This window comes from Haloferax massiliensis, from assembly GCF_001368915.1.
GTDB lineage: Archaea > Halobacteriota > Halobacteria > Halobacteriales > Haloferacaceae > Haloferax > Haloferax massiliensis.
In genome coordinates this window covers 205,294-262,964 of record NZ_CSTE01000005.1, presented here as the reverse complement: position 1 = coordinate 262,964, position 57,671 = coordinate 205,294, and the positions used below count along the sequence as shown (strand labels likewise).

At 65.7% G+C, this 57,671-nt stretch carries 42 protein-coding genes and 2 CRISPR repeat arrays (1 of these 44 running past the window's edge); of the genes, 13 read left to right on the top strand and 29 right to left on the bottom strand.

Annotated elements, in window-relative coordinates; all coding sequences use genetic code 11:
* From BN996_RS17340 to BN996_RS17295, 9 genes are all read right to left on the bottom strand, one after another.
* Positions 1-67: the 5' end (the start) of a lipid II:glycine glycyltransferase FemX gene (locus BN996_RS17340; protein WP_042661988.1), read on the bottom strand. 1,022 nt of this gene lie to the left of the window's left edge; the window shows 67 of its 1,089 coding nt (coding positions 1-67); its start codon is at positions 65-67; the stop codon falls past the left edge of the window.
* Between the two features lie 303 nt (positions 68-370).
* Positions 371-1,684: a prenyltransferase/squalene oxidase repeat-containing protein gene (locus BN996_RS17330; RefSeq protein ID WP_089781149.1), complete on the bottom strand. Its 1,314-nt coding sequence runs from the start codon at positions 1,682-1,684 to the stop codon at positions 371-373.
* A gap of 96 nt (positions 1,685-1,780) precedes the next feature.
* On the bottom strand, positions 1,781-2,770 hold the full coding sequence (locus tag BN996_RS17325) for a polysaccharide deacetylase family protein (RefSeq protein WP_089781294.1): 990 nt from the start codon (positions 2,768-2,770) through the stop codon (positions 1,781-1,783).
* A 37-nt stretch (positions 2,771-2,807) separates the two neighbouring features.
* Positions 2,808-3,893, bottom strand: coding sequence for a non-hydrolyzing UDP-N-acetylglucosamine 2-epimerase (gene wecB, locus BN996_RS17320; RefSeq protein WP_089781147.1), 1,086 nt, complete (start codon positions 3,891-3,893; stop codon positions 2,808-2,810).
* On the bottom strand, positions 3,890-5,317 hold the full coding sequence (locus BN996_RS17315; protein WP_089781145.1) for a nucleotide sugar dehydrogenase: 1,428 nt from the start codon (positions 5,315-5,317) through the stop codon (positions 3,890-3,892). The genes wecB and BN996_RS17315 overlap by 4 nt, the downstream gene beginning before the upstream one ends.
* Entirely contained in the window at positions 5,314-6,372 is a 1,059-nt protein-coding gene (locus tag BN996_RS17310) for a Gfo/Idh/MocA family protein (RefSeq protein ID WP_089781144.1), read from the bottom strand. The genes BN996_RS17315 and BN996_RS17310 overlap by 4 nt, the downstream gene beginning before the upstream one ends.
* Positions 6,369-7,472, bottom strand: a complete 1,104-nt coding sequence (locus BN996_RS17305) for a DegT/DnrJ/EryC1/StrS family aminotransferase (RefSeq protein ID WP_089781142.1) — start codon at positions 7,470-7,472, stop codon at positions 6,369-6,371. Before BN996_RS17305 ends, BN996_RS17310 begins: the two co-directional genes overlap by 4 nt.
* The gene (locus tag BN996_RS17300) at positions 7,469-8,044 is read right to left on the bottom strand and encodes an acyltransferase (RefSeq protein ID WP_042661982.1); all 576 of its coding nucleotides are present in this window, start codon (positions 8,042-8,044) and stop codon (positions 7,469-7,471) included. The genes BN996_RS17305 and BN996_RS17300 overlap by 4 nt, the downstream gene beginning before the upstream one ends.
* Before the next feature lie 182 nt (positions 8,045-8,226).
* A complete protein-coding gene (locus BN996_RS17295) occupies positions 8,227-8,814 on the bottom strand; it encodes a metal-dependent hydrolase (RefSeq protein WP_089781140.1) in 588 nt (195 codons plus the stop codon).
* A 326-nt stretch (positions 8,815-9,140) separates the two neighbouring features.
* Here BN996_RS17295 and BN996_RS17290 point away from each other — a divergent pair, with 326 nt between their 5' ends.
* Together BN996_RS17290 and BN996_RS17285 are read left to right on the top strand one after the other, a co-directional pair.
* On the top strand, positions 9,141-10,220 hold the full coding sequence (locus BN996_RS17290; RefSeq protein WP_089781138.1) for a DUF354 domain-containing protein: 1,080 nt from the start codon (positions 9,141-9,143) through the stop codon (positions 10,218-10,220).
* A gap of 182 nt (positions 10,221-10,402) precedes the next feature.
* Positions 10,403-11,461, top strand: coding sequence for a glycosyltransferase family 4 protein (locus BN996_RS17285; protein WP_089781136.1), 1,059 nt, complete (start codon positions 10,403-10,405; stop codon positions 11,459-11,461).
* A 124-nt stretch (positions 11,462-11,585) separates the two neighbouring features.
* Positions 11,586-13,903: direct repeats of the CRISPR family, unit length 30 nt; unit sequence GCTTCAACCCAACAAGGGTTCGTCTGAAAC.
* A gap of 100 nt (positions 13,904-14,003) precedes the next feature.
* Here BN996_RS17285 and cas2 read toward each other — a convergent pair.
* The 9 genes from cas2 to BN996_RS17240 all read right to left on the bottom strand — a co-directional run bounded on the left by cas2 (position 14,004) and on the right by BN996_RS17240 (position 28,832).
* Complete coding sequence (gene cas2, locus BN996_RS17280; protein ID WP_089781134.1) at positions 14,004-14,264, bottom strand: CRISPR-associated endonuclease Cas2; 261 nt, start codon at positions 14,262-14,264, stop codon at positions 14,004-14,006.
* Position 14,265: 1 nt separating this feature from the next.
* Positions 14,266-15,258, bottom strand: a complete 993-nt coding sequence (cas1b, locus tag BN996_RS17275; RefSeq protein ID WP_089781131.1) for a type I-B CRISPR-associated endonuclease Cas1b — start codon at positions 15,256-15,258, stop codon at positions 14,266-14,268.
* 2 nt (positions 15,259-15,260) lie between these two features.
* Positions 15,261-15,809 (bottom strand): CRISPR-associated protein Cas4, encoded by a 549-nt coding sequence (gene cas4, locus BN996_RS17270; RefSeq protein WP_089781129.1) that lies wholly within the window; start codon positions 15,807-15,809, stop codon positions 15,261-15,263.
* Positions 15,806-18,451, bottom strand: coding sequence for a CRISPR-associated endonuclease Cas3'' (locus tag BN996_RS17265; protein WP_089781127.1), 2,646 nt, complete (start codon positions 18,449-18,451; stop codon positions 15,806-15,808). The genes cas4 and BN996_RS17265 overlap by 4 nt, the downstream gene beginning before the upstream one ends.
* Positions 18,451-19,248, bottom strand: coding sequence for a type I-B CRISPR-associated protein Cas5b (gene cas5b, locus BN996_RS17260; protein ID WP_089781125.1), 798 nt, complete (start codon positions 19,246-19,248; stop codon positions 18,451-18,453). The genes BN996_RS17265 and cas5b overlap by 1 nt, the downstream gene beginning before the upstream one ends.
* Before the next feature lies 1 nt (position 19,249).
* The gene (cas7b, locus tag BN996_RS17255; RefSeq protein ID WP_089781124.1) at positions 19,250-20,329 is read right to left on the bottom strand and encodes a type I-B CRISPR-associated protein Cas7/Csh2; all 1,080 of its coding nucleotides are present in this window, start codon (positions 20,327-20,329) and stop codon (positions 19,250-19,252) included.
* Position 20,330: 1 nt separating this feature from the next.
* Positions 20,331-22,493: a type I-B CRISPR-associated protein Cas8b/Csh1 gene (gene cas8b, locus BN996_RS17250; protein ID WP_089781122.1), complete on the bottom strand. Its 2,163-nt coding sequence runs from the start codon at positions 22,491-22,493 to the stop codon at positions 20,331-20,333.
* A complete protein-coding gene (gene cas6, locus BN996_RS17245; RefSeq protein WP_089781120.1) occupies positions 22,480-23,286 on the bottom strand; it encodes a CRISPR-associated endoribonuclease Cas6 in 807 nt (268 codons plus the stop codon). Before cas6 ends, cas8b begins: the two co-directional genes overlap by 14 nt.
* A 155-nt stretch (positions 23,287-23,441) precedes the next feature.
* Positions 23,442-26,826: a CRISPR direct-repeat array (repeat unit 30 nt; unit sequence GCTTCAATCCCACAAGGGTTCGTCTGAAAC).
* Positions 26,827-26,990: 164 nt separating this feature from the next.
* A complete protein-coding gene (locus tag BN996_RS17240; protein WP_089781118.1) occupies positions 26,991-28,832 on the bottom strand; it encodes an asparagine synthase-related protein in 1,842 nt (613 codons plus the stop codon).
* Positions 28,833-29,180: 348 nt separating this feature from the next.
* Between BN996_RS17240 and BN996_RS17235 the strand changes: the two genes are divergently transcribed.
* From BN996_RS17235 to BN996_RS17225, 3 genes are all read left to right on the top strand, one after another.
* A complete protein-coding gene (locus tag BN996_RS17235) occupies positions 29,181-30,983 on the top strand; it encodes a hypothetical protein (RefSeq protein ID WP_089781116.1) in 1,803 nt (600 codons plus the stop codon).
* Between the two features lie 226 nt (positions 30,984-31,209).
* Positions 31,210-32,730 carry a lipopolysaccharide biosynthesis protein gene (locus tag BN996_RS17230; protein ID WP_089781114.1) on the top strand — a complete coding sequence of 507 codons (1,521 nt, stop codon included), beginning with the start codon at positions 31,210-31,212 and terminating at the stop codon, positions 32,728-32,730.
* A 463-nt stretch (positions 32,731-33,193) separates the two neighbouring features.
* The gene (locus BN996_RS17225; RefSeq protein ID WP_089781112.1) at positions 33,194-35,935 is read left to right on the top strand and encodes a hypothetical protein; all 2,742 of its coding nucleotides are present in this window, start codon (positions 33,194-33,196) and stop codon (positions 35,933-35,935) included.
* A gap of 189 nt (positions 35,936-36,124) precedes the next feature.
* Here the strand turns inward: BN996_RS17225 and BN996_RS17220 are convergent, their stop codons facing one another.
* The 3 genes from BN996_RS17220 to BN996_RS17205 form a co-directional block, all read right to left on the bottom strand.
* Positions 36,125-37,171 carry a DUF1616 domain-containing protein gene (locus BN996_RS17220; protein WP_089781110.1) on the bottom strand — a complete coding sequence of 349 codons (1,047 nt, stop codon included), beginning with the start codon at positions 37,169-37,171 and terminating at the stop codon, positions 36,125-36,127.
* A gap of 73 nt (positions 37,172-37,244) precedes the next feature.
* Complete coding sequence (locus tag BN996_RS17215) at positions 37,245-38,381, bottom strand: glycosyltransferase family 2 protein (protein ID WP_089781108.1); 1,137 nt, start codon at positions 38,379-38,381, stop codon at positions 37,245-37,247.
* Between the two features lie 355 nt (positions 38,382-38,736).
* Positions 38,737-40,005 (bottom strand): polysaccharide deacetylase family protein, encoded by a 1,269-nt coding sequence (locus tag BN996_RS17205; protein ID WP_089781105.1) that lies wholly within the window; start codon positions 40,003-40,005, stop codon positions 38,737-38,739.
* A gap of 575 nt (positions 40,006-40,580) precedes the next feature.
* Here BN996_RS17205 and BN996_RS17200 point away from each other — a divergent pair.
* The 4 genes from BN996_RS17200 to BN996_RS17185 all read left to right on the top strand — a co-directional run bounded on the left by BN996_RS17200 (position 40,581) and on the right by BN996_RS17185 (position 43,411).
* Positions 40,581-41,888: a hypothetical protein gene (locus tag BN996_RS17200; protein ID WP_394326175.1), complete on the top strand. Its 1,308-nt coding sequence runs from the start codon at positions 40,581-40,583 to the stop codon at positions 41,886-41,888.
* A 131-nt stretch (positions 41,889-42,019) separates the two neighbouring features.
* A complete protein-coding gene (locus BN996_RS17195; protein ID WP_167344169.1) occupies positions 42,020-42,295 on the top strand; it encodes a hypothetical protein in 276 nt (91 codons plus the stop codon).
* Positions 42,292-42,723 (top strand): type II toxin-antitoxin system VapC family toxin, encoded by a 432-nt coding sequence (locus BN996_RS17190; protein ID WP_089781100.1) that lies wholly within the window; start codon positions 42,292-42,294, stop codon positions 42,721-42,723. Before BN996_RS17195 ends, BN996_RS17190 begins: the two co-directional genes overlap by 4 nt.
* A 244-nt stretch (positions 42,724-42,967) precedes the next feature.
* Complete coding sequence (locus BN996_RS17185; RefSeq protein WP_089781291.1) at positions 42,968-43,411, top strand: hypothetical protein; 444 nt, start codon at positions 42,968-42,970, stop codon at positions 43,409-43,411.
* Positions 43,412-43,441: 30 nt separating this feature from the next.
* Here BN996_RS17185 and BN996_RS17180 read toward each other — a convergent pair whose 3' ends face one another.
* On the bottom strand, positions 43,442-44,740 hold the full coding sequence (locus BN996_RS17180; protein ID WP_089781098.1) for a carboxylate--amine ligase: 1,299 nt from the start codon (positions 44,738-44,740) through the stop codon (positions 43,442-43,444).
* Positions 44,741-45,112: 372 nt separating this feature from the next.
* Positions 45,113-45,352, bottom strand: a complete 240-nt coding sequence (locus BN996_RS17170) for a DUF7120 family protein (protein ID WP_058572429.1) — start codon at positions 45,350-45,352, stop codon at positions 45,113-45,115.
* A gap of 193 nt (positions 45,353-45,545) precedes the next feature.
* On the opposite strand from BN996_RS17170, the gene BN996_RS17165 reads away from it, so the two are divergent.
* Positions 45,546-46,157, top strand: a complete 612-nt coding sequence (locus BN996_RS17165; RefSeq protein ID WP_089781289.1) for a hypothetical protein — start codon at positions 45,546-45,548, stop codon at positions 46,155-46,157.
* 58 nt (positions 46,158-46,215) lie between these two features.
* Positions 46,216-46,980 (top strand): hypothetical protein, encoded by a 765-nt coding sequence (locus BN996_RS17160; RefSeq protein ID WP_089781094.1) that lies wholly within the window; start codon positions 46,216-46,218, stop codon positions 46,978-46,980.
* 44 nt (positions 46,981-47,024) lie between these two features.
* Here the strand turns inward: BN996_RS17160 and BN996_RS17155 are convergent, their stop codons facing one another.
* From BN996_RS17155 to BN996_RS17145, 3 genes are all read right to left on the bottom strand, one after another.
* Entirely contained in the window at positions 47,025-48,809 is a 1,785-nt protein-coding gene (locus tag BN996_RS17155) for an archaea-specific SMC-related protein (RefSeq protein ID WP_089781092.1), read from the bottom strand.
* Positions 48,806-49,594, bottom strand: a complete 789-nt coding sequence (gene rdfA / locus BN996_RS17150) for a rod-determining factor RdfA (protein ID WP_089781090.1) — start codon at positions 49,592-49,594, stop codon at positions 48,806-48,808. The genes BN996_RS17155 and rdfA overlap by 4 nt, the downstream gene beginning before the upstream one ends.
* 68 nt (positions 49,595-49,662) lie before the next feature.
* Positions 49,663-50,436: a V-type ATP synthase subunit D gene (locus tag BN996_RS17145; protein ID WP_089781088.1), complete on the bottom strand. Its 774-nt coding sequence runs from the start codon at positions 50,434-50,436 to the stop codon at positions 49,663-49,665.
* Positions 50,437-50,543: 107 nt separating this feature from the next.
* Between BN996_RS17145 and BN996_RS17140 the strand changes: the two genes are divergently transcribed.
* Together BN996_RS17140 and BN996_RS17135 are read left to right on the top strand one after the other, a co-directional pair.
* The gene (locus BN996_RS17140) at positions 50,544-51,527 is read left to right on the top strand and encodes an ABC transporter ATP-binding protein (RefSeq protein WP_089781086.1); all 984 of its coding nucleotides are present in this window, start codon (positions 50,544-50,546) and stop codon (positions 51,525-51,527) included.
* Positions 51,524-52,375, top strand: a complete 852-nt coding sequence (locus BN996_RS17135) for an ABC transporter permease (RefSeq protein ID WP_089781084.1) — start codon at positions 51,524-51,526, stop codon at positions 52,373-52,375. Before BN996_RS17140 ends, BN996_RS17135 begins: the two co-directional genes overlap by 4 nt.
* 6 nt (positions 52,376-52,381) lie before the next feature.
* Here BN996_RS17135 and BN996_RS17130 read toward each other — a convergent pair whose 3' ends face one another.
* The 3 genes from BN996_RS17130 to BN996_RS17120 form a co-directional block, all read right to left on the bottom strand.
* A complete protein-coding gene (locus BN996_RS17130) occupies positions 52,382-54,817 on the bottom strand; it encodes an amino acid permease (RefSeq protein ID WP_089781082.1) in 2,436 nt (811 codons plus the stop codon).
* Between the two features lie 123 nt (positions 54,818-54,940).
* Positions 54,941-56,407 (bottom strand): preprotein translocase subunit SecY, encoded by a 1,467-nt coding sequence (gene secY / locus BN996_RS17125; RefSeq protein ID WP_089781287.1) that lies wholly within the window; start codon positions 56,405-56,407, stop codon positions 54,941-54,943.
* 161 nt (positions 56,408-56,568) lie between these two features.
* Positions 56,569-57,291: a JAB/MPN domain protein-containing protein gene (locus tag BN996_RS17120; protein ID WP_089781080.1), complete on the bottom strand. Its 723-nt coding sequence runs from the start codon at positions 57,289-57,291 to the stop codon at positions 56,569-56,571.
* Between the last annotated feature and the right edge of the window lie 380 nt (positions 57,292-57,671).

The following is a 57,671-nucleotide window of genomic DNA, read 5'->3' as shown; positions in this document are numbered from 1 at the left end:
ACCGCTCGACGTACGTGTCCCACTCGTCGCGGTCGCCGTGGTCGAACTCGGCGATTTCGATGGTCATGGGCTGGAAGGCGTCAGGTGTTCGCACCGCGTCCGCGGCCCTCGACAACACGGGGCGGGACCGTCCCGCCCCCCTCGACCGTCCCGCCCGATCCGACCGTCTCGGCAGACCCGTTCAAACCGTCCGAACAGACCGTAATCAGCCGACTCACCGGCGGACGCGGCGGCCCCGTAAATCGACCCGCGGTCCGGTCGGGCCGCGTCGGCGTGTATCATTCGAAAAGACATTCTCGAACTACTGTGACGAGAGGACGGGGATTTGTTATGAAGCGACTAGCCGGCGTTCGCGCCGGCCTACACGCCGTCAGGGACTCTCTGCCGCCGCCCGTAGGCGCTCGATACCGTCGGCGTCGATGCCGTAGCCGTGTGTCGGTTCCCCGGAGATTCTGGTGGCCACGTACTCGGCGATGGCGTAGGCCATCCACGCCTGACACCACCGCATGAGCGTCATGCGCTTGGTGTAAAAGCGGTGTTTGCGGAAGTAGAACCGACCCTCGGACGGGACGTACATGTTCGCGAGCGCCCAGTCGATGGCGCGCTCGGCGCGGTCGTACTGCCCGGCGTAGGTGAACACGAGGATGCCCTGCGCCGTCGCGTGGATGTCCCGCGGGTAGGGGTTTTCCTCGTCGAAGTTGGGCGCGCCGTCCTCGTCGAACAGCTCGCGGGCGTAGAAGTCGAGGCCGCGTTCGAGGGTGTCGTCGTACCGACCGCTGCCGACGATTTGCTCGTAGCGCTGGAAGCACTCGACGATGAAGCCGTTGTGGTGGTTGTCCATCGAGAGGTGCGAGGCGCTCGCGGGTTCGCGGTAGTACCACCCGCCGCGGTCGGTCTGCTTCGACGCGACGAAGTCGTACACCTTCTCGGCGCGCGTCAACAACTCCTCGTCACCGAAGTGGTCGTACAGCTCGACGAACAGCCGCGCCCCGATGGCCAGCGCGTTGAGCGTGTAGCTGTCTTTCGGGTGCGAGAGGTAGTAGTCCATGACCGCGCCGTCGTCCTTCGGCCGGTAGTTGAGGTCGTCGAGCAGCACGTCCACGGCGGTCTTGGCGATGTCCGGGTAGTCCGGGTCGAACTCCCGCCCGGCGAGGAGCGCCTTGACGCCGTAGGACGTCGAGACGATGTTCGGCGAGTGGGGAATCCCCGACCGCGGGCCGTTGCGACCCGAGATGTGCTGGATGACGTGGCGGTGACTGCCGGCGAAGCCGCTGTAGCCTTTGGCTTGGTTCTCCACGAGCCACTCCGTCAGCGCCGCCGCGTCCTCGCGGTACGTCTCCGCCGGGCGGTCGCCGTCGAACCACTCGGCCAACTGCGCACGGGTCCGGTTCGCCATGGCGAACAGCGTGATGCCCTTGAAATTTCGGCGTTGCTCCACGAGGAACAGCGGGCGGACGTTGACGGGCGAGCGCTTGATGAACTCCTGGACCGCGAGGTTGAACCAGCGGTTGTCGATGGGGACCGAAAGCAGGAGCCTGCTGCTCATGCCGTCGCCGTAGTCCCAGCCCTTGTAGTCGCGTTCGCGGGCGTAGTCGAGCACGTCGTCGAGCACGTCGACGTACCGTTGGAGTCGCTCCGTGTCGGCGTCGCCGTCGCGGTGATACTGCTTCGGTGATGGATTCATGATACAGAATAGCCTCTCTGAGGGGTATTGGCTGTCCGAGAGGAAGCCCGCTGGCGGCTTTGTTATGGGGCCGATACCGACCGACGTCGCCGGATTCTACGGAGAGAGCGAGCGACCCGCGCCGCCGGGGGTCGCGCTGTCGGTGGTCGCGCTGTCGGTCGCCCTCTCGTCCGCGTCGTCGTCGGAATCACCGGAACCGCCGCGCTCGCGGTCGGCGAGGAACTCGCGGTAGTAGTCGGCGACGGGGCCGACCCACGCGCCGCGGTCGAGCGCCCGCTCGACGATGCGGCGGTAGAGCCGGCGGTAGCCGGGGAACTCGTCTTCGTTGAAGTACCGCGGGTGCCACAGCACGGTCATCACGGCGTCGTTCGCCTCGGCCTCGTCCAAGAGGCGCTCGCACTCGGCCCACGCCTCGTCGAACGCCGACCCAGGGTCGGGAAGCGACACCTCCATCAGCGTCAGCGGGAAGACGACGAAGTCGTCGTCGAAGGGTCTGAACGGCCGGTAGCCGTGCTGGAAGCCGTTTTCCGAACTCGACCCGGGGCTGGCGTCGTACTTCAGGCCGAGTTCGCGGTGGTAGCGCCACGTGTTCGGCCCGAGTTTGAGGTGATGCTGGCGGCCGCCGACGACCTCGTGGCCGAGCACCGCTTCGAGTTCGCGCTTCTCGGTCCGGAGGCGGTCGAAGTCGTCGCACGACCGGAACGAGCCGTGGATGCCGACCTCCCAGCCGCCCTCGTCGAGGTCGCGGACGGCGGTGGCGACCGAGGCCGAGTCGAGGTCGTACCGGCCGAGGTGTTCGACCCAGTTCTTCGGTTCGAGCCAGTCCGACAGCGACCCCGTTTCGAGGAGGCTCGGCTCGTTGAGGAAGTAGAACGACGAGCGGACGCCGAGGTCGCGTTCGAGCGCCATGACCTCCTCGAACTGCCAGTAGGGGTTCTCCCGGCGGAGGAGCGTCCGGAGGTGATAGCCCGGATTCGACTTCGCCGCGTAGTACAGCCCCTGATACGTCTTGTACGGGCGGTCCACGTCGTGGGTCAGACAGACCGCGAAGCCCGGCCCGGACTCGCTCGGTTCCGTGCGGGTCACGCGGGGGTCACCTCGCGCATCTGCGTCTCCCTTCTTCTCACGCATGCTCGTACTCCGAGAGCGCGGCGACGATTCGCTCGGCGGCGCTCCCGTCGCCGTACAGCGAGGGCTTCTCCGGGAGCGGGCTCTCGTCGGCCAGCGCCGCCCGAATCGCGGTCGCGTCCGCGCCGACGAGGGCGTTCCAGCCGGCGTCGACGGTCTCGGTCCACTCGGTCTCGTCGCGGAGCGTGAGACACCTGGTGTCGAGGTAGAACGCCTCCTTCTGGACGCCGCCGGAGTCGGTGGCGACGCGCTCCGCGCCGTCGAGCAGGCGGACGAAGTCGAGGTAGCCGACCGGTTCCACGAGGACGACGTTCTCGGCGTCGGCGAGCCGCGACCAGAGGCCGCTGGCTTCGAGCGCCCCCTCGGTCCGCGGGTGGACCGGGAAGACGACCGGGAGTTCCGACGACGCCAGCCCCTCCACGATGCCTTCGAGGCGGTCGCGGTCGTCGGTGTTGGCGGCGCGGTGGACCGTCGCGAGGACGTACTCGCCGTCTCGGAGGTCGAGTCCGTTGAGTATCGTCGACCGCTCGCGGGCGGCCTCGCGGACCCGGAGGACGGCGTCGTACTGCACGTCGCCGGTCACGGAAACGCCGTCGCGGATGCCCTCGCTCGCCAGCGTCTCGGCGGCAGACTCGGAGGGCGCGAACAGCAGGTCCGAGCAGTGGTCGGTGAGCACGCGGTTGACCTCCTCGGGCATCGCCCAGTTGTGGCTCCGCAGGCCGGCCTCGACGTGCGCCAGCGCGGGGTCGCGCTTCGCGGCCACGAGCGCCGCCGCGAGCGTGGAGTTGGTGTCGCCGTAGACGAGCACCACGTCGGGCGCTTCGTCGGCGACGACGGCGTCCAGCCGGGTCATCATCTCGGCGGTCTGGGCGGCGTGGCCGCCCGAGCCGACCCCGAGGTTGTAGTCGGGTTCCGGGATGTCGAGCTCGTCGAAGAACACGCCCGACATCGACTCGTCGTAGTGCTGGCCGGTGTGGACGAGCACCTCGTCGTGGTCGCGCCTGAGCGCGTCGGAGACGGGGAACGCCTTGATGAACTGCGGGCGCGCGCCGACGACCGAGAGCACTTTGAGACGGCTCATCGCCCCGGCCCTCCGCGCGGCGCGTCGGCCGCCACCTCGGGGTCGGCCTCGGTCTCGGATGCCCCGCCCCGCGGCCCGCCGCCGATTTCGTACACGCGGTGGCCGATGTCGCCGAGGGTGCCGCGGCCGTCGACGACGACGAGGTCGTCGAAGGCGGCCCAGTCGATGCCGTCGAACTCCTCGTGCGGCGTGACGACTACGGCCGCGTCGATAGCGCGGGTCGGCAGGTCGGCGAGCGCGACGGCGGTCGCGCCGAACGAGGCGACCACCTCGTCGGAGAGCATCGGGTCGACCGCGAGGACGGTCGCGCCGAGGTCGTTCAGTCGGTCGATGACGCCCGCGGCGGGGGTCGCGCGCGTCTCGGCGACGCCGGGGCGGTAGGTGACGCCGAGGACGGCGACGGTCGCGCCCCGAATCTCTCGGCCCGCTGCGGCCAGTTCGTCGCGGAGTTTGTCCGCGGTGAACGCCGGCATGCTGTCGTTGACCTCGCGGGCGGTCAGGAGCAGGGGCGTCTCGGCCTCGACTCGGCTCGTGATGAAGTACGGATACCACGGGATGCAGTGGCCGCCGACGCCCGGGCCGGGCGCGTGGATGTCGCAGTACGGCTGGGTGTTGGCCGCGTCGATTGCCTCGGTCACGTCGATGCCGAGGTCGTCGCGGAGCCGCGCGAGTTCGTTGGCGAGCGCGATGTTCACGTCGCGGTAGACGCCCTCGAACAGTTTCACGGCCTCCGCGGTCGTCGCGTCGCGCACGGGAATCACCTCGTTCGAGGTAATCTCGCCGTAGACGAGCGCCGCGACGCGGGTGCTCTCGGCGTCGACGCCGCCGACGATTTTCGGGTGCGACTCGGTGATGTCGCGGAGCGCCCGGCCCGACGAGGTCCGCTCGGGGCAGAACGCCACGCCGAACTCGCCGGCCGAGAGGCCGCTTCGGTCCGCGAGATACGGGACCACGAGGTCCTTGCTCGTCCCCGGCGGGACGGTACACTCGACGACGACGAGGTCGCCGGGCGCGAGTCCCCGCGCGATGCTGTCGAGGACGGCCTCGAACGCCGCGAGGTCGGGTTCGCGGTCGTCGGTCAGCGGCGTCGGGACGATGACGACGTGCACCGCGGCTCTCTCGGCCGCCGCGACGCCGTCGGTGGTCGCCCGAAGCGCGCCGCGGTCGGCCTGCTCGGCGACCAATTCGGGGAGTCCCGGTTCCTTCGCCACGTGGCACTCGCCGTCGTTGACGCCGCGGACCACGTCCTCGCTGATGTCGACGCCGGTGACGTTGCCCGTCGCGCGGGCGTAGACGGCCGCCAGCGGGAGACCCATCTTTCCGAGGCCGTACACCGCGACGGGGACCTCGCCGGCGCGCAGGGCTCGCGTCTGTTCGTCGAGTGAACGGTCGGTGCCGTACAGTCCGGGGTGCTCGCGGCTCATTGTCGCCCCTCCGTGGCTTCCGTGGTCTCCGCGGTTTCCGAGCTTTCCGCGGCCTCGACGCTCCGAGCCGTCACCTCGGCGTCGGCCTCGATGCGCCGGGCGAGTTCGATGGCGCGCAGGCCGTCGGCCGGCGAGACGAGGACCGGGCCGCCGTCGGTCGCGGCGTCCACGAACGCCTGTAACTCGCGTTTCAGCGGCTCGCCGGTGGAGATCATCGGCTGTTCCATGACCACCTCGTGGCGGTAGCGGACGCCGCCGTTGTCTCGGAGATAGTCCGGCCGCGACTGGCGGAAAATCTGGACCGACTGGTTCAGGTAGTCGACCCGGATGAGTCGGTCGCGCGCGGTGATATCGAGGGTCCGCGTCTTCTGCTGGGTGAGCCGACTCGCCGTGAGCGACGCGATGACGCCGTTCTCGAAGGTCACCTGCGCCGTCGCGTACTGCTCGTCTGGCGTGGCGGTCGCGGCCACGCGGTCGACGTCGGCGTCGACGAGCGAGAGCACCACGTCGATGTCGTGAATCATGAGGTCCATGACGACGCCGTCGCCCATCTCGCGGTTCAGCGGCGGGCCGAGTCGATTCGCGGTGATGGCGATTGGTTCGACGCCGTCGAGGAGGTCGGGGAGGGCGCGGACGGCCGGGTTGAACCGCTCGATGTGGCCCACTTGGAGCACGACGCCGCGGTCCTCGGCGAGCGCGGCCAGCTCCGCGCCCGCGTCGAGGTCGTCGACGAAGGGTTTCTCGACGAGCGCGTGGACGCCGGCGTCGATGCACTGCCGGGCGACCGATTCGTGATAGGGCGTCGGCACCGCGACCGTCACCACGTCCACGCGGTCGAGGAGTTCCTTGACTCCGTACGCGTCGGTGCCGAAGTCGGCGGCGACCTCGGCGGCGCGCTCCGCGTCCGCGTCGGCGACGCCGACCAGTTCGACGCCGCGAAGCTCCGCGTAGACCCGCGCGTGGTTGGTCCCCATCGAGCCCACGCCGACGACGCCCGCGCGAACCGGGCGCTCTTGTCCGCCGTCGGTGCGGCGTCCGGCGGGTTCTCGGCTCACCTCGCCACCTCCGCGTAGTTGGCGACCGCGGTCCCGACGCGCTCCACGTCGGCCTCGCTGAGCCCGGGGTGGACCGGTAGCGAGAGCACCCGCCTCGCGGCCTCCTCCGCGACGGGGGCCGACACCGCGAGGTGTTCGTACGCGGGTTGCTTGTGGACGGGCTTCGGGTAGTAGACGCCCGTGGCGATGCCCTTCGCGTCGAGGTACGACTTGAGAGCGTCGCGCTCGACGCCGTCGCAGGCGACGGTGTACTGGTGGAAGACGTGGGTCCGGTCCGGCGGCGTGTGGGGCGTCGTGACCGGCGAGTCTTCGAGGTACTCCGTGAGCGCGGCGGCGTTCGCCTGCCTCGCGCGAGTGAACTCGGGGAGGCGTTCGAGCTGGACCCGGCCGATGGCCGCGGCGATGCTCGTCATGCGGAAGTTGTGGCCGACCTCGGCGTGTTCGTAGCCGGAGACGCGGCCGTGGTCAACGAACCGGGCGGCGCGCTCTGCGACGTCCGCGTGGTTGGTGGTAATCATCCCGCCCTCGCTCGTGGTCATGTTCTTCGTCGGGTAGAACGAGAAGCACGCGGCGTCGCCGAGGGAGCCGACGCGCCGTCCCTCGACTTCCGCGCCGTGGGCCTGCGCGGCGTCCTCGACGAGCAGGAAGTCGTACTCCTCGGCGAGTTCCGCGAGGCGCGTCATGTCTGCCGGGAGACCGTAGAGGTGGACCGCGATGACCGCGTCCACCTGTTCGCCGGCCCGCAGTCGCGCTTCGAGCGCGTCGGGGTCGATGTTGTACGTCCGCGGGTCGATGTCGACGAAGCCCACCTCCGCGCCCGCGAAGGCGACGGCGTTGGCCGTCGCGATGAACGTGAAGGGCGTCGTCAGGACGCGGTCGCCGGGACCGATACCGAGCGCGTGAAGCGCGGCGTGAAGCGCCGTCGTCCCGTTGGAGGTGGCGACGCCGTGGTCGGCGCCGCAGTAGTCGGCGAACTCCCGCTCGAAGCCCCGAACCTCGGGGCCGTCGGCTATCATGCCGCTTTCGAGGACGTCTGCGATTCGGTCCCGTTCGGCCGCGCCGAGTTGTGGTGCGGCGATTGAGATGTGGTCTGAACTCATCGTCGGATCCTGTTTTCTCCCCGCAGTTGCTCCGGTAGGTCGCGGTGGACGGCGGGGACGCCCACGGCGAGGGTGCGCGGCGGCACGTCGTTCACGACGAGCGCGCCGGCGGCGACGAACGCGCCCTCGCCGACCGTCACGCCGGGGAGGAGCGTCGCGTTCGCGCCGATGGAGGCGTGGTTCTCGATTATCGGTCCGACGAGTTCCGCGTCGGTGCGGACCGGGTAGGGGTCGTTCGTCATCACCACGCCCGGCCCGACGAACACGTCGTCGCCGATGCGGGTGTTGGTGGGGATGTAGACGTTCGTCTGGATGCTCACGCGCGACCCGATGGTCGTGGTGCCGTCGACGACCGTCTCGGTCCCGAGGAGGACCCCGTCGCCGATGGTCGTGTGCTCGCGGACGAGGACGTTGTGGCCGGTGACGAAGTCGTCGCCGATGGTCACGTCGTCGTAGACGATGGTGCCGGCGCGGATTCGCGCCCGGTCGCCGATGACCGGGTCGTCGCCGTCGCCGTAGCCGATGGTGACGCCGTCGTCGACGTGGGACTCGACGCCCACCTCGGCGCTCATCGGCGTCCACCTCGCGTCGGTCGCGCTCCGTCGGCCGTCTGTGTCGACTCGGCGGACGACCGAATCGACTGGAAAATCTGGAATCTCATATCATGTCGGCGGGGAGTCTGCCTGCCTTAGCGAAATTCAGTCTCGGTGAGGGCTTTGTTATGGAGTGATTGCCGCCCGAAATCCGGCCGCAGTCACTTCGTAACGCCGCGGCGGATTCCGGTCACCGAGCGTTTGAGAAGCCCCACGCCGGGCGCGCCGTCGCCGAGCCAGAGCCAGACGGCGCTGCCGAGCAACGCGAGTTCGAACGCGACCAACACCCACGCCTCGGGCCGTGCGAGGAAGACGACGAAGCGGCGCAGATAGAACCACGTCTGGGCGAAGAAGCCGCCCATCGACGACTCGCTCCCGTGGGACAGCGGCCAGAGGAACGCCCGAATCACGTCGTAGTTCCCGAAGAAAAAGCCGTTGTACAGCAGGTCCGCGGGGATGTGCGAGAGGTAGCCGAGGGCGAAGGCGACGCCGACCGTCGCCGCCCGGTAGCGCCGCGCGACGGCCACGACGAGTATCGAAACCGGAACCGAGACGAGAATCGAGTGGGCCGCGGAGATGCCGCTCGGGAGAACGCCGAACGACCACGCCAGCGGCTTGTCGACGAGGTCGGGGAACTGCGTTCCGACGAGCACCGCCAGCGCGGCCCAGCCGTCGAGCTTCCGGCCGGTCGCCCGAGCCCACAGCGAGACGATGATGTAGCCGACGGCGGCGTGTTCCCACGGGAACATCAGCGGTCGCTCCGGGCGGTCGCGTCCGTGTCGTCAGTTTCTCGTCGCGGCGTGGTGGGGATACGTGTCTGAAACATCTGGGTTGTGGGGCGCGTCGCGGTCGGTCGTGGAGGTGCGAGAGTTCCGCCCGCGTCGGGTGCGGTGTAGGCGATAACGGCGCGCGAGCGCCCGGTCAGGGAACCCGAGTGTTCGTCCGGGTTTTGTTATGGCGACCGTAACGGCTCCAGAGGGATTTTCGCGGCCGGAAACGGGCGGCGATTCCCCCGAATGCGGCGGGTAGACGCCGTATAACTACTCCCGCGGGGCGCGTGGAACGTCCAGAGAGTATGCGATACCTGTTCTTCACCAACACGCCCGCGCACGTCCACCTCTACAAGTACGCCGTCAGAGAGCTTCAGGCGATGGGTCACGACGTGCTCGTCCTCGGCCGCGACTACGGCTGTACCACGGACCTCCTCGAATACTACGACCTCCCCCACGAGATTTACGGCTCCTGCGGGACGACGAAGTACTCGCTTTTCAAATCGCTCCCGTTCCACTACGTCAACATCTTCCGGGCCGTGCGGCGGTTCAAGCCGGACCTCATCTTCGGGATGGGCGGCTACGCGGCCCACGCCGGGGCCGTCTCGCGGACGCCCGTGGTCCTCCTCCTCGACTCCGAGCCGACCTCGCTGGACCACGTCGTCTCCCGACCGTTCGCCAAGGCGATTCTGACGCCCCACACCTTCGGGAAGGACCTCGCGGACAACCACTACCAGTTCCGCGGGTTCAAAGAGACGGCCTATCTCCACCCCGACGTGTACGAGCCCTCGGTGGACATCCGGGCCGAACTCGGCCTCGACCCCGACGAGAAGTTCGTCGTCGTCCGATTCAACGCGTTCGGCTCGCACCACGACGTTGGCCACGGCGGCTTCACCCCCGAGCGACGCCGCGAACTCATCGAGATGCTGGGCGAGCGCGCGACCGTCTTCGTCCTCGACGAGAGCGAAGAACGCCGCGACGGCGACCTCGACACCCGCCCGTTCGACTTCCACCCCGCGCTCGTCCACGACGTGCTCGCCGAGGCGAGCCTGCTCGTCGCCGACACCCAGACCATGGTCACCGAGGCGGCGCTCCTCGGGACGCCCGCCATCCGGTCGAACTCCTTCGTCGGCGACGACGACATGGGCAACTTCGTCGAACTCGAACGGCAGGGGCTCATCTCCAACCTCAAGTCGTTCGACGACGTGATGGCCCGCGCCGAGGAACTCCTCGCCGACGACGGCGCGAAGGCCCGCTGGGCCGACAAACGCGACGCGTTCCTCGCGGACAAAGTGAACCTCACCGACGTCATCGTCCAGGTGGCGCTGAACTACGGCTCCGTCGAGAGGGTCGACTCGCTGACGCGACACACCGTGCCGGCGTAGTCGATGCCGCTCGGCACTCCCCTCTCCCCCGAAGACGGTCAATCGACCCATAACTAACCGCCGAACCGCCCAATTTTCGCGTATCGACCGGCGCGCGCTCGCGCCCGCCTCGACGCGTCCCGCGACTCGGAAGCCGCGATTCCCCGGCCCGCGATTCCCGACCACGACCCGAAAACCAACCCATGAAGCCCAAGCAAACACTCCTCATCGTCGGCCCGAAAGGCACCGGCGGCATCGACCGATACATCACCGAACAGCGTCGCTACCTCGAAGACCGGATGGACGTGCGCGTCTACACGCGCTACACCGCGCCGAAAGGCGAGGGGCTCGAACTCGCCGCGCGGATGCTCCTCTCGTCGCTCGTCGCCGTCGCCCTGTTCCCCTTCCAGCGACGCCCGGACATCGTCCACGTCCACTCGTCGCACACCTACTCGTTCTACCGCGCGGCGTTCTTCGCCCTGTTTTCGAAGTACGTCTGGGGCGTCCCCGTCGTCTTCCACATCCACGGCTCGTCGTTCGACGACTTCCTCGCCACCGACTCGCGGGCCGTCCGCCGACTCCAGTCGCTCGTCTTCGACGCCGTCGACGACGTGGTCGTCCTCTCGGAGTACTGGCGCGGCCTCGTCTCCCGACTCGCCGGCGAGGAGAAAGTCCACGTCATGGCCAACGCCGTCGAACCCGCGGAGTACGACCCGACGTACCCGACCGACCCCGTCCATCTCGTCTTCGTCTCGAACCTCATCGACCGCAAGGGAATCCGCGAGTTCCTCGACGCCGTCGAGATACTCGAATCCACGCCCGGCCTCGACTTCGAGGTGAGCATCGGCGGCCGCGGCCCCCACGCGGACCGCGCCGAGGCGGTCGCCGCCGCCCACGACAACGTCTCGTACCTCGGCTTCCTCTCCGAGGAAGACAAGCGCGACCTCATCGGCCGCGGGACCGTGTTCGTCCTTCCGACGTACGCAGAGGGGCTCCCAATCGCCATGCTCGAAGGCATGGCCGGCGGCAACGCCATCGTGACCACTCCCGTCGGCAGCATCCCCGAGGTTATCACCGACGACCACGGGATTCTCGTCGCGCCCGGCGACGCCGAGGAGTTGTCGCGGGCGCTCGCGCGACTCGTCTCCAATCCCGAGGAGGCCGTCCGCATGGGTCGGACGAATCGGGCGGCCATCGAAGAGCGCTACTCGTGGCAGTCGAACGCCGAGGAGTTGGTGGCGATGTACGCCGAGGCGGCGTAGCGTCAGGGTCTCTTTTTCGCGTCGGTTTCGGCTGACGACGGACTGCCTAGCTCTCTCTAGTGGTTTCCATCAACGGGTACGTCTGAAACCTGGGGCATTCGACGGACTGGCTAACGACGTTCTGGCTTCAACCCCACAAGGGTTCGTCTGAAACTCGGTTCGCGCTTCGGAAGACGAGTTCCGCGCGCTTCAACCCAACAAGGGTTCGTCTGAAACCCGTTTTGTCTGCTTTGTGAGGAAACCAGACACATGCTTCAACCCAACAAGGGTTCGTCTGAAACTGGCGACCTACCGCCGTGATACAATGCAAGACGTGCTTCAACCCAACAAGGGTTCGTCTGAAACACGCATCCGAGTCGGGGTCTTTCTCGCCGAGTTGCTTCAACCCAACAAGGGTTCGTCTGAAACCCCGGCAGACGACGTCGGAGCGGACCGACCGCGAGCAGCTTCAACCCAACAAGGGTTCGTCTGAAACTCGAAAACTGAGTACATCCAGCGGGTGCTGGAAGAAGCTTCAACCCAACAAGGGTTCGTCTGAAACAGCCGAGGCGTTACCTTCCACGAGGACGCGATAGCTCGCTTCAACCCAACAAGGGTTCGTCTGAAACCGACTCTCAATTGGAGGCACGTCTTCAGATTCTCGACGCTTCAACCCAACAAGGGTTCGTCTGAAACGCGCGGCCAAGAGCGTCCGCGACCGACTCGACGCTTCAACCCAACAAGGGTTCGTCTGAAACAGGGCGGTGGCCCAATCGAAGTGAACATCCGACGAGCTTCAACCCAACAAGGGTTCGTCTGAAACAAGGTGAAAAGCAGGAGCACCACTGGATTTACCATGCTTCAACCCAACAAGGGTTCGTCTGAAACTCATCTGGTCTTCCTCGGTGAAGATTGCGTCCGACGAGCTTCAACCCAACAAGGGTTCGTCTGAAACGATGTGCAAAACTGAGGTATGCGTATCAGCACTGACGGCTTCAACCCAACAAGGGTTCGTCTGAAACTCGGGAACACGTGAATCCCATGCGTGCATTCAACACGCTTCAACCCAACAAGGGTTCGTCTGAAACGGTTAGTTTAGTTCGTGGTACGCTTCGACCCAATCTGCTTCAACCCAACAAGGGTTCGTCTGAAACCGGTGTGTCCCATTCCCGGCATCGCACCGCCAGACGCTTCAACCCAACAAGGGTTCGTCTGAAACACGATGCGGGACAGTGGCGCGAGTGGGAGTTCACGCTTCAACCCAACAAGGGTTCGTCTGAAACCCGGGGTCGGAGACCGTCTACGACGCGGCTGGGGCGCTTCAACCCAACAAGGGTTCGTCTGAAACAACCTTCGGATTTTGACAGTTCGCTCGCGCGGACGCTTCAACCCAACAAGGGTTCGTCTGAAACCGGAGAGTGCGGATTCGATTTCTTGCCGCGCATCGCGCTTCAACCCAACAAGGGTTCGTCTGAAACGCTCCGCCGTCGCGCCGAGGCTCGCGAAGTCCGCGCTTCAACCCAACAAGGGTTCGTCTGAAACCGTCGACGTCACCGAGGACTTCCTCGTCCGCATGCAGCTTCAACCCAACAAGGGTTCGTCTGAAACTAGGCAACAACCAAAAGGAAATCATTGAGTGGGATGCTTCAACCCAACAAGGGTTCGTCTGAAACTATGCTCCGTGAACGCAGTCACGCGGTAGTCATATCTGGCTTCAACCCAACAAGGGTTCGTCTGAAACTTTGCGCGCCCGCTAGGGCGCGCTATGGTGCCGAGTGCTTCAACCCAACAAGGGTTCGTCTGAAACCGCCGGTCAAAATCCTAATCACCCGCTACAACCTCTGCTTCAACCCAACAAGGGTTCGTCTGAAACTTCTCTATGGATTCGTATAGAGAATCTCGGATAGAGCTTCAACCCAACAAGGGTTCGTCTGAAACTCGAAGAACCGGCGGGTCAAGGTCAAGCAAAATTATGCTTCAACCCAACAAGGGTTCGTCTGAAACCGGCGGACTTTCAGGTATTTCGCCCTGATTATAGTCTGCTTCAACCCAACAAGGGTTCGTCTGAAACCCAGATTCGCGACCTGCAGGCCGGCGTCCTCATCGAGCTTCAACCCAACAAGGGTTCGTCTGAAACAGCCATCTGCGTTCTGTGGGTCGCAGAGGTCTTCGCTTCAACCCAACAAGGGTTCGTCTGAAACACGATGACGCGGTCGCCACAGTTCGCGCAGTCGATGCTTCAACCCAACAAGGGTTCGTCTGAAACCAGATGTTTCGGGCTGTGTACTGGGCTGATGAGGGGCTTCAACCCAACAAGGGTTCGTCTGAAACGAGTTGGTCTGTTGGAGAGTCGATATGATTCATATCGCTTCAACCCAACAAGGGTTCGTCTGAAACAGTCGAACCACTCGACGTGCGCGACCGAGTGAATCGGCTTCAACCCAACAAGGGTTCGTCTGAAACCATGCCCGATATCACGGACACAGACCTTCTGAAGGACGACTACGATAAAGAAGTTCCGTCGACCGTCAGTAACCCGAATTGACCGGGGGGTCGACGGAACTCAGAGGAAGCGCTTTTCCTCGGTCGGATCGTCGCCGTACACCGAGCGGTTGAGCAGCGCGTCCGAGGACAGTTCGTAGATAATCGTGGATTCTCCCGGCTTCAACAGGTCTTCGACCTCGTTCCGAAGTGTCGCTAGGTCACCTTCGGAGATCTCTCCTTCGAGGACGGAGTTTTGGACGTGCGTCAGATAGCGCCGCCCCAGTTTGAGCGCTTTGTGCGTCCGTTCGGCTTCGAGGTCGTACACCATCACGACGTACATCTCACCACCACCGTTCGAAGGGTTCGTACTCCTCTCCGGTCAGCAGATGCTTTTTCAGTTTGTACGCTTCGAGACGAAGCAGGTACTGGTAGCTCACCTTGCGGTTGAGCTTCGGATGGTCGACGGTCCGCTCAAGCGTCTCTTCGAACGCTTTCGTGTACGTTTTCCGACCGCCTTCGTTGAGAAGGCAGGACCCGAGCTCGGTATCGAAATCGCTCGGCGTAATCTGGTTTCTGTTGATGAGGCGAAACAGCACGCGATCAGCGAGAACGGGTTTGAACAGGTCGGCGAGATCGAGCGATAGCGAGTAGCGACGCTCTCCGGGTTCGTGGAGATAGCTGATCGCCGGGTCGAGTGCAGTCGCGCGAATCGCCGTGACGCAGTTGGCGTAGACGAGCGCGTTGCCGAACGAAATCAGGCTGTTAATCTCGTTCGGTGGCGGGTTGTATTCCCGGCGCTCCAACCGGAACTCGTCGGGGAGAATCCGATTGAAACTCCGGTAGTACGCCTTTCTGGCAGTCGCTTCCACGCCCATGAGCTCGTCAATCGGACGTGTCTGGTCGACGCGCGCTGACGCGGCGTCCAAATCGGCGATTTCGGTCTCTAACTCTCGGTCTCGGTTGTTGTAGTAGACGACGTTCGTCCGCATATTGTGAATGCTCGCTGAGACGATTGCCGCCGCGAGCCGTCGCCTGTGGGCTGTGTCCTCGTACGCCCGGACTTGCTCGACGACCGTTCGCCCGGAGGTCTGGCCGCGCTTCGGCATCACCGAGCCCGCGTAGTAATCTTCCCAGCCGAAGACGTGGAGCGCGACCGTGCGCTGGTTGAGAAACGACATCAGTCGGGTGTTGAAGTCGATTTGTCCGTGCAGGAAGAACGCCTCCGCGTTTTCTATCGGGACGTAGCTCTTGTCGCCGGCGTCGGTGACGAGTCTCAGCGTGTCGTCGCTTCGTTCGAGTCGACCGTCGGAGAAGACGTGATAGTTCCTGTCCATTGTTAGCACCAACAGAAGTCGTGATACGCACACGAATCGCAGAAGGGCTTTCGCTCGGCCGGCGGCGGAGAGGGTCGGTGTACGAGGTCGTGAATCGCGCGAATCGATGATTCGACTTTTTTCACCCGTTCTTCGGTGAGTTCCACCGACTCTCGGCGGCGCTCTCGCGGGTGGGCGAGAACGCCCTCTCGATGCACGTCGGCGACTCTGTCGAGGTACCACAGATAGTACGACAGTTGCATTTCGGCGGGTTCGGTGAGCGCCGACGAGGGTTTGACTTCGACGACTCGGCCGTCGTCGAGCAAGTCCAGCGAGATCATTCCGAGGCGGAGGCTCTCCCGTTTGTCCTCGTACGCAGTCTCGTCGACCCGAGTTCCTCTCACGACGGTCGCGTTCTCGCGGTCGATTTCGAGGTTCCGACTCTCGAACCAGAGTTCCCGCTTGCAGACGTAGTAGTACTGCATCATCACCCCGGTTACGCGAAACGGCTCGTCGACGGGCGCTCCCCGCGCGGTTGCGAGCAGTCGGTCGACCGGGCCGTTCGTCGTCATAATATTCGGTTGTCGACGCTGCTTTCGGTGACCAGCCCGGTCGTCGAATCGAAGTAGCTGTCGTGCCGGGCGTCTCTCGCGTCGACCCACCGCGTCTCGGTGTCTTCGTGAAGACGCGCCAGGCCACTGAGCGCCTGTGCTTCCCGTGAATCACTCCGATATATCGGGACAGACACGCTCGCTTCCTTCAGGCTGTCCACGAGTCGGCGCACCGTTTCGAACTCGTAGTTTTGCCACGCCGCTCTGACGGCTTCGACTCGCTTTCGCTCTTCAGTCGTCCGACAGACGACGACCTCCACGCTCCGCCGCTGTTCGATCAGCGACAACTCCGCGAGTTCGTCCGCTCTCGCATCGTTCACGTACTCGACGTACGCGTCTTTGCCGACGTTCTTCTCATCGTGGAGCCGCCGGTAGTACTCTTCGACGGCCGTTTTCGAAACAGTCGCTTCCGGAATCGTGCCTTCGGCCCCACCGATATCGTCGAGCGTTTCGGTCGCGACGGGAAGGAGCGCCGTTCCTCGATTGTACACCGCTTCCGACGGCGTCTTCGCCTGTTCGTCGGGCGCTTCGAGCCACCAGACGACGACGTGGCCGCGGTCCCGCTCGAACGAACGGTTGCAGCGTCCGGCGGCTTGGACGATGCTGTCTATCGGTGCGAGGTCCCTGTAGACGCGGTCGAAACTGATGTCGACGCCGGCTTCGACGAGCTGGGTCGAAACCACGACGAGCGAGCGACCTCGTTCGGTGAGCAGCTTCGCGGTCTCGATGAGTCGAAGCCGGTCGACCGGACGTAACCGTGTGGAGAGGTGGAGCACCGGCCGCCCCTCGGCGTCGGCGACTCGCTCTGCGACTGTCTCCACCTCGACGTCCGTACTATTCCGGTCGGCGCTTTCGAGCACGTCGGCGTAGACCGAACCGACCGATATCGCGTCGGAGAGAGCATCGGTGACGTGCGTTGTCAGCGCTTGGGCGCTGTCGATGGTGTTGCACACCGCGAGCACCGACCCGTCCGCACTCGCCTCGTCGGCCACGGTCCCGCTGCCTCCGGCAGTCCCGTCGACTATCGCACTTGCCGCCTCCGGATACGATTTGGGTTCTTCCCGCGATTCGATGTATCGAGTCGCTGAATCGTCCAGTACGTACTGGACGCGTTCTGTCGCCTCGAAGTACGTCTCGGGTGTGGAGACCAGCTCGGTCGCGTCGTCGAACAACTGCGGTTGCGTGGCGGTCATGGCGATAACCGTCGCACCGTACTGTTCGGTGAGCATCCTCACGAGCCGCGGAACCAACTTCCACCAGTCCAACGGGAGACTCTGCGGTTCGTCCAACACGACGACGCTGTCCCGAAGCGCCGGGAGCTTCATCGACTGCCTGTTGGCCGGCCCGGCGAGGCTTTCGAGCAGTTGGACGAACGTCGTCACCGTCATTCCGGCGCGCCAACTTTCGGCCAGCATCCCGGCGACGTCGTCGTTCGCGTCCGCTTCGTCGGCGTCCTCGTCGCGTTCATCGACGATTGTCGCCTCCGAGAGATGGTGGTGCGCGGTCAGCAACCGCCCGGTCGTATCGACTTGATATATCTCTTCGACCTCGGCGACGACTTGGTCGATGATGCTCGTAAACGGGAGCGCGTACACCACGCGCTTCCCACCGAGTCGGTCGCGAACGCTGAGAGCCGCTGACAGGCCGGTGAGCGTCTTTCCCATCCCTGTCGGAAGCGTGATCGTCGCGACCCCACCGTCGGCGTCGGCGAACGATTCTACGTTCGACAGGACGGACGCCCTCGCTTTCGCTCGGAGGAAATTCAATCGCTCGCTTCGGCTCCCGTGTCGGTCGGAGTCGGCGGTTCGCTCTATCGACCCGATGTACTCGTCGAGCCGCTCGAACGTCGGCTTCTCTGCGTCGTAGGTCGCCGCGGACGCGTCGGCACCGCTCGCGGCCGCTGCGGCGCTCGTCTTATCGGCGAGGACCAGCGAACCCCAGCACTCTAATACGAGCCCGTAACAGCGCTCCGAGAGGGTTTCCCGGTTGATCGCCGTTGCGCTCGACCCCGTCGACTCCCTGACTTCCGTCAGGAGTTCCGCGAACGACCCACGGAACGCCGACCACGACCCCTTCCCGTCGGTCGCGTTCTGAAACACCTCTCGGGCGAGTTCCGGCGCTTGCTCGTCGATATCTTGGATCTGCTTCGCAATCGCCGCCTGCTGCAGCTCGGCACTGTTTTGGTTCCCTCTCGAAACGTTCTCGCGGCGGTTCGCCCGGCTGAAGACGTACGCCGCAACGTCGGGGAGTCGACCGTGGTGTTTTGCGACCGCGACGAAGCCGGCGAGACAGGTCTCCGGCTCGAAATTCTGGGCGCTGAGCGCGTAGTACGCGGCGAACGAACCGAGCGGTGCGTGGTAGCGATACTGCTCGTATCTCGGTTCTTTCGACCGCAACAGATAGTCCTGAAAGTACGTCGTCGCCTTCCCGAAGTCGTGCACGTATGCGAGCGTCTCGACGACCGCTCGGAGCGGTTCGCCGGCCGGGGTCTTCGCATCGGCCGGAACGACGTATCCGACACGTTCGGCGACATCCCCGAGATGGTCGACCAGCGGAACGCCGTCGTGAACGTCGTTCGGCGGGTGAGAGTACCGACCAGTCATCAGACGAACACCACGGTCCGGCCGTCGACTTCGGCGGCGTCGACGCCATCGATTACCAGCGGCTCCGCGTCAGGGTTGTACGCGTACGTCGTGAACTCCGTCGTCGTTCGGCCACCGGAGTCCGCTCGCATAAACGCGGGTGATTCTTCCACCTGACACCGCGTCCCCTCTCGAAGCACGACGTCGTCCACCGCGTTCGGAACGGCGGAGTCTACTTCGACCCGGTCGGGTCCGGAGACGGATTCCACGGCGAACTCCCCGTGATAGTCGATTTCCGCGAGGTGTTCCGACAGACCGAGGCTCGGAACGTAGTGTGACTTCCCGGCTTCCAGCATCTCCCGAAGCTCTCTGTACCGAGCCGTTTCCGCGAGCCACACGTCGACCCGGTAGGCGGGTTCGACGAGCACCTCGTAGTTGTGTTGTTGACGGAGCGCCGTCGGATTCGGTAGCTTCACGCTGATTTTCCCGCGGCCGTTGAGCGACTGTAGGTTCCCGCTCGCGGTCGACAGCGTGTTCATCGGCATGTTGAGCGTTCGAACCTCCCGAGCCGGCTCGATTGCGACCGCCGACGAACCGGACGCGAACAGGTCGTAGTAGCCGTCGCGTTCGATTCCGAGCACGGCGGCGAGCAGTCCGGCCACCGTCGTCCGCGGGATGATTCGGTACGTCTGCTTGACGACGTTCCCCTCGACCCGCCGAAAGTGTCCCCACGGCCCGCTGACGGTGAACGACAGACAGCGGTCCGGGCGGCCGTCACCGCCGTCATCGGCCCACTCGTCCAACGATTCCTGTCCCATCTTATTCGGCGTCGCCGGCCGGAAGCGTCTCGGTGTGTTCCTCGTAGACGTCGACGGCCTCGACGGCGTCGTCTCCCACGGCCTCGCGAAGCGCGTCGTACAGGAGTTCGACACTGCCCACGTCTCCGTCGTACGAGACGTCGAGGACGTCGCTCGCGACGATTCGAATCCGGTTAATCCGGGCGCTCGCGGCCGCAAGTCGGTCGACGAACCCGTCGATTTCGAGGGTGAGGTCCCGAACCGTCCGGAGTTCCTCGTCCGGCTTTGAACGGTCGTCGTCGAGAACGAGGTCCCTGTCGAGACCGCCGAGGTGGAAACTCTCGTCGGCGTACTCGACGCGGCAGTAGAGCCGCGGTTCTTGGCCGACTTTGCTTCGGCTTATGGTCTGATTCTTGATGGCCCGCCAACAGAGCGTGTCGAGTCGTTCGACGTCGCCGACGGTGAGATTCGTGTCGTCGGCACCGTGTTCGTCGACGAGTCCGTGGAACCGGATGAGTCCGTACTGTATCCGGTGGTCGTCGAGGTCGAACCCTCCCTGCTGTTTGTTTTCCTGCGTGGCGATGACGCTCGTGAGGCTGTCGTACTCCTCGTTTTCGTTGACCGCGTGCATCGACTTCCCCGGCGAGAACTGCACGGGGCCGGTGAAGTGGTCGGGGAGGTGCTTTGCGTACACGTCGTCGGTGTCGACGGACATCGTCGCGCCGAAGTAACGCACGTCGACGCTGCTGTCGAGGAACGCGCCGAACACGTCGTCTCGGAACCGTTCGGACTCCTCGTCGTCGTCGAGATCGTACTCGTCCGGTTCGACGTCTTTGAGACGGTCTTCGAGAAGGTCGCCCCGCGTGTACTGGTTCCCCTCGCGCTGGACGTTCCTGATGTAGACGCCGTGGCCGTCGTCGTCCAACTGGTCGCGGAGGTAGCGCTTCAGTCGAACGTCGGTGACGATGGCCTGTTGAGTCTGCGGGTCGATTCGAGGTCGATTAGAACCGCTGAGGGGATTCCCGTTCGGGTTCGCGTCGACCGCGTCGTACAGGAATACGATTTCCGAGCGATTCGTGACGGCGTCGTTCGTGTCTGACATCTCAGTGTTCCTCGTCGGTGGTTCGTTCGTCGTTCGCGTCGCTGTTCTGTTGGTTCCAGTCCGGATGGTCGTTCATGCCGTAGGTCACGCCGAGGGCGTAGTAGAAGCGGAGGTCGTCGGTGTCGATCTCCCAGTCGTCGGGGTCGGGGTCGAGGACCGTCTCTCGGAGTCGTTCGACGATGTGTTCGGCTTTCGTCCCCGGGTAGCTCTTTCCTTTCTTCTTTTCTTGGCGCGTGTAGGTCAGGGTCTTGGCGACGGTCTCCTGCGTGACTTTCTTGATTCGCGCTCGCGTGATCGACTTGACCGGGTACTGGTCGACGAGCGTCGTGGACCGGTCCTCGGAGTACTCTTGGTAACTTCCGATGTCTCCGACGAGCGCACCGAGAAGGAACGCTCCCCGGCGCTCGCCGGTCACGGAGTCTTCCTCGTCGTCGTGCGCCGGCGAGAGCGCGGGCGTGTCGGTGATGAACGATTCGAGTTTCTGTTCGGCGGGGTGGCCCCCGTCGGCGATAAGGATCTCGTCTAGTGTTGGCATCGTCAATCTCTCGTAGGTCGGTTCGAGGGTGATCTGGTCTTTCGCGGGGTCGCTCGTCTTCAACAGTTCGAGCTCACCATCGGCGAGCGCACAGAGCTGTGCGAACTGGCTGGCGACCAGAAACGACGGGAACCCCTCGAAGTCGTCGTCTGACTCCCCGTCGATGATGCGGGTGACGTACTCTTCGAGCAGCACGTCGACGGCGATCGCGTCCCCGCTCAGCACGCTCACGAGCGCTTCGATTCGCGGGTCGTCCGCATCCGCTTCGGCGTCATCGCGCTCGGCGAACGTCTGATAGAAGTACCACCCCGTCGAAACCGCGTGGAGTTGCTCGTCGTTCGCCGACAGCAACCCCCACTTGTCGTTTTTCGGGAGCGGTGCCGTCCAGTCGGTGTCCGCGTTGAACGCGGACGCGTCTCGGACGATTTGGTTGTGGGTGAACGCGAGCTCTTTCGGGTAGTGCAAGCGACCGTTCAGCGTCTCGCCGAAGACGTCGTACCGAGACATCTGGTGCGGCATGACCGCAGAGACGTAGAATCGGAGTCGGGCGTCGTCCGTGTCGCCTTCACGCTCTCTCATGTACGCCCGTTCGACCGGAGTCATGTCGCCGTCTCCCTCGACTGCACTACACAGCATCTCGTAGAGGCGGTATACTCTCTCCGCCGTCTGCTGTCCGAAGAAATACGGCAGGTAGTACACCTTGGCACCGAACGTCCGATAGGTACACGCCTCGACGAACGCCTCGGCGTTCATCACCGTCACCGCGGCGTCCTCCGAGATCGGATGGGATCGCCACGCGTGTTCGATATCGAGTCCCGGAAACTTTTCGAGCTGCTTGCCGAGGAAGTAGTTCTGTGGGTCTTCGGCGGTTCCGACCGTCCGGGCGGTGTGCCCGGTCACGAGGTCGGTCGCGTCGCCCGACGAATCGTCCGCCTTGTTCTTCGTGACGAGCTTCGAGAGCTTGCGTTGGCGCATCGCCTCGTTGAACGCGGCGATGTCGCCGGGCCAACGATACGCGCCGTCTCGTTCGGTCTTCACCTGGACCGTCAACAGCGCGGTCGCGGATTCGCCGCCCAACGCTCGAACGACCGCTTCTTCGATGGCTTCGAGCGCGGCGTCGCGCTCCCCGAGTTCGGCGAGACGGTCGATAACCCACCCCTCCGGGTGGTCGCTCGCGGCGGCCGCAACGACATCGTCGGTCGCCCATTTGGTGAGCCGTTCTTTGGCGTATCGCGCGAGCTTTTCGGGGTCGCTGTTTCGCCCGGCTTGGTGGGTGACGCTGTGGTCGATACCACGCGCAGCCGGATATTTCGAGTGCCCCACCTGCTGAATCAGATCGCTCGTGTACCGCGTCACCAGCACGGGTCCCAGACTGTCGTCGGCCAACCGTGGCTCGTCGCCCGAGAGATCGACGCGAACGACGATCAGGCTATCGTCCGTGTCCACGAGGTCTCGTGCCGCGTCCGGAGTGAGGTACGGGGCGTACTCTCCCCCGCCCGTCGTGGCGAGCGTGTAGAGTTTCCCGTAGAGGTACTGTAAATCGCGGAGTGAGCCGACCGGCGAATCCGGGAGTTCGTCGGCTAACTCGGTTTCGGGATAGCGGTCCCGGAACTCGTTAGGCGAAAGCATCGCGCTCCTCTCCTCGCGGCTCTCCCGGCTGAGTTCGCTCCGCGACGTTCACGAAGCCGAGACCGAGCGAATTCCGCTCTCCGAGTCCGCAGTCGAGCGCGAGGTTCAGGTGTCTCCGATGATCGTCGTCCCGGACGGTGTATTCGAACTTCCACTTGCTCAGGACGTAGGTCATCTCCTGTCCCTCGGTCACGGTCAGCGGAATCGCGAACGTCTTCAATAGCTCGTAGCCGTCGAACAGGTCGCCCGAGACGTCGCTCGGGCCGGGGAGATGGTCGTGAGCGAATCGGTCGTGTTTCTGGTCGAGGTTCGCCTCCAACTGTTCCCGAAGCGGGGCCGTGGTGTGTTCCGGTCGCCAGAACGTCGCGGTATCGCCGCCGGGGTGGTCGATTCCGTACTCGTCGCACCGCCACGGCGGGATTCGAACGAGGAGTCCGGTTCCGGTTTCGAGCGTCCCTCTGGTCCCGGGTTCGCCCACGTCCGGTTCGAGAGACGTCACTTCGTCGACGTGAAACGGCATCTCACCGACGTTGAACTCTCGGTCGTCGAGCAGATTCGCCGCCACGTTCGCAAGCAGTTCCTCGTCGGGAGACGCGACCAGCAACTTCCGGTCGTCACCTTCCCGCATATCGCGGGGCGGAAACGGATTCGAGTAAGCGAACCCCGGTGGCTCACCGGAGTCGTGTCGCTCTCCGTAGGGCGTCCCATCGAGCGCGTTCCATATCCGCCCGCGAATCTTGTGATGGTAATCGTTCTGATACGCGGCGTCGGCGCGCGCCGATAAGTGAGCCATGACCCGCACCGTTATCCGACACCTCCTTCTGTACTCATTGCTGTCTCCACGATTGTTGGCTAATCGACATAAAGTTATTCCCGTCATTTGACGGGTCGGTGCTAACTGAAGTTCGTCTGAAATGTTCGGTGATCGCCTTATTGGATGGCTTTCTCCGCTTAATCCCACAAGGGTTCGTCTGAAACTTGAGAGTCGGTCATTCCCCTGCCTCCTCGAACCGGCTTCAATCCCACAAGGGTTCGTCTGAAACTGGCGTCTACTGCCGGTTCTCCGCGTCTAAAAACGCTTCAATCCCACAAGGGTTCGTCTGAAACCACGAAATTCCAGAGGACGTAGCGGCAGTCGTTGCTTCAATCCCACAAGGGTTCGTCTGAAACACGACGACCCACAGATGGCGTCTATTTCCACCGGGCTTCAATCCCACAAGGGTTCGTCTGAAACTCGACGGCGAAGTGACGTTTACCAATTGGGGGCAAGCTTCAATCCCACAAGGGTTCGTCTGAAACTACTTTCATCACCGTCAGATGCGAGTCGTTGAAGGCTTCAATCCCACAAGGGTTCGTCTGAAACACCAGAGACGAACCGGGCGAAGCGGTTGGCGTCAATTCGCTTCAATCCCACAAGGGTTCGTCTGAAACTCCTGAGACAGTCTACCCGCGAGTTCTAAACAACACGCTTCAATCCCACAAGGGTTCGTCTGAAACTATCGTACCTCTCCCGAGCGCACGGACAGGGCCGCTTCAATCCCACAAGGGTTCGTCTGAAACCATCATGAACCTCATCGACGACCGGAAGGAAAAGCAGGCTTCAATCCCACAAGGGTTCGTCTGAAACTTGCCGGCCGGTCGGTCTCCCAAGGTGGCCGGTGGGCTTCAATCCCACAAGGGTTCGTCTGAAACTTCAAGCAATATTGTCAGTGTGAACGTGGCGTTCGTCGCTTCAATCCCACAAGGGTTCGTCTGAAACTGGCCTTCGAGGTCGCGACCGTCCTCGAATTTTGCATGCTTCAATCCCACAAGGGTTCGTCTGAAACTGGGAGGTGCCATCTCCCAATGCACCACAGGGGAGTCGCTTCAATCCCACAAGGGTTCGTCTGAAACGGGCAAAACGGATAGCCATGACATCCTTCGGCCAGTCGCTTCAATCCCACAAGGGTTCGTCTGAAACTACTCCGCAAGGTCGCGCAGTAGGCCACACGAGGCGCTTCAATCCCACAAGGGTTCGTCTGAAACGCGCGAGGATGCCGTCGGTCCCGAGGTGCTTGATCGAGCTTCAATCCCACAAGGGTTCGTCTGAAACCTGCCGGACCACAGACTCGCAAAATATCTCTATGAGGCTTCAATCCCACAAGGGTTCGTCTGAAACGGCGGGTTCTTATGGTGCAAGACAGAGACAACACAAAGCTTCAATCCCACAAGGGTTCGTCTGAAACAAGAGATATTGAGTGACGAAGGGAACGAATCTAACAAGGCTTCAATCCCACAAGGGTTCGTCTGAAACGCGGCAGGTGGCGCGCTCGTCGATGCCGCGCTCTCTGCTTCAATCCCACAAGGGTTCGTCTGAAACCATCAAGGTCCTCCCGGACACCAACGAGGACCGCGAGCTTCAATCCCACAAGGGTTCGTCTGAAACCGAACTACCCGCTGCCGGTCGCGTGCATCACGTGCGCTTCAATCCCACAAGGGTTCGTCTGAAACCCACTCCTGAAAGGCCTCGGACACGTCGCCACGGCCGCTTCAATCCCACAAGGGTTCGTCTGAAACGCAGTTTGCTACTTGTACCCTCGCCTACACCGGAGTGCTTCAATCCCACAAGGGTTCGTCTGAAACTGTTGTCTCGGACGAGGTCGGGCATGTACTGCGACCGTGCGCTTCAATCCCACAAGGGTTCGTCTGAAACCATTTATCGGGGAGTGTATATTCATCGCCATGTTGTGGCTTCAATCCCACAAGGGTTCGTCTGAAACGACCCACACTTCCACGATATCACAATCCGAGGCGGGCTTCAATCCCACAAGGGTTCGTCTGAAACTGGGCAATGGACGACTCAAACCGATGCCGACACCACGGGGGCTTCAATCCCACAAGGGTTCGTCTGAAACATGACGTGAGAGTCGTCGCGTTCACCGACGACGTAGCTTCAATCCCACAAGGGTTCGTCTGAAACTCGGCATCGGCGATGGCCTCGGGGTCGTGGCGGAGGCTTCAATCCCACAAGGGTTCGTCTGAAACTCCCGTCGACGGCGAAGTCGGCGCCGTGGTAGGTGCTTCAATCCCACAAGGGTTCGTCTGAAACACTCGTGGACGTACCAACTCCGTGACCTGCAACCGCTTCAATCCCACAAGGGTTCGTCTGAAACGGTTGTTCGGGGCGTTGATAAACGCGAGATGTGGTTGCTTCAATCCCACAAGGGTTCGTCTGAAACGGTCCGCACGCAAATCGAGTTCGAGGCAGTCGCGGGCTTCAATCCCACAAGGGTTCGTCTGAAACTGGGGGCGAGAGTTGACACCGAGTTCAAGCGGCTTCAATCCCACAAGGGTTCGTCTGAAACCGGGCAGTCCCCGAGAAACGCCGCGTTTGTTGAGATGCTTCAATCCCACAAGGGTTCGTCTGAAACGGGCAACCGTTGTCCTTCCAACAATGGAAGCCCAAGCTTCAATCCCACAAGGGTTCGTCTGAAACGGTTGGGTGGAATTAACCATCACGACCGACTTTATCGCTTCAATCCCACAAGGGTTCGTCTGAAACTCGGTTGACGAGATTATCACGGCCGAACTGCCCGACGCTTCAATCCCACAAGGGTTCGTCTGAAACCCCCGAGATGCGTAGCGCCCAAGCGACTGGTCGGTGCTTCAATCCCACAAGGGTTCGTCTGAAACGATGTTCGTGCCTCGCACTGAGCGCGTTCACTCACTGCTTCAATCCCACAAGGGTTCGTCTGAAACTCGGTGGCCGCACTCAGGGCACTCGTACCAGACGCGGCTTCAATCCCACAAGGGTTCGTCTGAAACGACCCGAAGGAAGTCGAGCAGACAATCGACATCGAGCTTCAATCCCACAAGGGTTCGTCTGAAACATGTTCGTGCCTCGCACTGAGCGCGTTCACTCACTGCTTCAATCCCACAAGGGTTCGTCTGAAACTCGCCGAAAAGCACGGACTCCAACATCGACCGAACGCTTCAATCCCACAAGGGTTCGTCTGAAACAGCAACAGGGACTGCACGGCGGCTTCGCGGCGGCTGCTTCAATCCCACAAGGGTTCGTCTGAAACACCTGCTCGTGGTCCATCGAGTTCGCCGTCAGGTGGTTGCGGATGCTTCAATCCCACAAGGGTTCGTCTGAAACAGTCGTAGACCGCCTCGTCGAGATTGGTTGAGTCGCTTCAATCCCACAAGGGTTCGTCTGAAACGAGCGCCCGACGCGCTTCGGTCCAAGAAGCATGTCTGCTTCAATCCCACAAGGGTTCGTCTGAAACCAATCTTTGAGGTACTCCCGTCGAGATCTCACCGAGCTTCAATCCCACAAGGGTTCGTCTGAAACCGTCCCGAAACCACGGGCGTAATGCCGCTTACGAACCGAATTCAAAAGAACGTTTCCGTCGACCCTCAATTCCCCCGAACCCCCCGGGGGGTCGACGGAAACGAAGCTCCTCTCCTCGCGACCAGCGGTACGATTCGAGAAAACCCCACCGAGAGCCCCCGGGCTCAGTCGGCCGGTTGCGGTGCGTCTTCGGCTTCCGCCACACTCGCGGTTCCGCGTTCGCCTTCGCGGTCGATGTACTTGCGGACCCAGAGTTCGCCGGTGATGATGCCGGAGATGGCGCTCATGTGTTCGGCTTCGCCCGTGAGCTCCTCGCGCTGGAGGCGGCGAATCTCGTCGGCGTCGAAGTACGGGCGCTCGCATGCGGAGTCGAGCAGGTCGTCGACCCGCTCGCGGAGCGCGCGGTTCGTCCGGTACCAGTCGCCGATGGTGGAGCGGCCGCCGTAGGTGTGGACGTCGCCGACGAGGCGCTCGCGGATGCGATCGACGGAGGTGCCGACGACGAAGCCGGCGGCGTGTTGCCACATCGGGCGCGCCGGGGGGACTTTCGTCCGCTCGTAGGGGATGGCCGCGAGTCGGCTGTCGAGGCGGCGGACCAGTTCGACCTTCGGGTAGGCCGTCCCGGCGGGAATCTTCCCGTCGGTGAACGGAATCGAGCCGACGCGGTGCGAAAGCGGCATCCGCGTCACGGCCCGGAGGAACGCGGTGTCGCTGAAGGGGACGCGGGTGCCGGCTTGGCTCTCGGCGATGGGGTTGCTGGCGAAGTCGCACCGCGGGAAGTAGTTGCGGTAGTAGCAGTCCATCGCGGTGCTGTAGAGGTCCGGTTGGTCGCTCTTGCGCACCTCCTCGCGGTAGGTCGTCATCGGGTCGAAGTCGGTCCGCAGGAGCCTGCGGGCGTCGTCGACGTCGACGCGGTGTTTCGCGCGGTAGAGCGCGGCCTCGGGTGATTTGCTGCCTTCGACGGCGGCACGGCCGATGCCGTCGCCCATCATCCCGCCCTGTCCGCAGCCCTCGATGAGCACGTCGGGCATGTCCTCGATGTTGAACACGTTCGCGAGGTTGACGAACGTCGAGAGGCCGACCATCCCGCTGGTCAGTTGGACCGACTTGTCGAGGGAGTCGACGAGCGCGTCCGAATTGACCGGCACGCGCCTGTTTTCGAGGCCGAGCACCGCCGAGACCTTCGCGGCGAGTTCGAGGTTGCTCCCGTTGGCGGGGTTCGAGTCGTAGGTGTAGGTCGTGAGGTCGTGGTAGCGGCTGAGTTCGCCCGCCATCGAGCGGCTGTCGAGGCCGCCGGAGAGCCACAGGCCGATATCGCCGTCTATCGTGTCGGCCATGTCGGCGATGACCTCGCGGTAGGCCTCGGTGAGGTCGTCGAGGTAGGAGTCGTCCGGGCTCTGTTCGAACGTGTGGTGCCAGTACGACTCGATTTCGGGGCCGGTGTCGGCCCGGTAGTCGAGGACCGTCCCGGAGGGGAGGAACTTCACGCCCTGTACGAGCGTCTTGTCGCCCCAGACGTGCCCGATCATGAGGAGGTCGCTGATGGCGCGTTCGTCGACCTGCGGGTCGTCGAGGAGGGTCGTCAGCGCGCCGACCTCGGTCCCGAAGGCGAACGGTTCGCCCGCGACGTAGAAGCACTGTCGCGTCCCGAGTTTGTCGCTGGCGAGCACGACGCGCTCCGACTCGCCGTCGACGGCGACGACGAGGAACGAGCCGTCGAGCTCGGGGAGGAGGGCGTGCGGGTCCTCCAGGAGCCGGCGGAACAGCCCGTCTACGTCGAGGCCGAGTTCGTCGCGGTTCGTCACCGCGCCGTATATCGCTCCCACGCGCGGCCCGTCCTCCCAGACGGTACAGCCCGCGGGGTCTCTCGCGCCGTGGTGGAGCACCGAGACGCCGAACCGGCCGGTCGACCGCGTCGCCGACTCGTACCAGTCTTCGCGGTGGAGTTCGGCCGCGCAGGCGTCGAGCGTCGCCGCGTCGAGCGCGCCGCCGACGAAGCCGGTCATCGGCGGCCCTCCCTTCCGATTCGCTCGATGGTCCGTGGCGTGAGTGCTGTGAGTGACATCGTTGCCCGATATCCGCGCGCGTCGGGTTTTGTTATCGCGCACCTATACGGCGCGAGGCGACGTCGGACGCCCGAACATCGACCGGCATCGCGCTCGACACCGACCGGTATCGCGTGCTCGAACGCGTCCGCGCGCGCCTCGCTGTCGTGAATCCCCGGTTCCTCGGGTCTCGGCACCTCGACGGCTGGCGGGCGGAGACGATTCGAAATCGAGTGAGAACGCCCAGAACGCCCTCTGAGACGATTACACGCTCAATAACAAACTACGCTACTCGCCTCTTCTCACGCGATGATGCAACGTGATTCGCGGCTCACGAGAACGCTCCTCCTCGTCGGATTTCTCGCGATAGCCGTCGGTATCCTCGTCGCTCGCGAATCGCCGGCGCGCGCGTACGAGGTCTCAATCTACCAGTCGACCCCGGCGGTGTTCTGGGTCGGCGTGGCGGTGGCGGTCCTGTCCTCGCTGGCCGTGGTCGTCCGTGAACCCGACAGCCGATACGCGCTCGGCGGAGTGGCGCTGGGGGCGCTCGCGATAGCCGCGGTCTCCGCCCTCCCGCTCGTCAGGGAGTACTACTTCTACGGTTTCAACGACTCGCTGACGCACCTCGGGTGGGCGAGGTCTCTCGTCTCCGAGTCGCTGACCCCGCTGGACATCGTCTACCCGAGCGGCCACGTGTCGGCGGGGATGTTCAGCGCCGCCCTCGGCGTCGAACTCACCACCGCGATGATGCTCGTGGTGTTTTTCGTCTCGGTCGTCTACCTCGTGTTCGTCCCGCTTCTCGTCTCGCTCGTCGTCCCCGACCGGCGGGCGGTCCTCATCGCGGTGTTCTCGGCGCTGTTGTTCCTGCCGGTGAACCTCAACGGGTTCAAGCTCATGTTCTTCCCCTACTCGCTGGCGTCGTTCCTCGGACTGGTGCTTCTGTACCTCTTCTTCAAGCACCAGTTCTCCGGCACCGACGCCGTCGAGAGCCGGTGGCGCGGCCACGTCACGCCCGTCTCCGTCCTGTTCGCCATCGGGACGGTCGCGCTGGTGTCGTACCACCTGCAGGTCGCCGTCAACTACCTCGTGCTGTTCGCCGTCGCCGCGGCCATCCAACTCGTCCAGCGCTGGCGGACCCCGGACGCCGTCGCCGAACAGCGACCGGTGTACGGTCTGACGCTCGTCTTCGCCGCGGCGTTCGTCTACTGGCTGACCCAGTACACCGTCGGCTTTTCGACCGGCGGCCTGTTCGTCGAGGGCGTGCTCGGCATCCTCTCGGGGAGTTCCGCGGCCGGCGTGGCTATCTCTCAGCGCACCGGCTCCGTCACCGCCGTCGGCGGCGGTATCTTCGACGTGTTCGTGAAGCTGTTCCTCGTGAACGCGGTGTACGCCCTGATAACCCTCGGCGTCTTCCTCGGCGTCCTGTTCGGGCGGCTCCCACAGCTCTCCGCCCAGGGCCGGTCCATCCTGCGGACGCTGACGTTCAGCCTCGTCGTGTTGGTGCCGTACTTCTTCGCGCACCTCCTCGGCGTCATCTCGGAGACGAACTTCTTCTTCCGCCACGTCGGCTTCGCGATGATTCTCTCGACCGTCGTCGGGAGCGTCGGGCTGTTCTACGCCTTCGAGTGGCTCTCGGGGACGGAGTACTGGTCGAAGTACGGGGCGGCGGTCAAGGCCGGCGCGCCCGTCGCGACGGCGCTCGTCATCGGGCTCACGCTCATGGTGATGTTCCCGTCGCCGTACATCTACCTCCCGTCGAACCACGTCCCCGCCCAGCAGATGGGGGCGTACGACACCGCCTTCGGGATGTCGGACGAGGACATTCGGTACGTGGGCATTCGCGGGAACCCCGACCGCTTCGTCGACGCGCTGCCCGACAGTCCCACGCCGGCGCTCGGCTTCACGACGCCCGACGAGGCACTCACCGACTTGCCGAGTTACTACGACGGCCCGCGGTATCTGATGGTCTCGAAGACCGACCACGACCGCGAGGTAATCGCCTACCGCGAACTCCGGTACTCCGAGGCGAACATCACGGCCGTCCGGGACCAACCGAACGTGAACCGCGTCATGTCGAACGGCGCGGCCGACCTCTACTACGTGTCCGGGTAGCCGCCCCGAACCCGGGTTTCGTTTCGCGTCGGCTTCGAACTCGCCGGTGTCCCTCGCTCGCCGGCGTCAAAGAGCGCCTAATTCCCGCGCCCGCGGGAGCCGTGCTCCCCGCTGAACCAGTAGCGAGTCAATAATTAATCGCCTCCTGAGCCGATGTGTAGCCGAGTGTTACCGTTCGTGAATACGCCGAGTCGCCGCCGAGACGGCGGCCCGAGAGGTGCTTTCGATGAGAGATAAGATTCGCTCTGTCGTCCGGACGATTCGCCGCCGGTTCGTCCCCGGCGACGACGGCGGCGACCTCACGGAGCGGACGGTGAAAAGCGGGATGTGGGTGTCGGCGATGAACGTCCTCGACCGGGTGCTGAAGGTCGTGATGTTCATCGTCCTCGCGCGACTGCTCGGCCCCGAGGCCATCGGGCTGATGGGCATCGCGCTGCTCACCATCTCGGCGCTTCTGAGCCTGACGAACCTCGGCATCGACGCCGCGCTCATCCAGCGCGTCGACGACGACGTCGACGAGTACCTGAACACGACGTTCACGCTCGAACTCCTCCGCGGCCTGCTGATGAGTTCGGTTCTCTACCTCGCCGCCCCGTCGCTCGCCTCGCTGTTCGGCGAGCCGGCCGCGCGGGACCTCATCCGCGCCATCGCCTTGGTCCCGATTTTCCTCGCGCTGCGGAACCCCGCGATGGTCTACTTCAAGAAGGACCTCGCGTTCCACAAGGAGTTCGCCTACCGGGTCAGCGGGACGACCGCCTACGTCGTGGTCGCGCTCGGCTACGCCGCGGTCAGCCCGACGGTCTGGGCGCTCGTCTTCGGCTACCTCGCCGACGCCGGCGTCAGGTCGGTCGTGACTTACTTCCTGCACCCGTACCGTCCGCGCCCCGCGCTGAACCGCGCGTACGCCGCCGAACTCATCGGCTACGGGAAGTGGGTCACGGGGTCGTCCATCGTCGAGTTCCTCTACGGACAGGGCGACGACGCGGTCGTCGGCTGGCTCCTGACGGCGACCTCGCTCGGCTACTACCAGCTCGCCTACCGCATCTCCAACGCGCCGGCGACCGAAATCGCCGTCGTCGTCTCCAGCGTGATGTTCTCGACGTACTCGAAGCTTCAGGAGGACCAGCGCGCCCTCCGCGAGGCGTTCTTCAGCACCTTCCGGCTCACCGCCTTCGTCGCCCTGCCGATGTCGGTCGGTATCTACCTCGTCGCGCCCGCATTCGTCGGCGCGTTCCTCGGCGAGGACTGGCTCCCGATGGTGCTCGCCATGCAGATTCTCGTCGCCTACGGGCTCTTCCGGACGCTCTTCGCGACGTTCAATCCCGTCTGGCGCGCCGTCGGCCGCCCCGACGTCCAGACCAAACTCGGCTTCCTCAGGGTCGCCCTGCTCGCCATCGTCATCGTTCCCGCGACGAGCGCCTACGGCATCGAGGGGACGGCGCTCGCGGTCACGGGCATCCTCGCGTTCCCGATGGTCCCGCTCTACGCGCGCGAGATGAAACGGACGCTCGGCACGACCTATCGGCGGTTCCTCCGCGAACTCTCGTACCCCGTCGCGGCCAGCGGCGCGATGGCGCTGGCGGTCCTCGCGGCGCAGAACCGCGTCGGGTCGCCGCTCGTCGAGTTCGCACTGCTCGTCGCGGTCGGCGTCGTCGCCTACGTCCTCAGCGCGGCGTCGCTCATGACGCTTTTCGACTGGCGGGTCAAACACACCCTCCGGGAACTCGTCTCGGTGATGTCGAAGTGACGCGGTGACGCCGGCGCTCGGCCGCCCCCGACGGGTCCGACGAGGGGTCGATTCGACTGACTCTCATTGCTAGCTGAACCTCGACGGTGAATCAAACCTATCAGAACCTCGTCAGTAAATGTGGGTGCGGTGAAACGAACGCCCTCGCAAGATTCGGTGGGCGATTAATTACCAGTTCACAGTTGATTATCTGCGAGGTAGCGCCGATTCACGGCTCGAATACGGTTCGACCCCCGGATTGCGATTTTTCTCGAACACAACCGATTAAGCGGTTGTTTCGTGGGGTCGAACCGAGGTATGTTCAATTTTAGTTGAGACTATCGATTCCGAATTTATGGTGTGACTTTGGAATGCAACTGGTACTTATTTGGCCGCCATCCGAAGTAATCCCGTAAGTAATCGTCTCCAACCCGGTCATACCTCGCAATAATGATTATCACCTTAACGAGGGCTTTCCTCGGGTATGGCACGACTAACCGATGGAGACGACGACGAATCTGCGGCGGATTCAGACTCCATCCTCGAATCGCAACTCAACAGGCGGAACTACCTCAAACTCGGTGCGATGGCCGCATCGACTGCCCTCTCTGCCGGCGTCGCGTCGGCTGCGTCTGGACCAGAGGAGCGCTTCGGTATCCAATGGGACCGCGTCGTCAACGCGGTGGACGACCTTGGAATGGACCCCAACGGAAACGAACCGATAGACAACCAACTCGATTCCGCGTACGAAAGCGGGACGCTCATCGAATTCCCTCCGGGTGAGTATCTCGCCACCGAGACGCAGTACTGGAACGACGACGTGTCCCGCTTCGGGATGGTCGGCACCGGAAGCTCTCACAAGGACGTGCAGTTCGTCTTCCCGTCGGGCAACAACGGCGAGAAGTACCGGTTCCTCGAAATCACCAGCGGGGACCACCACGTCCTGAAGAACTTCTCCATCCAGCAGACCGACGACGCCACCACCACGGCGGACATCTGGATGATAAACGACGACGGCGGCCTCATCGAGGACGTCGAGTGGCTCGGCCGCACCCCCACCGACAACGACGCTCGCCGCCAGCTCCTCGCGTACGACTGTTCGTCCGTCGACGGCGTCAACGTCGCCCGTCGCGTCTACATGCGCGAGGGTGCCGAGCTTCCGGGCTACCCCGACGGCGTCGCGGGCATCCGCGTGCAGGGCGGCTCCGTCGGCGAGATTCGCCTCGTCGACTGCCACATCGAACAGCGCGGCTCGTCGTCGTTCCGCGCGACCCACACCCGCGGCGTCCTCCGCGTCGAGGGCGGGCTGTTCAAGAACAACGACAACACGAACATGCGCATCTCCGCGGGCGACCACCCCGAAAAGACCTCGTGGATCAAGGGCGCGACCGTCATCATGGACGCGGACAACCTCAACGAGCACGCCCACGACGGCGACAGCCTCGACAGTCCCGAGGGTCTCCGCATCGACTCCACCGGCAACGGGTACGCGGGCGTCCTCATCGAGGACTGCGACTTCATCTTCAAGTCCTGTCCCACCTCGCGCGGTATCGTCTCGTCGCCGACGTGGGGCGGCCACGGCGGCTTCACCCTGCGCAACTGCCGCATCCAGAACGACACGTCGGTCCAGACGATTCACGCCGACTCCGTCGACACCGACACCGCGGACAAGCCGTGGGGCGTGAACCTCGAAAACGTCTCCATCACGGGCAGCGCGCGGTCCCAGCCGTCCGGCGCGGCGGTCTGCATCGACAACGACCGCAACGGCTCGACCGTCCAGAACAGCTGTATCCACTTCCCGAACGGCGACGTGGACGGCGTCCTCGTCAACGACGCCACGAGCTGTGAGATTGTGGACTCGAACATCAACGTCTCCGGGCAGGCGACGGTGTTCAGCGGGGCCGACGTGGACACGAGCAACATCACGAGCGGCGACTCCTGTCCGCTTCCGAGCGCCGACAGCAGCACGGGCGGCGACTCGTCGACGACGGACTCGACGACAGACTCCACGACGGACTCGACGACCGACTCCACGACGGATTCGACGACAGACTCCACGACGGACTCGACGACCGACTCCGCGACGGACTCGACGACCGAAGACCTCCCGAACGAGATTCGCCTCGTCGGCACGGGCACGACGACGCAGTACGAGTTCACGGTGACGGACTCGCTGCAGGCGTCGGACGGAACCATCGAGGAGTGGGACGACATCGAAAGCGGCACCGCGACCGGCTGGATTACGACCGAGGGCGTCGAGGACGCGTACACGTTCTCCGGCGACGTCGACTCGTTCTCGTTCCTCGAAGGCGAGTCCGAGGTTTACGTCAACGGCGAGCAGGTGTCCGAGAGCGCGGTCACGGACGCGACGACCGATTCGAGCACGGACGGCTCGACGGACTCGACGACCGACTCTCCCGACCTCTCGCACGAACTGCGCCTCGTCGGCACGGGTACCCAGACGCAGTACGAGTTCACCGTCAGCGACGCGCTCGAAGCCTCGGGTGACACCATCGAGTCGTGGGACACCATCGACGGCACCTCCGCGGCGGGCTGGATCACGACCGAGGGCGTCGAGGACGTGTTCAACTTCGCGGGGAGCGTCACCTCCTTCGGCTTCGTCGAGGGCGAGGCCGAGATTTACGTCGACGGCGAGCAGGTGACCGAGAGCACGGTCACCGATGCCGCGACTGACTCCACGACCGATTCGACCGACGACTCCACCGACAGCCAGAACGAACTGCGCCTCGTCGGTACCGGCGTCGAGACGCAGTACGAAGTCGCCGTCAGCGGTACGCTCGAAGCCTCGGACGACACCATCGAGGAGTGGGACGACGTGTCCGAAAGCTCCGCGGCGGGCTGGGTGACCACCGAGGGCGTCGAGGACGTGTACGCCTTCACGGGTACGATCACGTCGCTGTCGTTCCTCCAGGGCGAGGCCGAGGTCTACGTCAACGGCACGCGGGTCGACCCCGCCGTGTTCTCCCTGCCGAACACCCTCGTCGTCGAGGGCGACGGCTCGGAGACGACGTACGACTTCATGGTCTCCGGCGACATCCTGAACGACCCGCTCGTCGGGCCGACCGAGAGCGCCGACAGCGTCACCAGCGGCAAGGCGAAGGGTTCGGTCACCGACGACGTCGACGCCTTCCGGTTCTCGGGCGACATCACGAAGATGAACCTGACCGGCGACGCGGCGCTGACGTTCGAGGACAACGACGGCTGAGGCGACGGCGGAAAAACGACACGACAGCACAGCACGCGGCGCGCCGCCCGCGCGGTGACGCCGCAGACGACAGAGGCACCCACGTTCGCATTTCGACGCGGTTTTTTCGTTTTCCACCCGACAGCCGAGCGACCGCCACACTTCGTGACGGAGCACTCAGCGACGAAGCGACGCCCGCGTGCCCCCGAGTTACGCCGCGTCGTCGCCGGCGTCCGCGCCGTCGGTCGGCTCCTCGGTCACGGTGACCCAGACGTACGCCGAGCGGTACGCCGTGTCGGTGCTCGGCTCCGACGGCGCGTCGCCCTCGTACAGGTAGTACGTGAGCCGGAGGTCCTCGCCGGTCAGCGTCGGGGCGAAGCCGTGGCGGGTCCGCCACGTCTCGCCGTCTGCGACGGTCTCCGTCCGCGAGCCGAGCGCCTGTCGTTCGACGACCGTCGTCTCGCCGTTCGCCCGCTCGACGCGCTGGAGTTCGGCCACGAGCGTGTAGCTCGTCGCCTCCCCCTCGACGTTTTCGACGGAGACGAACAGGGCGGTCTGTTCGCCGACCGTCAGCGCCTCGGGGTAGTCGGCGGCGACGAACTCGCCGCCGGCGTCCTGCGTGAGAAGCGACAGGCTCGAATACGACTCGCCCGTTCCCGGCGCGACGAGCGCGTAGCTCAGGCTCGCGACGGCCAAGAGGACGGCGGCGGCGAGCGCGACGTTCAGAAGCGAACCGACCCGCGAGGGCCGGTCGAACGACCGGACCACGTCGGCCCACCAGCGCCGAATCGGAACGTGGAACCGCTCCGCCTCGGGGAGTCGTCGCCGCCGGACTTCGCCGACGGCGAGGCCGACGACGACGACCGCCGACAGCGCGGCGATGACGGGCGCGGCGTCCAGACCGACGCCGGTCCAGAGGAGCGCCAGTCCGACGACCGGCAGCAGCGCGACGCTCATCCCGAAGGCGAGCGCGAAACGCTCTCCGAGGCCGAGGTCGGGTTGCCACTCGAACCGACCGAACGACGGGCCCTCGGCGGTCGCGCCCGCCGACCCTGCGGGGAACAGCGCGAGCAACAGCGCGTAGCCGGGCAGAAACAGCAGTACGGGGAGTCCGACGAGGGCTTGGGCGATCGGAACCACGTCGAGAACCGCGACGAGACTACTCGAAACGACGACGAACAGCGCGAGGGGCACGTCAAGCGAGAGTTCGCCGAGTGCCCGATTCAACCGCCCGTTGCTGTGTGATGTGGACCCCATTACTGGATAGATGACGCGTCTAGGGTGTTGTTATTGAGCGCCTCACACCCCCGTTTTCGCGGGTACGAGGTGACTAACTCCCGGTTATCTCGCGCTCTGTGATTCCGTCGGAGGCGCGTTCTTCTCTCTCGTCGTTCTCGTCGACACCGCCGCCGCCGCGAGCCGGCCGCGGGTCGGTCCGTGCGCCCCGCTCGAACGCCGCCGACGGCTCCGCCGCGACCCGTAACCGTTCGTTCTCGCGGCTGTCGAGGAGCATCGCGCCCCCGAGCGACCCGACCCCGATGAGGGCCGAAGCGAGGGACCCGGCGAACGACCGCCGATTCGCGCGGTTCCTCGACGCGACCCCACCGACCAACCGGAACGCGCCGGCGAGGAGGCCCACGACGCCGAGCGCGTAGAGGACGGCCACCGGATGGACGCCGCCGCCGAGGTACCGCACGCGGAGCCGCCAGAGGAAGTCCCTGAGCAGGAGGAACGACAGCCCGGGGACGAACGTCGAGTACCTGATGCCGCTTTCTTCGTCGCCGTAGCGCGCGCGCATCGGCACGGTCGCCACCCGCTTTTCGGCGACGTTCAGGTTCACGAGCAGGTCGTTCAGGAAGCCGTACTGGTCGTACAGCCGGTCGAAGTCGAGCTCCGCGAGCGCGTCCGCCGAGACGGCCGTGTAGCCGTTCTGCGGGTCGCGGATGTGCCAGTAGCCGCTGGCGATGCGCGTCAGGCCCGACAACAGGAGGTTGCCGAACAGCCGCCACGGCGGCATCCCCCGGCGGGTGTCCCGCGCGGCGAGTCGGTCGCCGACGGCGTAGTCGGCGTCTCCGCCGACGACGGGGTCGATGATGGCGGGCATGATGTCCGGGTCCATCTGGCCGTCGCCGTCCATCACGACGACGACGTCCATCCCGTCTTCGAGCGCGCGCTCGTAGCCGGTCTTGACGGCCGCGCCGCGCCCGCGGTTGACCGGGTGTCGAATCGGAACGACGCGCCTGTCGAGCGACGCGCCGCCGTCGGCCGCGGCGACGACGGGCGCGGCCACTCGCTTGTTCGCGCGCGCGGCGTGCCGTCGAATCACCTCCCACGTCCCGTCTGTCGAGCAGTCGTCGACGACGTACGCGCGGTCGACGAACGCGGGGAGCGTGTCGATGACGCCGCCGACGAACCGCGCCTCGTCGTACGCGGGCACGACGACGCCCACGGCGTTACCGCGATACATCGCCCCTCGCGTGCGACCCCTGTGTTGCCCGCCGAGCGCCGGCCGGTCCGCCGCCGTGAGACGGCGCTCCCGGCGGCGACGAATCGAGTCGGAGAGTGCGTAGGAACATTGATACTTCGACCCGCTGATTGGGCCGTTCGGGTCTTTGTTAGTCGTCAGCAACACGTACGAAAACACGAATTTCAGGCGTTTCTGACGGTTAGAACGGGTGTCTAACGTTCTCAGAAACGTGACTGACAGACTCCGAATCACGTTCGGAACGACTGTCCGGAAAATCAGCATATCGGCGCGCTCGGGTCGGCGTGCCGACCGCGTTTCTGTGCGACCGCGTTTCCGTCCCGAGGGAGTCGCCGCCTCAGACGGAATCTCGAATCGAGTCCCAGTAGCTCGACGCCGTGACCACGTCCAACCCGAGTTCGTCCACGTAGTCCATCGTCTCGGCGAACGCCGCCGGGCTGATGGAGCGCCCCTTCCCGGTCACGTCGTGGTACATGAGCACCGCGAGCTGGTTGTACTGCGCGGCGAAATCGAGCGCCTGCTTCGCCTTCTTCACGTCGTCGCCGTCGGTTCGGCCGACGATTTGCGGGTCGGACACCGGACCTGTCGGCCCCCCGACCGTCACGAACCCGAGGTAGTGGTAGTCGCTCGCGGCGTCGAGCGCCGACTCGTCGTACCGGCCGTACGGCCAGATGATGAAGTCGGCCCCGCGTTCGAACCCGTTTTCGACGAGCCACGCCTTCGACTCCCTGATGCTCGCGCGCTGGTCCGCCGGCGAGAGGTCGCGGAACGAGTCCGACCGCTGGGGGTGACTCACCATGTCCCAGCCGGAGTCGACCATCTCGTCCATCCCCGACCGCGGGATGCGGTGGCTCGACCCCACGGTCCACGGGATGACGCCGACGACGCCGGGGAAGCCGTGCGACTCCAGTATCGGATACGCCGTGTCGTACTGGCTCCGGGTGTTGTCGTCGAACGTAATCATCACCTTGCCCGCGTCGGCGCGCGGTTTGGCCCGGAGGGAGTCGACGTAGAACCGCGCCGTCGTGCCGCCGCCGGTGTACAGCTGGATGCTTATCTCGGTGACGTTGGACAGGTCCGGCGACCCGGTGACGCGCCGCGGCCCGAGGTCGAGGCGCTGCCAGCCGGCCGCCCAGACGTGGCGGCCGAGAAGCAGCGTGTTGTCGTAGTCGGGCGCGGCGAGGCGAACCGTGATGCCCTCGGTGTCGGGCGTTACGAGATTGACGGCCAGCGAGAGGTCCGCATCGGAGAGGTCGATGCCGCCGTCGAACGTCCGGTAAATCCACACCCGTTCGTCGGCGGGCGTCGCGTCGAGGCGGAGCGACTGCGACCCGCAGTAGACGACGTCTTCTTCGACGGCGTAGCGTCCCGCGAACGTCCCCCAGAGGCGCTCGTCTTCGAAGTCGTCGACGAGCCATCCCACGTCTCTGAACCGCTCTCGGCTGTTGAACGCGACCGCCAGCGGGTCGCCCGCCGCGTCGACGCTGGGGTCGTCGTAGCTGAATCGCGGGGTCGGAGTCGGCGCCGGCGTCGGCGGCTCGCTCGTCGCGGTCGGCTCGGTCGCGCCGGCCGGTTCCCCGCCCCTCGCGACGCACCCGCTGAGCACGGCGGCGCTCAGTCCAAGATATGAACGCCGTGACAGATTCATACGGATAACTGTCGTCACGAGTGGATAGTAATGCGACTCGTAATTTCAGTAGTCTCGGACTGAAACGTCGAGAACAGCGAATACGCCGATTTTGGCCGGCTTTTCGAACGTCTTCTCCCCCTCGTTTCGCCGCCGCCGGCGAGCCTCGATTCCGCGTCCCTCGCGCCGTCAGCCGCGGTTACACACCGTTTACCAATCACCTTTCCCGTCCAACTGACTGGAAACATGTGTAACCGACGTTGGTCCCTCTCTCTCCCGCTTTCATCTCGCCCTTCGCGGCGACTCAACTCCGATGCACGACGGACGCTGGACAGCCACCGAGAACATCCCGAGCGCGCGGAGGTCTCCCGCCGGTGAAGCGCAGAACCTACCTGAAGACGCTCGGCGCGGTCGGCGTCGGTGCCGCGCTCGCCGGGTGCAACACGCCGGACGAGGAATCGCCGACCGAGACGGCGACCGGGACGCCGCCAACCGAGTCGACGCCCACGCCCGAACCGGACCTCACCGTCCTCGACGCGGTCGAAGACCTCGGGATGGACCCGACGGGACAAGAGCCGGTCGACGACATCCTCGACGGGGCGTACGGCGACGACACGGCCATCGAGTTCCCGCCGGGCGACTACCTCATCACCCGCGAGCACGACTGGGACCGCGGCGTCTCGAACTTCCGGCTCGTCGGCCTCGGCGACTCGCACACGGACGTACAGTTCGTCTTCCCCCCGGCGGACCCCGGCGAGCGGTTCCGGATGCTCCGCATCACGAGCGGGACAGACCACGTCCTGCGGAACTTCTCTATCCAGCAGACCGACGACGACACCACGAGCGCCGACATCTGGCTCGCCAACGACGACGGCGCGCTCATCGAGGACGTCGAGTGGCTCGGCCGCACCCCCACCGACAGCCACGCGCGCGACCAACTGCTGTTGTTCGACTGCACCTCGGTCGAGGGGGTCAACGTCATCCGCCGCGTCTACATGCGCGAGGGCGCGGCGCTCCCCGGCTATCCGAACGGCGTCGCCGGGATTCGCATCACCGAGCGGTCCGTCGGCGAGGTCAGGATGATAGACTGCCACATCGAACAGCTCGGGTCGTCGTCGTTCCGCGCGACCCACACCCGCGGCGTCCTCCGCGTCGAGGGTGGCCTGTTCAAGAACAACGACAACACGAACATGCGCATCTCCGCGGGCGACCACCCCACGAAGACCTCGTGGATCAAGGGCGCGACCGTCATCGTCGACGCGGACAACCTCAACGAGCACGCGCGCGAGGGGGACCGACTCGACAGCCCCGAGGGCCTCCGCATCGACTCGACGGGCCACGGGTACACGGGCGTCCTCATCGAGGACTGCGACTTCATCTTCCGGTCGAGTCCCTCCTCGCCGGGCATCATCACCGTCCCGACCTACGGGAGCCACGGCGGCTTCACGATGCGTAACTGCCGCATCGTCAACGACACCGGCGTCCAGACCATCCACGCCGGGCCGGTCGACACCGACATCGCGCGCGAGCCGTGGGGGATGGTCCTCGAAAACGTCACCATCTCGGGGGCGTGCGAGAGTCAGCCCTACGGCTCTGCGGTCGTCGTCGACAAGAACCGAAACGGCTCCCGCATCGTCGATAGCTGCATCTACCTGCCGAACGGTCGAGTCGGCGGCGTGCTCGTCGACCGCGCGTCGGGCTGCTCCATCGAAAACACCAGCATCAACGTCAGCGGCCCGCCGACCCGGACCCGCGGCGTCGAACTCGCCCTCGACGACGTGACCTACACCGCGACCTGCGCGTTCCGCGACGTGAGCCCGCGCGTCGGCGAAGGGCCTCTCGGAACTCCCACTCGTCGGTAGTTCGCCGCGGCCGGGTGTCCCAGCTCTCGCCGAGGGTGCGTGCAAGACGTAGCGGACGCGTTCAGCAACTCCCCGTCTCACCGGTCAGAACAGTAGCAAACCTTACCCAGTAGTATGTTCTACCAGCGAACATGGCCACGTCGGTAAAGATGGACGACGACACGAAATCCCGTCTCGAACGGTTACAGGCCGAGATTCGGCTCAAGACCGGGACGCGAGTGACGCAGCAGGAAGTCTTGGCACGGCTCGTCGAGAACGCCGTCGAGTCCAAGGCTGACCTCATCGACTCGTTCCGCGAGAAGCGCGTCCCGCTTTCAGAATCCGAGCGCGAGCGGTTCCACGACGGGATGGTCTCGTCCGGCGTCACGACGACGGAAGAGGACATCGACGACGTGCTGTACGGATGAGCGTCTTCGTCGACACCGGCGTGTTCTTTGCGCACCACGATACGGATGCCGACCGGCACGACCAGGCGGTTAGCGCATTCGACGAACTGTTCGACGGGGAGTTCGGACAACCGTACACGAACGACTACGTCCTCGACGAGACGGTGACGCTCACGCGCGCTCGAACGGGTTCGTTCGAGGCAGCGGATACCGTCGCCGGTCGTATTCTCGGCGAGGAACCGTTTCCGAACGTGTTCGAGATGGTTCACGTCGAACCGGACGACGTCCGGGCGTCGCTGGAGACGCTCCGTCGATACGAGGACCACGACCTCAGCTTCACCGATGCGACCATCGTCTCTCTGTGTGAGTCGCGTGGCATCGACGCCGTGTTGAGTTTCGACACGGATTTCGATGGGCTCGTCGACCGCATCGAACCGGGGTACCGCTAGGTTTCAACAGCGCCACGGCGAGCGCCGACCGAAAAAAGAGCGGTCCGCTCAATGGCCCCTGAAGTTGAGTCCCGGCGTCAGCGTGATACCGGTCCCTCGGGTCCGCTGCAAACTGAAAAATGTATCCGCAATAACATTTATCGGGATGTGCGCCGCAGTTCGATCTATGGTTCGGCTCTGTTATCGGTACGGTCCCGGACGGCTCCCGTACGCCGGGCGAAACGACGTCGGAGGCGGGATAGCGATGGCTGCAACCGGGTTGTTGGCAATCACCCTCTGGTTCGGTGCTGCGGGGCTGCTGACTCTCGTCGGCGCGATGAACGGGACACTCGGGTTCGTCTTCGGTCTCGGACTGGTGGCCGTCCCGGTAGCGATACCGACCTCGTTTATCGTGGGCACGCTGCTCTGGCGACGGCTGCGAGCCAACGAAGACCGTCAGTGGTACGGCGCTGTTTTCGGCGGGTTGACTGCGTTTGGGAGCCTCGTTACCGGCGCGTTCGCCCCCGCTCTCCTCGTCGGCGTCTCGAACCTCGCCCGCGGTGAGATGGTCCTCCGAGAGGCAGCGGTCTTCATCGCCGTCATGCTGCCTGTGAGCGTGGTTTTCGCCGTCATCGTCGCCGGCTGGTTGGTCGTTCCACTCGGCGCGTTCGGCGGGTGGTATCACGAGCGTGCGAAGGCGTGCTCCTGACGAGCGCCGACCGAAAAAAGAGCGGTCCGCTCAGCGACCCCTGAAGTTGAGTCCCGGCGTCAGCGTGATGCCGGTCCTCGGCTCTTCCGATTCGTCGCCGCCGCGGTCGTGGTCGGCGGTCGATTCCTCCGCGCCTTCGTCGTCGCCGCGGTTGAACAGCGCGTGGTGCACGTAGCGGGCGAAGGGGACCGGGTCGTCGAGGCGCGCGAGGTCGAATCTCGGCTCGCGGTAGATGGACGACGCGACCTCCCAGACGGTCTTGAGGAACGACGGGCGCTCGACGAGCGGCGAGTCGTCGCGGCGGACGCTCATCACGTAACCGAGTTCGCCCCAGAGGTAGTGGGTGCCGACGCCGAGTTCGTACCCCGGTTCGATGCGGTGTTTCTGCCCGGTCGCCTGCAGCCAGTAGTAGTACGGGAAGTCGGCCCCGGCGCGGACGGTCGAGGGGAGCGACTGCCACATCCGGGGGTTGATTTCGATGAGTTTGAACTCGCCCGTCTCGGCGTCCTTGAGGTACTCGATGCACGCGAGGCCGTGCCACTCGATGTGGCCGAGGAGCTTCCGCGCGACGGATTCGAGTTCCGGGTCGTACACCGAGGTCCGGTAGACGCCGCCGCCGCCGGTGTAGGAGTTCCCGCGAATCTGGAGGTGCTGGAACGTCGCCAGCGGTTCGCCGTGGTCGTACAGCGCCGCGAACATGAACTTGTCCTCGGTCGGGACGTAGTCCTGTACGATGGGGTCGTGTTTCATCTCGGCGAATATCTCGTCTCTGTCCGGGCGGTCGCCGGGTCGGACGTGGTGGACGCTCTTGACGATGTCGTACTCGTGGGGGTCGTAGCCGTCGACGTACTCGCCGGCGACGACGTTGTACCGCGGCTTGATAATCGAGGGCTCGTCGAACGACTCGATTTCGCTGAACAGGCGGGTCCGCGGCATGGGAACGCCGGCCTCGACGGCGGCCTCGTAGAGGAGCTTTCGGTCGTGGACCCGGCGGAGCGTCTCGAAGTCGGGGACGACGAGGTCGACGTATCGCTCGAACTCGTCGCGGTACTTCGAGAAGACGTAGCCGTCTTCGGGCCGCGTCGGGATGACGGTCTTCACGTCCGGTCGGGCGGCGATGCCGACGAGGGCGTCCTTGTAGGCCACGAGGTCGTCTTTCGGGGCGGGGATGCGGACGAGTTCGTCGCAGAATCGGGACGAGGCCGCCGGCGTGTCGTCGTGTTCGGAGGCCATGACCGTGTGGATGCCCCGTTCGCCGAGCGACCGGACGCAGGTGTAGTTGCCCGACGGAACGAGTACCGAACCCCGGGCGTGCGCGCGCTTGGACATACCTGAACCGTCGCGCGATGACCGAATTAGTATGGGTCCGCTAACGGATTCGGGGCCGAAGACGGGGACGGGTTCGCCACGCCCGACTCGGTGGCCGGCGCGCCGGCGTCCGCCCGAGACGGGACCGGACCGCGCCGCCGCGCAAACGTCGCGCCGGTGACCGACCTGTGGGTTCGAACGCGACGGACCGGATTCGATTCCTGATAGTCGAGAAATTCGACGGTTTCGGGTCGGTTATCCACAGCATACCGGGGTGTTGGCGAGACTGCCGCGCCGCTCGATGACCTGCCGAGTCGGCGAGGCAGGCGCTCTCGACAGAAGAACAGTTCGGCGCGGTGCCGAGCGAGTCGACGCCTCAGGCGGCGGGCGGCCTCAGAGCACGTCGTCGTCGAGGCCGCCGGGGTCGCCCGCGGTGTCGAAGAGGTTGTTCTGGGCGCTCTGGACGAAGTCCGACTGGACGCCGCCCTCGTCGTCGACGGGGGCACCGTAGGCGTCCATTCCCATCGAGAGGAGCTCCTCGACGGCCTGTTCTTCGCTGATGAACTCTTCGTCGACGAGCTGTTCGAACTCGACGAGCAGTTCGTCCGGGAGATTGACTTCTACGACGGGCATAGAATCGCGTTCGTGCTCGACATACTTGAGCGACCGGGTGTGAGTAATCGCGTGTTGTGGCCGCAATCGGTCGCCGCGACTGACACTCCGGGTCGAACGGCAGTCGCAACCGCGTGAATTATCAGCGCCCGCTCGGACCCTCCACGCGACGAACGGCGTCGATTCCGCGACGCCGGTGACCGAGAACATCGACGTGACCCGCGACACAGACCCGGCGACCGACGACGACGCCCCCTCAGAGAGCGACGAGCTCGGCTGGCTTCCGGAGCGCGTCGAGCTGCCGAGCGACGAGTGGGTCATCTACCCGCCCGGCGAGCCGCGGCCGGCGAACTTCGCGCTCCGCTTCGAGAAGGCCGTCCCCGCGGTGCTCGTCGGCATCGACCCCGGCGACTCGCTGGGCGTGCACGTCCTCCCGCATCCGGGTGGCCTCTCCGTCTCCGCCCGGTTCGGCGGCCTCGTCGACGACTCGCTCCGCGAGTTCGAGCCGCCGGCGTCGGACGACGAGCGCGAGGCGGTCGCCGCGTGGGCCCAGACGTGGGTCGAGCGCGTGGACGACCGGGCCGAGCGGGCGCGCATCCGGACGGCCTGCGCGCCGGTTCCCAACGCCGGCGACCGCGTCTCGCGGGCGCTGTTCGACCACTTCGGGAGCGCGGACGCCGTCGCGGCCGCGGTGCTCGAACGCGACACCGCCGCGCTCAGGCGCGCGTCGGGCGTCGCCGAGCAGACGGCGACCGACTTGGTCGTCCACTACGGCACCGACGCGGAGTGGGAGCACTACCGCCGCCACCGCGACGCCGCCCCGTGACTCAAATCGCGATTTGACTCTCGCGTAGGGTTATTCCCGTCCGCGACGATTACCGAGTATGTCCCTGACACGACGCACCTTCCTCGGTTCGACCGCCCTCCTCTCGTTCGGCCTCCTCGCAGGCTGTGTCGGCGACGGTGGGTCGGACGACGGAACGACGACCGACGGCGAGACGACGACTGACGACGGAACGACGACCGACGGCGAGACGACGACTGACGACGGAACGACGACCGACGGCGAGACGACGACCGACGAGCCGACGGACACGACAGACGACCTCCCGGACGGAAACGGCACCGACGACGGGACCGGCGGCACCCGCCCGTCCGGCGGCCCCGGAATCTCGCTGGTCGGCGTCGACGACGCGCCCGACGTGCCCGTCGAACACGACGTCGAGATAACGGAGGACCTCGCGACCGACGAGCACCCGCCGCAGGTCCGCATCACGCTGACGAACACCGGCGACGAGACGGTCGAGGTCGGCGAGGGGAGAACCGTCTTCTTCCAGTACGTCTCGGACACGACGAACGACCTCATCTTCCTCCCCGCGGACGGCGAGTACCCCGCCGAGGCGGGCTGTTGGCGGCTCGAAGACCACATCGCCGTGACCGATGAGTACCGGGTTCTCTCGCTCGAACCCGGCGAGTCCCGGTCGGAACTGGTGGACCTCTACGGCGTCGCCCAGTCCGAGAAAGAAGAAGCGAGCTGTCTCCCGGTCGGCGAGTTCCGCTTCGAGGCGGACTTCGCCACCGGCGGGCTCTCGGGGTCTGACGACGAGCGGCAAGAAGCGACGTGGGGGTTCTCGCTCGCGCTGGAGTGAGGACCGCGGGTACCGAACACGCCCCAACGCCGTCGAATCGGGGGCTACTCGGCTCCCTTTGCGGCGGCCGAGTCCGAGACGACCGACCAGTCCGAGGGGTCGATGTCGCGGCCCTCGACGGCGCTGTGTTCGGGATACGCCGTCATGACGAGATACGTCGCTCTCCCGGAGAGGTAGTCGGTCAGCCGACCGAGGTTCTCGTCGGCGATGCCGCCGAGGCGGTCCACGAGCATGACCGGCACGCGCTCTCCCACGTCGAACGCCTCGTAGCCCGCCAGCGCCGTCGCCAGTCCGAGGAGTTCGACCTCGCCCTCGCTGAGCGCGTCGAGCGACGCCTCGCGCCCGTCGCGGGCGACGACCAGTTCGAACTCGCTCGTCAGCCGCGCGCTCTCGAACCCCGTCTCGAACAGCGGGACGATATCCCGAATCGAGGCGTCGAACGCGTCTTGTGTCTCTTTCTTTACCTCTTGTTTCCGCCGCCGGAGACGGGTTATCTCCTCGGTGAGCGACTGTCGCTGTGAACGCAGTGATTCGAGCGTTTCGGCTTTTGTCTCTACAGATTCGAGCTCTGATTTCGCGTCGTCGAGACGCGCTTTCGCGTACTTCAGATCGCTTTCGATATCGGTCACCTGTCCGACGTCTGATTCGATTCGTTCGCGGAGGTCGTCGATGCGCTCGGCGAGTTCGGCGTCGCGTTCGCGCGCGTCGTCGAGGCGGCGTTCGAGGTCCGACCGGCGCTCGCGTAGCTCCCGAACTTCGGTCCGAAGCTCCCGTTCGCGCCGCCGTCGCTTCTCGCGCGTCTCGACGCGCTCGGTGAGTTCCTCGACGCGCTCTCGGCTGGCTTCGGCCGCCGTGGTTCGGCGTTCGATACGCTCGGCGAGCTCGTCGAGCCGCTCGGTCACCGACGACGCGTCCGTCTCGGCACCGCAGACCCAACACGCGAGTTCGTCGTCGACGATGGCGTGTGTCACGTCGGTCAGCAGTTCGGTCCGGTCTTCGGCCACGACGCGGCGGTTCGCGTCGTAGACGCCACGCAGGAGTTCGATATCGCGTTCCTGTCGGTGGAGTTCCCGCTTCGCCGCGTCGAGTTCGCGCGCCAGTTCCTCGTCGTCTTCCACGTCGAGTCCGTCGAGTTCCTCGCGGCTCGATTCGAGTTGTTCTCGCACCCGCTCGGCGGTCGATTCGAGCCGGTCGATTCGGCTCTGGACGCGGGAGCGCTCCGCGCGGGCGTCGCTGAGCGCCTCGCGCGTCTCGTCCCCGCCGGCGGCGTCCGCGGACGCCGCGCGCTTCGCCTCCAACTCCTCGACCTCGGCTTCGAGTTCCGACACCCGCGAGACGAGCGTCGGCAGGCGGTCGGCGGCGTCTTCGGCCTCGGAGAGCGCCTCGTCGACCCGGTCGCGCTCGCGGCGCGCCTCGGCGATGTTCGCGTCGATGTCCTCGAAGTCGAGCGGTCGCGTCAGGAGGGGTTCGAGGTCGTCGCCCTCGCGGACGGCCCGCCGAATCTCGTTTTCCTCGCCGAGGAACGCGAACAGGTCGGCGCAGACGCGGTCGGCCTCGTCGGACAGATACGGCTCCCCGGTCGTCCGGACGCGCCCCCCGTCTCGGGTCAACTCGACCGCGCACTCCCGTTCGTCGGTCGAAAGCGAGACGCGCCCCTCGGTCGCGCCCTCGGTCAGCGGCGACGCCGTCCCGAGGGCGGTCGCTATCGCGGCGAGGAAGCTCGATTTCCCCTGCCAGTTGCTCGCGCGGACGGCGTTCAACCCCGGTTCGAGCGTCGCGCTCCCGCGCCGAATCCCGGCGACGTTCTCCACGTCGAGCCGCCAGCTCATGCCATTCCGACGGCCGCGACGAGTTCGAGCGCCGCCCCGGAGAACTCGCCGAGCGCGAGGCCGGCGCTGGAGAGCGCACCGATGGGGAGCACCGCCCGGAGCCGCCCGCCCGAGTCGGCCCCGCCGTCGGGCGCGACGCCGGTCTCGCGGACGGCCTCCTCGGCCATCTCGTCGGCACCGACGTGGTGCTCCTGACAGACGAACCCGCGGTCGAGCGCGTCTTCGAGCGGGACCCGCGTCGGGCACTCCGCGCAGGACACCTTCACCTGCACGTCGACGCCGGCGTCTCCGGCTCCGGCGAGTCGCCCTTTCTTCCCCAGGGACGCGAGCGCCGACTCGGCTTTCTGTCTGACCGTCTCGCGCGCGATGTCGACGCTGTTTCGCTCCCAGTCCGAGGACGCCTCGACGGTCGGCTTCTCGCCGTCGAGACAGTCGTTGAGGTGGCGTCGCATCGTGCTCCACGACGCCATCGCGCCCGTCAGCTCGTCGGCGTCGATGCCGTCGGTGGCGAGGTCGGCGGCCACGTCGCCGTAGTCGAGGTCGTCGTCGCCGACGAGGGCCTCGTACTCCGCGTCGAGGCGCACGTCGGTCACGTCGCGACCGTTCCGCTCGTAGACGCGCGCGAGCAGTCGCTTGTTGAACCACGTCGTGAGCGACTTGTACCCCTCGCTTTCGCCGCCGTCAGCCCCGGTCCACCGCGCCAGCAGATAGTCGTCGATGGAGTCGTACCTGCCGGTCGGCGCGGCGAGCCCGTACCGTTCGATTGCCACGTCGACCTTGCACATTGTCTCGTTGCACGAAACTGGTGGCGCGACGGTAATAAGACTACGCTTGGCGGACGGATGGCCCCGTTTCAGTCGTCGTCGCGGCCGCGTTCGTCTCGTCGTCGCGTCTCCGCTCCTCGCTCGGCTTCCCGTCGCTCGGCTTCCCGTTGCTCGGCTTCTCGGTACTCGTTTTCCTGCCGCTCCGCTTCTCGCCGTTCTGCTTCCCGTCGCTCGTTGCGCCGTTTGGTCCGGAACTGTCGGAAGCGCTCTTCCTGTTCGCGCTCGTCGAGGTACCGCCGGATGTATCGTTTCTCCACCTCCAACTCCGGGATGAGCCGCTGGGTGAGGTAGTTGACGCGGAGCCGAAGCCGTCGAATCTCCGCGAGGAGGCGCAGGAGGACCGCCCGCATCTCCGCCAGTCTGACGACGTCCTCCACGACCGACTCGTAGGACCCGACGAGTTCGTCGTCGAGCGCGCTCGTGCCGAGGACGCCGTACCCCCGCCCGTCGAGCGACCGCCGCGCCGACGTGCTCATGAAAAACGGGACGGTCAGCCCGACGAGCTTCGTCTCGGAGACGATGAGCTCCGTGTGGGAGTCCCGCGCCTCCGACAGCGCGCGAAGCGCGATTTCGCCCTCCCGCTCAGCGCCCTGCACGTGGAGCTCCGCGGCGTCCCGGAACGCCTCGTCGGTCTCGCGGCGGAGTTCGGTCCACCGGTCCAAGAGGTCGAGGAGGACGAAGATGAGGCCGTCGCGCCGCCGTTCGAGGATGTGTTTCCCCTTCCGCGCGAGAGCCAACTCGTCCGTCACCGAGAGGAGTTCGCGGTTCGTCGGGGCCGTCCGCCGGTGTCGCCGATTTGGCATTGTCTACGATATGGTCTCCCCGACGGTTGATATAGTTGTGTCACCGATACGTAGCCGGCCAATTTGACAAGGACTAAGCCCCTGTCACTACCGACTCGAACACGAGTATGTCCAGACACGCGGCCGCCGAGTCGACGCGCCCGGCGGTCACGGCGACGGCCGTGAGGAAACAGTACGGCGACACCGTCGCGGTTCGGGACGTGTCGCTCGACGTTCGCAAGGGGGAGGTGTTCGGTCTCATCGGTCCGAACGGGGCCGGGAAATCGACGCTCATCGGTCTGCTGACGGGGACGCGAGTCCCGACCGAGGGCTCGGTTCGGGTGTTCGGCGAGTCGCCGACCGCGGTCGACCGCTCGCGGATGAGCGTGCTCCCCCAGGAGTTCTCGCCCCACCGGCGGCTCACGGGCCGCGAACTCGTCTCCTACTACGCCGGGCTCTACCCGGACCCGCGACCGGTCGACGAGGTGCTCGACCGAGTCGGCCTCGACGCCGGGGACGCGGCGACCGCCTACACCGACCTCTCGGGGGGCCAACAGCGCCGCGTCTGCGTCGGCGCGGCGCTCGTCAACGACCCCGAACTCCTGTTTCTGGACGAGCCGACCACCGGCATCGACCCGGCGGGCCGCCGCGACGTGTGGGACCTCGTCGACTCGCTGGCCGACGGCGGGACCGCCGTCGTGCTCACCACGCACTACATGGCCGAAGCCGAGCACCTCGCCGACCGCGTCGGACTCCTCACGGACGGCGAACTCGTCCGCGTCGGCCCGCCCCGGGACCTCGTCGAGCGCTTCGGCGGCGAAACCCGACTCGCGGTCCGGACCGAGCGCCCCCGCGCGCTCGACCTCGACGCGACGCCCCTCGACGGCCGCCGGTACGGCGACTACGAGTACCGCTTTTTCGACGCCGGTCCCGACGACCTGACCGCGATGCTCGACCACCTCGACGCGGCCGACATCGCCTACGAGGAGGTGAGTCTCGTCCGCCCGACGCTGGAGGACGTGTACCTCAACCTCGCCAGCGAGCGCGGCCACGGCTGCATCGCCAGCGCCGGTCCGGCGGGCCTCGCCGGGAACGCTGAGGTGACCCGATGACGACGACCGAGACGGGCGGAGCGGACGAGACGGCCGCGGCGGCCGAGACGAGAGAGGCGGCCGACGGCAGTCAGGCTCGCGGGTTCGCCGAGGCGACCCGCCGGGTCCGCGCGGAGGCCGTCGCCGAGACGCGCGCGTTCCTCCGGCGGCGGACGGCCGTCTTCTTCACGTTCTTCTTTCCCGTCTTCATCGTCCTCATCTTCGGCGTCCTCGTCAAGACCGGCGCGACCGGCGGTCTGTTCTCCCGCCCGGACGCGTACTACCTGCCCGCGTACCTCGGCGTCGTCGTCGTGTTGACGCCCCTGTCGCGGGTCGGGAGCACCGTCGCGCGAAACCGGGCGTCCCGACGCTTCGAGAAGTTGGCGACGACGCCGCTGTCGCGTCTGGAGTGGCTCTCCGCGCACGCGGCCGTGAACGTCGCGCTCATCGGCCTCGCGGGCGTCCTGCTCGTCGGCGTCCTCGCCGCCGTCGGCGACCTCGGCGCGGCCCCCTCGCTCGGCGGCGACGCGCTGGTCGTCGCCTTTCTCGTCGTCGGCATCGCCCTGTTCTGCGGGCTCGGCTCGCTCATCGGCTCGCTCGCGGACTCCGAGGACGGCGTCATCGCCGCCAGCAACGCCGTCGGCATCCCGATGGTCCTCCTCGCGGACACGTTCGTCCCCGCGTCCAGACTCCCGGCGGCGCTCCGCCCGGTGGTCGACGCGCTCCCGCTCACCTACTTCGCACGCGGCGTGCGCGCCGCCGTCGCCGGCGGCGAGCTCCCGACCGCGCTCTCCGACCTCGCTATCCTCTGCGGCTTCGCCGTCGCGCTGTTCGCGCTCTCGGCGCGACTGCTCCCGTGGCGCGAGTGAGACCGCTCACTCGTCGCCGTTCCGGACGTGGTAGTCGTCGCGGCGGCGCTTGAACCACCGCGTCATCCACGAGATGACGCCGAGGTCGCGCTTCGCCATGATGACCGTGCTCGCGGCGTCGCGGCCGACCGTCTCCGGAATCGCGCCGAAGACGAGCTGCTGGAGCAGCCCCTCTCTCGTCGCCCCGATGACCGTCAGGTCGAACTCCTCGGTCGCGGCGACGATGGCCGTCGACACGTCCTCGCCCTCGCGGACCGAGGTCGTCACCCTGACCTCGTCGTCGCCGACCGCCGCGGCCGTCGAATCCACCCGGCGCTGGGCGTCCTCGCGGTCGCTCTCGTCGGCGCCGGGCGCGACGACGTTCATCACGTGAATCTCGGCGTCGTTGGTCCGCGCGATGGCGCGGCACACCTCGGCGGCGAGTTCGGCGAGCGGGCCGCCCGCGGTCGGCAGGAGAATCGAGTCCACCTCGCCGTCCGTCGGGCCGATACGCTCGACGAGCACGTCGCAGGGGGCCTTGGTCACGACCTCGTCGACGTTGCTCCCGAGGATGTAGTCGCGGCGGCGACCCCGGCCGCGCCAGCCCATCAACACCACGTCGCTGTCGTGTTCCTCGATGGTGTTGAGGATGGCCGTCCCGGCGTCGTGGCCCAGCCTGACCGTCCCGCTGACGGGCACGTCGGCGTCGGTCGCTAGCTCCATGACCGACGAGATGGTCTCGCGCTTCTCGTCGACGAACCGCCGCCCCTCCGAAATCGGCGTCTGCGACGGCACCTCGACGGCGCTCATCACGAGAATCTCTGCGTCGCGGTCGCGGGCCACGTCGATGGCGGTCCGCATCAACTGCGCCGCGTTGTCGGGGTTGGCAATCGGGACGAGCACCTGCGACTCGCGCCGCTCGGGGGCGCGTTCGGTCACGACGGTCGGGGTCTCTTCTTCGAGCTTCTCGGCCTCCTTGCCCTCGGAGTAGCCGTAGTACACGACGAGCCCGAGCGCCATCCAGACGGCCGTGGTCACGAGCGCGACGAAGCCCTCAGACCCCGCGCCGAGCCCCGGCGTCAGCCCGAGTTCGAGGAGCAAAAACGGCGTCAGGATGAACTGGAGGACGATGCCGATGAGCGGGGGCCACGGCATGTACGGAATCTCGTACGTCCGCGGGAGGTCGGGGTGGGTCGCCCGCATCTTGACGACGGTCCAGTTCACCTGAATGAACAGGAAGATGAACATGATATCGGCGGCGGCGGCGACGCTCTCGATGGGGAGCAACACGGCCATGAGGCCGATGAGGACCGCCGAGAGGCCGATGGCCCAGTGGGGCGTCCGCTTGTCGCCGTGGATGCGCCCGAAGAAGCCCGGGAGGACGCGGTCGCGGCCCATGGCGAACGACACCCGCGACGAGGAGTAGATGGTCGCGTTGAGCGCGCTCATCGTCGCCGCGAGCCCGGCGAACAGGAGTAGCGGGACGCCGTACGGGACGAACTGCCCGGCGGCCTCGATGATGCCGAGTTCGCCGAGGTTCCCGAGGACCTGCCACGTCGGCGCGGCGGTCGTGAGCCCCGCGCGACTCGCCAGTTCGGCGGTCACGTCGATGCCGCCGATGGCCGCGAAGGCGACGAGGACGTAGATGGGGACCACGATTGCCATCGAGTAGAACACCGCCTTCGGGACGTTGGTGCCGGGGTCGACGACCTCCTCGCCCGACTGGACGATAATCTCGTAGCCCTCGAAGGCGATGTACGTGAAGCCCATCGCGCCGATGACGCCGACGAGGCCGTTCGGCGCGAACGACGGACTGTCGAGGAACGTCGCGGTCCAGTTCGGCTCGCGCACCGTCGCGAGGATGCCGAACGCCACGAAGACGCCGAGGATGAGAATCTTGATGGTCGTGACGACGACGCCCGCCTTCCCCGTCTCCTCGGCCCCGCGGTAGTTGATGTACGCGAACGCGAGCACCATCACGACCGCGAGCAGTTTCTCGACGAGCAGGCGGTCGAGCAATCCGAACAGGACGAACCCGTCGGGCAGGCCGGCGAACACCACGAAGAACTCGGTGAGGAAGACGCCGAAGGTGACCGCGTAGAGCGCACAGGCGACGGCGTGGGCGAACCAGCTCATCCACCCGGCGTAGAAGCCGTTGGGGTCGGCCAGCGCCTCTTTCACCCAGAGGTAGCCGCCGCCCGCCTCGGGGAACGCCGCCCCGAGCTCGGCGTAGGAGACTGCGGTGAACATCGCCACCAGCCCGTTGAGTATGAACGCCACCGTGAGCGCCGGGCCGGCCAGCCCCGCCGCGAATCCGGTCAGCGCGAAGACGCCCGCGCCGATCATCGCGCCGACGCCGATGAACGTGATGTCGGCGAGGCTCATGTCGCGCGAGAGTTCCGTTTCCACCGACTCCTCTCCGGGTGCGTCGCCGCCCCCAGCGGTCGATTGCGTGTCGGCCATCAGGTGGACTCTCGAAGGGCGGACAGAAAAACCCCGATGGGTGACGGCTCGGATTCGAGCCGTCGTCGCCGGGTTCTCACCCGCAGAATACGGGTCTCTTTCGACCGGGTGCGGCTCGGCGCGCTAGCCGCCGAACATCGTCCGCATCATGGGATGCATCTCCATGAGCTGTTCTTCGGCGATCTCCTCGTACAGCTTGTACGTGATGGAGACCGTGAGGAGGAGCGAGGTCCCCGAGACGCCGCCGATGGTGCCGAGCATGTTCGCCATGACGGCGAGCAGGCCGACGAGGACGCCGCCGACGACCGTCACCTGCGGGATGTACCGCTCCATGACCCGCTCTATCACCTGGGGGTTGCGGCGGAAGCCGGGAATCTGCATCCCGGAGTTCTGAATCTGCCGCGCGGTCGCTTCCGGCCCCATGTCGGCGGTCTCGACCCAGAAGATGGAGAAGATGGCCCCGCCGACGAGCATCAGCGTCAGGTCGATGACGACGCGGACGAGAATCTGCCACGGCTCCTGCGACGCCGACCCGAGCCACCACATCCACTGGCTGGGCGCGTGAATCGGGTTCAGGTAGTAAAACAGGCCGCCGGTGACCTGTCCGCTCGTGTACTGGCCGAGCCACGCCGGCATGCCGGCCCACTGGCTGTTGAGGATGCGCCCGAGGAACTGGACGTTCGCCTGCAGCGCGCGGACGAAAATCATCGGCAGGACGCTCGCGTAGATGAGCTTCACGGGGAAGCGGCCGCGAGCGCCCTTCACGCGGGCGTGCGAGAGTGGAATCTCGACGCGGACGCTCTCGGCGTAGACTACGATGCCGAAGATGAGAAGCGTCGTGAGGAGCGGGACGATGCCGCCCACGCCGAACAGGAGCGCCTGTATCCCGCCCGCCGTCGCGAGCGACGGGACCGTCTCGGTCCCGGCGAGGACGTGGACCCACTCGGAGACGATGCCGGTCGTCGACGCGCCGATGGCGGGGTCGGCGAAGAGGCCGCCGACGAGACGCTGGCTGACGCCGGCGATGATGAACAGGCCGACGCCGGAGCCGACGCCCCACTTGCTGACGACCTCGTCCATGAACAGCACGAGCGCGCCGCCGGCGAATATCTGCGCGAAGATGAGCCACTTCACGCCGACCGCTCCGACGCCGAGGGCGCTCGCGACCGCCGGGTCGGCCGGGAGGTAGCCCCCGGCGAAGACGATGGGGAGGCCTTGGAGGGCGATCATCCCGAAGACGAGCAGTTTCTGGAGGCCCTGATAGAGGATTTGGTCGCCCGGGTCGTCCGTGTCGAGGCCGAGCAAGTCCCCGCCCTGTAGCAGTTGGAGGACGATGCTCGCGGTGACGATGGGACCGATACCCAACTGGAGGATGGTCCCCTGTCCCCCGCCGAGGATGGAGCGGAACTGCCCGAAGATGTCCTGACTCCCCGTCCCGACGCCGAAGAGCGTGACGTTCGTCAGGAAGAAGTACAGGACGAGAATGCCGGCGGTCCAGCCGAGCTTTCGGCGGAACGGGACGTGGCCCTCCGGGCGGGCCACGGCGGGCATCCGACTCAGAACCGGTGCTGCGGTGTCTTTCCAACTCATGGTCGAGTGCGAGTGGCTGTTGGCGATTGCATGGTCTGTCGCGCCGACCGGCGTCGTCACTACGCGAGCGGCGTCCGCACGGGACGCCGTCGCTGTGCTCGCGAATCGGCGGTTCAATCAGTCGTGGCCAGTCGTCGCGTATAACTGTATCGATGCGGTGACTATCCGTCCGCCGACGTCGGTGCCGACGGGGACGCCGCGGAACCGGCCGTCGGAACCGACTCGTCGAACGACTCCCGCGGTTCGGCGTCGACGACGCGGAGCGGACGCCGCCGCCCCGCCCGGTCGAACGCGGCCACGCAGTCGTCGTCCCACGGCGGGACCGCGACGAGGACGACCTCGCGGAGCGTGTCGCGCTTCGTCGCCGCCAGCGGCCCCCACGGGTGCGAGACGAACTGCCCCGGCGTCCGCCCCGGCGCAGTCGAGAGGTCGACGCCGAAGACGCCCCGGACCGCCGCGCCGGCGCTCGGGTGGACGAAGTGGCTGAACACCGGTCGGGTCGCGTCGAGCGACTCCGCCCCGTCTAACTCGCCCGCGGCGGTCGTTCCGAGCGACAGCGATTCGCGGCTCGGCTCGGCGCGCGCCGCCCGGTCCAACAGCGCGTCGAGCAGTCCGCGAGTGACGTAGACCGCGTGGCGCGTCGGGTCGCGTTCCGGGCCGACGCGCCGCCGAGTGCGACGCGGCCCGACGAGTCGGGTGGCGACGGCGACCCACCAGAGGCCGACGCCCAGCACCTCGGCGTCGCTCGCGGCCTGTAGCTCCCACGGGGGATGCGGTAGTCCGAGTCGAAGCGTCGTGACCTGCACGGCGAGTCCGAGGAGGACGAGGACGGCTCCGAGCGCGGTGACGAGGCGAGTGAGACGGGCGACGGAATCGCGGTTCATCGGTGTGCTGTGGTCGGGCAGTCGCGGTGTCGTTTTCGGTTTGGCAATCGCTTAGTGGTTGTCTGCTGTTTCAGAGCGTTACTCCTTGAAAAAGACTATAAGCGTCCACGCGAAACCCCCGATTGCCGTGTTCCACGGCCACGAAGCGGCCAACCGCTACCCATCGTCTTCGATCCGATAGCACCCCTCGGTGGTTTAGCCTGCCCGGTGTCGCCACCGTTGACCGCTTCGACACGCGACACCCCATCCGACGCAGTCCCCTTGTTTCGGCATCGCGTCGGCGGGTGCGCGCTCGACAACCATGACGAGTACACAGCCCCGATTGCCGGTCGAACGCTCGCTCGCGCGAACGACGCTCGGCGTCGACCTCGCGTCGGCGG

Bases quoted from the DNA above. Each gene is read 5' to 3' on its own strand.
- BN996_RS17330 (WP_089781149.1), bottom strand. From the start codon at position 1,684: ATGAATCCATCACCGAAGCAGTATCACCGCGACGGCGACGCCGACACG.
- BN996_RS17160 (WP_089781094.1), top strand. From the start codon at position 46,216: ATGTCCCTGACACGACGCACCTTCCTCGGTTCGACCGCCCTCCTCTCG.
- BN996_RS17215 (WP_089781108.1), bottom strand. From the start codon at position 38,381: ATGTATCGCGGTAACGCCGTGGGCGTCGTCGTGCCCGCGTACGACGAG.
- cas1b (WP_089781131.1), bottom strand. From the start codon at position 15,258: ATGGACAGGAACTATCACGTCTTCTCCGACGGTCGACTCGAACGAAGC.
- BN996_RS17220 (WP_089781110.1), bottom strand. From the start codon at position 37,171: ATGGGGTCCACATCACACAGCAACGGGCGGTTGAATCGGGCACTCGGC.
- BN996_RS17190 (WP_089781100.1), top strand. From the start codon at position 42,292: ATGAGCGTCTTCGTCGACACCGGCGTGTTCTTTGCGCACCACGATACG.
- BN996_RS17140 (WP_089781086.1), top strand. From the start codon at position 50,544: ATGTCCAGACACGCGGCCGCCGAGTCGACGCGCCCGGCGGTCACGGCG.
- wecB (WP_089781147.1), bottom strand. From the start codon at position 3,893: ATGAGCCGTCTCAAAGTGCTCTCGGTCGTCGGCGCGCGCCCGCAGTTC.
- cas4 (WP_089781129.1), bottom strand. From the start codon at position 15,809: ATGACGACGAACGGCCCGGTCGACCGACTGCTCGCAACCGCGCGGGGA.
- BN996_RS17170 (WP_058572429.1), bottom strand. From the start codon at position 45,352: ATGCCCGTCGTAGAAGTCAATCTCCCGGACGAACTGCTCGTCGAGTTC.
- BN996_RS17200 (WP_394326175.1), top strand. From the start codon at position 40,581: ATGGACCCGACGGGACAAGAGCCGGTCGACGACATCCTCGACGGGGCG.
- BN996_RS17285 (WP_089781136.1), top strand. From the start codon at position 10,403: ATGAAGCCCAAGCAAACACTCCTCATCGTCGGCCCGAAAGGCACCGGC.
- BN996_RS17235 (WP_089781116.1), top strand. From the start codon at position 29,181: ATGATGCAACGTGATTCGCGGCTCACGAGAACGCTCCTCCTCGTCGGA.
- BN996_RS17305 (WP_089781142.1), bottom strand. From the start codon at position 7,472: ATGAGTTCAGACCACATCTCAATCGCCGCACCACAACTCGGCGCGGCC.
- BN996_RS17315 (WP_089781145.1), bottom strand. From the start codon at position 5,317: ATGAGCCGCGAGCACCCCGGACTGTACGGCACCGACCGTTCACTCGAC.
- BN996_RS17240 (WP_089781118.1), bottom strand. From the start codon at position 28,832: ATGACCGGCTTCGTCGGCGGCGCGCTCGACGCGGCGACGCTCGACGCC.
- cas7b (WP_089781124.1), bottom strand. From the start codon at position 20,329: ATGTCAGACACGAACGACGCCGTCACGAATCGCTCGGAAATCGTATTC.
- BN996_RS17145 (WP_089781088.1), bottom strand. From the start codon at position 50,436: ATGCCAAATCGGCGACACCGGCGGACGGCCCCGACGAACCGCGAACTC.
- BN996_RS17225 (WP_089781112.1), top strand. From the start codon at position 33,194: ATGGCACGACTAACCGATGGAGACGACGACGAATCTGCGGCGGATTCA.
- cas8b (WP_089781122.1), bottom strand. From the start codon at position 22,493: ATGCTTTCGCCTAACGAGTTCCGGGACCGCTATCCCGAAACCGAGTTA.
- BN996_RS17195 (WP_167344169.1), top strand. From the start codon at position 42,020: ATGGCCACGTCGGTAAAGATGGACGACGACACGAAATCCCGTCTCGAA.
- cas5b (WP_089781125.1), bottom strand. From the start codon at position 19,248: ATGGGACAGGAATCGTTGGACGAGTGGGCCGATGACGGCGGTGACGGC.
- BN996_RS17185 (WP_089781291.1), top strand. From the start codon at position 42,968: ATGGCTGCAACCGGGTTGTTGGCAATCACCCTCTGGTTCGGTGCTGCG.
- BN996_RS17290 (WP_089781138.1), top strand. From the start codon at position 9,141: ATGCGATACCTGTTCTTCACCAACACGCCCGCGCACGTCCACCTCTAC.
- BN996_RS17265 (WP_089781127.1), bottom strand. From the start codon at position 18,451: ATGACTGGTCGGTACTCTCACCCGCCGAACGACGTTCACGACGGCGTT.
- BN996_RS17135 (WP_089781084.1), top strand. From the start codon at position 51,524: ATGACGACGACCGAGACGGGCGGAGCGGACGAGACGGCCGCGGCGGCC.
- rdfA (WP_089781090.1), bottom strand. From the start codon at position 49,594: ATGTGCAAGGTCGACGTGGCAATCGAACGGTACGGGCTCGCCGCGCCG.
- cas2 (WP_089781134.1), bottom strand. From the start codon at position 14,264: ATGTACGTCGTGATGGTGTACGACCTCGAAGCCGAACGGACGCACAAA.
- BN996_RS17120 (WP_089781080.1), bottom strand. From the start codon at position 57,291: ATGAACCGCGATTCCGTCGCCCGTCTCACTCGCCTCGTCACCGCGCTC.
- BN996_RS17155 (WP_089781092.1), bottom strand. From the start codon at position 48,809: ATGAGCTGGCGGCTCGACGTGGAGAACGTCGCCGGGATTCGGCGCGGG.
- cas6 (WP_089781120.1), bottom strand. From the start codon at position 23,286: ATGGCTCACTTATCGGCGCGCGCCGACGCCGCGTATCAGAACGATTAC.
- BN996_RS17230 (WP_089781114.1), top strand. From the start codon at position 31,210: ATGAGAGATAAGATTCGCTCTGTCGTCCGGACGATTCGCCGCCGGTTC.
- BN996_RS17130 (WP_089781082.1), bottom strand. From the start codon at position 54,817: ATGGCCGACACGCAATCGACCGCTGGGGGCGGCGACGCACCCGGAGAG.
- BN996_RS17295 (WP_089781140.1), bottom strand. From the start codon at position 8,814: ATGTTCCCGTGGGAACACGCCGCCGTCGGCTACATCATCGTCTCGCTG.
- BN996_RS17180 (WP_089781098.1), bottom strand. From the start codon at position 44,740: ATGTCCAAGCGCGCGCACGCCCGGGGTTCGGTACTCGTTCCGTCGGGC.
- secY (WP_089781287.1), bottom strand. From the start codon at position 56,407: ATGAGTTGGAAAGACACCGCAGCACCGGTTCTGAGTCGGATGCCCGCC.
- BN996_RS17300 (WP_042661982.1), bottom strand. From the start codon at position 8,044: ATGAGCGCCGAGGTGGGCGTCGAGTCCCACGTCGACGACGGCGTCACC.